Source organism: Terriglobales bacterium (assembly GCA_035567895.1).
GTDB lineage: Bacteria > Acidobacteriota > Terriglobia > Terriglobales > Acidobacteriaceae > Gp1-AA112.
Genome location: DATMPC010000049.1, coordinates 1 through 57,671, shown reverse-complemented (window position 1 = coordinate 57,671; position 57,671 = coordinate 1). Strand labels below are relative to the sequence as shown.

Here is a 57,671-nt window from a genome sequence, read left to right as displayed (position 1 = left end):
GACAAAGGCCAGCTCGACGAGGCCAAAGCCAGGCAGATGCTCAAGAACGGTCTCGGTCAGGTAAGTCGTCCAAGTGAAAACCGCGGCCCTGGCGAGATGGCCGAATTCACGAATCGCGTGCAGCACATCGCGGTGGAGAACACGAGACTCGGAATTCCGCTGATGTTCCACGAAGAATGCCTGCACGGCCTGGCAGCATCCGACGCCACTTCCTATCCGCAGGCGATTGGCCTCGCTGCTACATGGAATGACGCTCTAGTGCGGCGCGTCTTTGACGCAGTCGCCAAGGAAGCTCGGTCGCGCGGCGCGCATGAGTGCCTGATGCCGGTGGTGGATCTAGCGCGCGACCCACGGTGGGGACGCACTGAGGAGACTTACGGCGAAGATCCGTATCTTGCCGGCCGCATGGGAATCGCCGCCATAAAAGGACTGCAGGGCGATGGGCCCGCGCCCGACACCAATCATCTTTACGCAACGCTGAAGCACTTCGCTGTCCACAGTCAGCCTGAAGCGGGAGCAAACATCGCTCCGGCAAATTACTCCGAGCGCACCGTACGTGAGTACTTTCTGCCTCCATTCGAGGCTGGCATCCAGAAAGCGAACGTGCGGGCCGTGATGCCTTCATACAACGAGCTCGACGGCGTTCCCAACCACAGCAACATTTGGCTGTTGCGCAATATCCTGCGCAGCGAGTTTGGCTTTAAGGGCACAGTGGTTTCTGACTATTTCGCGATCGAGCAGTTGATAACCGTGCATCATGTCGCTACGAACTGCGAACAGGCTGCCAAGCTCGCGATTACTGCCGGCGTCGACATAGAACTTCCATTCTTGCGCTGCTACAAGACTCTGCCGGCCTTGGTGCGCAGCGGACAGATTCCGGAATCGCTCATCAATGAATCCGTCGCGCGAGTGCTGCGCGCAAAATTCGATCTGGGATTGTTCGAGAAGCCCTACGCCGATCCGCAGGCCGCTGTTCAAAATGCGTCGCCGGCACAAAGTCGTGAGCTCGCTCTGCAAGCCGCGCACGAGACCATCACTCTTCTGAAGAACGATAACAACCTTCTACCGCTCGATCTCACAAAGATCAAACGCATAGCAGTAATCGGTCCAAATGCAGGCGAGCCGCATCTTGGCGGATATAGCGGCACGCCGCGTCATGGAGTGAGCGTTCTCGAAGGAATCAAAAACAAAGCAGCTGGCAAAGCCGAGGTTTTCTATGCCGAAGGCTGCCGGATCACTGAGAGCAAGCCAGTCTGGGAAGAAGATAAAGTCCTTCCAGCCGATCCCGAGTTAGACAAGGCGCGCCTCAGCGCCGCCGTTGAAGCGATGTCGAAAGCCGATGTGGGAATCGTGGTTGTCGGAGAGAACGAGCAGACTTCCCGCGAAGGATGGTCGTCAACCCACCTTGGCGATCGCGATAACCTGGATCTTCTAGGGCGCCAGGATGAACTCGTCTCGCGCCTCTTTGCCACTGGGAAGCCGGTGGTTGTGGTCCTTCTCCATGGGCGTCCCAATTCAATCAACTTCATCAAAGAGCATGCCCCCGCGATCCTCGATGGATGGTATCTGGGGCAAGAAGGCGGGGCAGCTTTGGCGGATGTTCTGTTTGGCGACTACAATCCGGCAGGACGCCTTCCCATAACGGTACCGCGCTCAGTCGGTCAATTGCCCGACTATTACTACCAGAAGCCATCTGCACGAAGACCGTACCTGTTCACCGACAACTCGCCACTGTTTCCGTTTGGCTACGGGCTCAGCTACACGAAATTCAACTACAGCAATCTTCGGGTCGAGCCGAGTTCGATCGCCATGAACGGAACAGCGAAAGTATCCGTCGACGTGACGAACGGTGGCAGCCGCACGGGAGACGAGGTAGTGCAGTTGTACATCCGGGATGAAATCAGTTCCGTTACTCGTCCGGTTAAAGAGCTAAAGGGATTTGAGCGAGTGCCGATCCAGCCAGGCGAAACGCGCACAGTGACATTCGAGGTTGGGCCCGAGGAACTACGTTTCTACAATCGCGAGATGAAGCGGGTGGTTGAGCCCGGCACATTCAAAATCATGGTTGGGCCCAACTCAGTGGACCTCACCTCAATCTCGCTTGAAGTGAAATAGCGGATGAGGAAGGCGAGAAAGCAGACCGGCATTCCGCTGATTGCGAAGTTGGCGGAGGTTTCGATCGGCACGGTCGATCGCGCTCTCCACGCCCGGCCTGGAATCAGTCCACAGACGCTTAAGCGGATTCTCAAGATCGCCCGGCAAATCGGTTACAAGCCTAACGCCGCGGCTCGTGCTCTCTCGACAGGCAGACACGTTCGCATCGGAATATGCGTTCCAAAAGAGATCGCTTACTTCTACGATGAACTCTGGGATGGAATTCGTGACGAATCCGATCGCTACGCCGGTCGCGGAGTCGAATTCTTGACGGTTGATGTTCCGGAACTTGGACGTGGTGAGCGATCAGCCTTTAAACAGCTTCTTAAGAGAGAACTCAGCGGCATAGTTGTAACTCCAGGAAATCCCGAAGCCATGACTCCGTTGATCGATGCTGCAGAGCAAAGCGGAACCCGCGTCGTTTGCGTCTCCACTGACGCTCCTGTGAGCAGACGTTCATCCGTAGTTTGCATCGAGCCGCGGCTGAACGGGCTAATCGCCGGCGAACTCATGGCTAATTTCGTAGGAGAGAAGACGAAAGTTGCCATTGTTACCGGAATGCTTAAAACCGTCGATCACAGCCAGAAAACCGAAGCATTCATCGCGAGCTTCCGCGAGCGATCGCGTGGCGGAGAAGTAGTAGCGGTAATCGAAGCGCACGAACATGCTGACGAAAGCTTTCGCAAGACCAGTCATCTGCTCGAATCGCACCCGGATCTCGGGGGAATTTACGTGAATACGGTTAATTGTCTGCCGGTTTGCAAAGCGCTCACCGAGGCGGGGCTCACGCACACGGTGCGGCTCATCACGACCGATCTTTTTCGGGAAATGATTCCTTATTTCGAAAAGGGAGCGATTGCTGCCTCTATTCACCAACAGCCATACACGCAAGGACAGCTCGCCTTCCGCACGCTGGCAGAGCACCTTCTCCATCAAACCGATCTGGCGCCCGCGCAGTATCTGAATCCAAACATCATTCTTCGATCGAACCTGCATCTGTTCCGTGAGGCCAACGGTGCCACTCGAAGGAATAGGGCAAAGTCGAGAAACCAAGTCTGAATACGATGAACTCCAGGCATCCGGCGCGACTTCAACACGCACTTTGTACGGCTCTCGAACGAATCCTCAGACTATTACTGGTGTCGCCGGTGCGTTCCGTAATTTGGATGTTTTTGATTTTCTTTACTTGCGTCGCATTTCCCGAAAATGGCCGAGAGGCATGGCTTCGCTACGCGACTCTGCCGGCCGCGCAGGCGGCGCAATACGAAACGCTTCCGAACTTTGTGGTCGCACTGGGAGATTCTGTCGTGCTGCGGAGCGCCCAGGACGAGCTAGTCCGCGGAGTCCGCGGGATGCTGGGCAAGACGCTCCAGGCAGAAACGAGCACAGTGCGGCAACGAGCGATCGTGCTAGGAACGTTCGCGGCGCTGAAGTCAGCTGCTCCAGAATTCAAGACCCGCGAGGAGATGCGGGCCGACAGTTTCTCGATCACGCATGGGAGAGTTGGAGGATTCGATTGCCTCATCATCGCGGCGCCGAATGATCGTGGGGTACTGTATGGCGTTTTTCATTGGCTGCTGCAAATTGCCTTGGGCAAGTCCGTCGATGAACTGGATGAATTGCAGCAACCATACGCACCGCTGCGCTGGATCGATCAATGGGACAACCTCGATGGCCGCATCGAGCGCGGCTATGCCGGGCCATCCATCTTCTTCGAGAACGGGAACGTGCGCAGCGATCTCACGCGGGCCGAAGAATACGCGCGTTTGCTGGCTTCGGTCGGCATCAATGGTTGCACGGTCAACAACGTTAACGCCGATCCGCGAGTGCTCAGTCCAGAATTCATTCCTCAACTCGCCCGCATCGCGGATGTATTTCGCTCGTGGGGCGTGACGCTCTCTGTTTCCGTGGATTTCAGCAGTCCGAAGGTCATCGGAGGTCTGGACAATTTCGATCCGGTCGATCCGCGAGTACAAGCGTGGTGGAGCAGCAAGGTCGATGAGATCTATCGCCTGATTCCTGACTTCGGCGGATTCGTCGTGAAAGCCGATTCCGAAGGGCGCCTTGGACCAGCAACCTACGGGCGCACTCCGGCTGACGCCGCCAATGTGATTGCGCGAGCTCTCAAACCTCATCACGGCATCGTGTTCTACCGCGCATTCGTCTACAACCATCATCTCGACTGGCGCGATCTGAAGAACGATCGCGCGAAGGCCGCCTACGACAACTTCCATCCACTCGACGGCAAGTTCGATGACAACGTAATCGTTCAAATCAAACACGGCCCTATCGATTTTCAAGTGAGAGAGCCGGTTTCCCCACTGTTCAGCGGACTCGAAAAGACGAACGAAGCCATCGAGCTTCAGATTACACAGGAGTATTTAGGGCAGCAGCGGCACTTGTGTTTTCTGCCTACGATGTGGAAAGAGGGCCTCGATTTCGACCTGCACGCGAATCACAGGACGTCCTTCACGAAAGAGATCGTCTCCGGGAAAACATTCCACCGTCCGACTGGCGGCTTCGTCGGAGTTGCCAATGTGGGAATGGAGGCGAACTGGCTCGGGCATCCACTGGCAATGGCGAACCTCTACGGCTTCGCCAGGCTCGCATGGAATCCCGATCTGAGTGCCAGAAGGATCGCGGAGGAGTGGACGCGCCTCACATTCGGCAGCGATCCCCTGGTGGTGAACACGATCGTGAATATGCAGCTTGCTTCGTGGAATATCTACGAGAGTTACACCGGACCGCTCGGTGCGGGAACACTAACGAACATCGTAGGAAGTCACTACGGGCCGGGAGTCGAGTCCTCCGAGCGCAACGGATGGGGACAGTGGCATCGCGCGGATCACGATGGCGTCGGCATGGATAGGACAGTAGCGACAGGTACAGTCTACACAGCGCAGTACAGTCCCGAGGTGGGAAAGACATACGAGTCGCTCCAGAGCTCGCCAGATGAGCTGCTCCTGTTCTTCCATCACGTGCCTTATACCTATGTGTTGCATTCAGGGAAGACAGTAATCCAGCACATCTACGATTCTCACTACGATGGCGCAGAGCGAGCGCAACAGTTCGTTCGAGACTGGGAACGGCTCCAGGGACATGTTGACGACGAGCGTTACCAGGCTGTTCTGGATCGCCTGAAGTACCAAAGTGGGCACGCCATCGTTTGGCGAGACGCAGTTGCTAACTGGTTTTCGCGTGTCTCAGGCATCCCTGACTCAGCAGGCAGGGTGGGCCACTATCCCGCACGGGTAGAGGCCGAAGCGATGCAATTGAACGCGTATGTTCCGCTGGATATCACCCCCTCCGAGACGGCATCGAATGGGAAAGCGGTCGAGTGCACAAATCGCGCGCAGCCCTGTACCGCGGAGTTCACATTCACCGGCCGCACCGGATCGTACGACATAGATGTGCAGTATTTCGACATGCCACGCGGGGAGGCGGCGTACAAACTGCTCGCTGACGGAAATGTCGTTGACGAGTGGACCGCGAACGATCGCTTCCCCGCACGGCAGCTAGACGGCGATGCTTCAACACGCCGACGCGTTACTCTCGTTCTCCACTCCGGCGAGAAGATTCGTATCGAGGGTTTGCCCGACGGCGACGATCCGGCGGCGCTCGATTACATCGAAATTCATCCTTCCACCCAGACAAGTGCGAGCAACCTGCCTGAGCCGGCACATCTCTCCGCAGAACAGGATCACGAGCGGCTGATGAACCTGCTGGGCATTACCTCGCTGCGCCCAGGTCCCAGCGGCAACCCCACAGCTCCGAATGCAGCCAACACCGACGAATCGAAGGTTGCGCCATATCGGCTGCCTGACTCGCTAACACTCAAAAATGGAAAGAAGGTCACAACGGCAGAAGCCTGGTGGAAGAGGCGCCGCCCGGAAATTGTCGAAGAGTTTGACCGCGAAATCTACGGGCGAGTCCCACGCAGCATTCCCAAAGTGAATTGGGAGCTAGCAAACATCTCGCAAGAGATGAATGGCGGTGTGCCTGTGATCACCAAGAAACTCAACGGGCACGTGGACAACTCGGCATATCCCTACATCAGCGTCGATATCCAATTGACGCTGACTACACCGGCCAATGCGACGGGCCCAGTGCCGGTCGTGATGGAATTCGGATTTACTCCGGAATTTCTGGCTGCGATCGCGCGGCGCTTTCCCGCAGCGAACTCCGCTAATGGTCCGACATGGCAACAACAGGTGCTCGCAAAAGGATGGGCATACGCAGTCCTCATTCCAACAACGATTCAGGCCGATAACGGCGCGGGTCTCACGCAAGGCATCATCGGCCTGGTGAATAGAGGCCAGCCGCGCCGCCTGGAAGACTGGGGAGCGTTGCGTGCCTGGGCCTGGGGCGCGAGTCGCGCGCTGGATTATTTCGAGACCGACAAATCAGTCGATGCAAAGCGCGTGGCCATTGAAGGCCTCTCCCGATATGGGAAGGCTGCACTTGTGACCATGGCTTACGATCCGCGCTTTGCCATCGGCTTCATCGGGTCATCAGGCGAAGGCGGGGCCAAGATCCTGCGCAGGACGTTCGGCGAGCAGGTCGAGAACATAGCGTCCTCCAACGAATACCACTGGATGGCGGGTAATTTCCTGAAGTATGCTGGCCCGCTCACTCCGAATGACCTGCCAGTCGATGCGCACGAGCTGATCGCGCTGTGCGCTCCTCGTCCGGTATTCATCAGCACTGGCTCGCCCAAAGTCGAAGGCGGCTGGGTGGACGCGAAAGGCATGTTCCTCGGCGGAGTGGGCGCTGGCCCGGTCTACCGCCTGCTGGGGAAGAAGGATCTCGGAACCTCGAAATTTCCTCCGATTGAAACCGCTGTCATCGATGGTGACATAGGCTTCCGCTCCCACAGCGGCGGACACACCACCGGTCCGAATTGGCCAACATTTCTTACGTTCGCCGAGCGCTACTTCAAGTCAAACAACGAAGCCGGTATCGCTTCAGCCATCGCGCGATAGCCTGCAGGCGAAGGATGAAGGTGATCGCCACAGTCGAATGCCGGCAATAAGCGGTCAGGATGCTGCGGATCGCGCGTGACTTTGTCCAGGTCAACGACAGCGTCGAAGTGCCCCGGCATGCGGATCCATCGATTGACTGCCAGCCGGTCTTCCTCCGTCCTCGGGCCAGGATGGTAATACTGGCCCCCAACGAAAGGCAGAACCGTCGCACCGATAACCTTGATTCCATAAGTATGGGCGCGCGCAATCATCTGCTCGTAGGCGGCAAGCATACGGCGGACGAGCGTCTCGTGTTCCGTATCGGTAGCATCGGCGTCGCGTGTGAGTGTACCGATATCGTTAATTCCTTCGAGGAGAATCAGGTATCGCACCCCGGCCTGTGCCAGCACGTCATGGTCAAATCGCGCCAAAGCATTGGGGCCCAGACCGTCGTTCAGCAGGCGGTTCCCGCCAATGCCGTGGTTCAGCACCGCCAGTTGTTTCTTCTGATTAGAAGTTTCAAGACGCTTAGCCAGCACGTCGGGCCAGCGATCATTGCCGTCTGTCGTTGCGCCGTGCCCGTCGGTGATGGAGTCGCCCAGGGTGACGATTGAGGATGCCCCCGCAGGCGCGGCAACATCGATTCCCGCAATGAAATACCAGTGCTCAATCTTTTTTGCATCGGGAATCTCAGGCGAGGCGACTGAATCTCCATGCGCAAGATAGGAAGTCGCGCGCGAACCGGGATGCCCAGTTTGCTCTGCCGGCAGCGCGTCCGCATGTAACGTAATTGCCCAATCGGATAGAGCGGGCACAGGCAGCGCTACCGGATCGGAAATGTAATCGGCGCCCGCGGGAATCGTGAGGTCGGAGCTCCCTGAGAAGGCAAGCGCCTTATCGCTCCCAGCGACAATTTTGTCCGACGCAGCCGAGGCCGCCTTCGCAATGTGAACGGAGGTGAAGCGCAGCGGCGCCGTGCCAAAACGGTTCGAGAGGTGCACCCGCAGTTGCCTTCCACCAATGGACAGGTGGATGACCTGGCGCAAGGTCACATCGCGAAGGTCGTCGGCAGATAGCGAGTTCCGAGGCTCAGCAAGCTGCTGCGAAGCAGCCCATGAGCCGACCCAAATTGTCTGTGCGTAGCTCTCGCCAACTCCAAGAGTCACGCAGAAGAAGAACAGAAGAGTCGCGGTGAATGGAATTGCAATCCTGTTGGTCGACATTGAGGCGGAATTGTAATCGCAAACAGCCAGACGCGGGTCATAGCTTGCGCTGCAGGATCCTTCATAGCTCATTGTCGAAACTCAGAGCCAGTCCCATGTCTGTTGCAGGCTGAGTCGGTTTAAGTGTTGCTGTACCCGCTCACCTCTTGTGTTTGCTCTGGCCGTCGGTCGGGGTTGGTTTGACCGCCACCGTTGGTTAAGCGCCTCGTCTTCGATTCAGATCTGAGCCCCCGTTAGGGGCGGTACTCCTTCGTCTCCGAATGCCCATCTCCGAGTGCCGCGCCTACGGCGCTCGACAATTCGGGACGCATACCCGGCACCGAATGCCGGGCTCATTTCACATCGTGCCGCGAAACGCGGCACGAAAACCCCAAGAATCACTGCGTTTTTGCTAAATGAAAAGGGACGAGATTTTTTCCGTATGCGCCTTGACAATAGGCTTACAACCTCCATAAAGTTCGTGCCGCGAACTAAATGTCCTGCGGGGCTGTAGAACGGCTCTCCGGCAACCGGCAAAGACGGCTCCTGATCTCAGATGCGGCGAATCGATTTCACCAACACGCAGGTGGCGTCCAGCGAGACGGCGCGCGACATCAACCGCAGCGTCGTGCTGAATCTGATCCGCCATCGGCAGCCGATCTCGCGAGCCGATCTGGCTCGAGTATCCGGATTGCAGCGCAGCACCGTCTCGCTGATCACCGAACAACTGATCGAAGAGCGATGGGTCATCAACGGCCCGACGGGAAGATTGCCGAGAGGGCGGCGTCCGACGTTTCTCCGCTTGAACGAAAGGCGAGCGATTCTGGTTGCGGACATCCGACCGGCGCAGACTACGGTTGCTCTCGCGGACGTCAATGGTCGCTTCTTGTCACAAGTCGCGTTCTCCACTCCTGCAGACGCTTCGGCCGGAGCGAAGCAGATCGCCGCCCGGATTCACGAGCTAATTCAGGCTCATCCGAGACTCATCTTCGAGGGCATTGGGATCAGCCTGCCTGGCCGATACGACGAATCCACCAAGCGAGTGATCTTCGCTCCCAACCTGAAGTGGCGCGAGTTCGATCTGAAGACTTCTATCGAGAAAGCCACCGGTCTTTCCGTGGAGCTCGAGAACGCAGCCAACGCTTGCGTTCTGGCTGAAGTCTGGTTCGGTCACGTCGAGAAGATTCGCGACATGGTGGTAGTGACGGTCTCCGAAGGTATCGGCACCGGCATTTTCCTGAATGGACAACTCATGCGTGGCGCGCATGGCATGACCGGCGAATTCGGCCATGTGGCACTCGATCCTACCGGTCCAGCATGCACCTGCGGCGGACGTGGGTGTTGGGAGGTGTACGGCTCGAATCGCGCCGCCCTGCGTTACTACCATGCCTCCGGCAGCGGTTCTGAGGAGTTGAGTTTTACCGACCTGCTCGCGCTGGCAAAAGCCGGAGACGCGCTTGCGATCTCTGCGCTGGAGCAAATGGCGCGAGGCATCGGAAGAGGCATGCGCATGCTGGTTTCCGGCCTCGCTCCGGAAGAGATTGTGGTGGTTGGAGAGTGCACGGCGCAGTGGGCGCGCTTCGGAGCGATCGTCGAAGCAGAAGTCGGAAGTGGAGTTTTGTTCGGAAAGCCGCCGCGCATTCGGCCGGCGGAGGGAAATATGGCACGCCTCCGCGGAACGGTGGCTCTGGTGCTGCAAAAGCATTTTGGCGCTTCGGCACGGCTGGCTGAAGTCGAGTCAGGTGTTGTGGCGAAACGAAAGGCAGTGAGCTAACCGCGCGGTTGGCCTGGGTTAAGTGGTGGTGATGGGTCAGCCATCACTCAGTTACGAAGAGGAGATCTCCATGTCGAGACGAATTCAAGTACTTCAGACGTATCGGCCTTCAACAAATCGCGAGTGTGTAGTGGCTGCGTGTTTCATTGTGGCACTACTATGCCTGGCTTTCTCCTCAGCGGCCTGGGGCCAGGTGCTCTACGGCACGCTGACCGGCAACGTAACCGATCCTTCCGGCGCGGTGGTACCCAACGTCAAGGTGGACGCGGTGAACACCGCGACGGGAGTCTCTAGAACCACGACAACAGATGCGAACGGCGCCTATCGCTTCTCGGATTTGCAACAAGGCAGCTACAGGGTTTCAATTTCGTCCTCCGGCTTTGCGACGGTTGCTCTCGACAACGTGGCCGTGACCGTTAACAACATCAGACGTGCTGACGCACAGTTGACTGTGGCCCAGACACAAACTGTCGTAGAGGTCAACGCGCAAGAGCAGGTTCTGCAGACCGATAAGGCAGATGTGCATACCGACCTCACAGCGCAGCAGATCGATAACCTTCCGATCTCCGGTTCACAGGGAAGAAACTTCCAGACGCTGCTGCGCATTATTCCTGGCGCAGCGTTACCCGCTGAGACGAACTCGCTCGCCGGCAACCCCCAGCGTTCGATCTTCGCGAACGTAAATGGGCAGTCGCAGACGGCGAACAACACGCGCATTGACGGTGCCCAGGACATCTATCCCTGGCTTCCATCGAATGTGGCCTATGTCCCGCCGGCGGACGCGATCGAGACTGTAAACGTGGTGACCAACTCATTCGACGCCGAGCAGGGTCAGGCTGGCGGCGCCGCCATGAACGTGCAGGTCAAGTCGGGCACCAACTCATTTCACGGCACTGCCCACTGGTTCCATTTCGACCAGAATTTTGCGGCGCGCGACTACTTCCAGACGAACACTACCAGATTCCCGCACAAGAACAGGAACAACCAGAACCAGCTTGGCGGCACCTTCGGCGGACCCATCAAAAAAGATAAGCTGTTCTTCTTCGTCGATTACGAGCGCACCACGCAGAGGCAGTTGGCAGGACCGGATACGCGAACGCTGCCCACGGCTGCAATGGCGACGGGGGATTTCCGCAGTCTGCCCGGGAATCCGACTATTTACGACCCTGCCACCGGCGACGCGACCGGCGCAGGAAAACAGCAGATCTCCTGCAACGGCGTGCTGAATATGATCTGCCCGAATCGCATTGATCCCGCTGCGTCGGCGATGATCAAGCTGTTGCAACCCCAAATCGCGAAGGAGTTCACCACCGCGACTCTCACGAACAACTTCGTCGGCAGCGGCACGGCGCTCTTTAATCGCGATAGCGCCGACGGAAAAATTAATTATCAAATGAGCGATAAGTCAACAGTCTTCGGCCGCTACAGTTTCTCGAAGACCCTTGTTTTTGATCCCCCTCTTCTTGGAGATGCGGTCGGAGACGCCACGAACGGCGGACAGCTAGGCAATGCTCCGGGCTTGGTTCAAAGCGTAGGTTTAGGCGCGACGCACACATTTAATCCGACCATGCTGCTGGACTGGAACTTCGGTTTCACTCGTCTGCGGCTGGGTTCAACCTTCGACCTCACCTCGGCAAAGGGACTAAATGATCTGAAGATTCCCGGCACGAACAATGCGGGAACGACGGGTGACCCAAGCCTGTATTTCGGCCTTCCGGGGTTCATCTTTCCTGTCGGACTGAATCTTGGCAATGCGCAAAATGCCAATCCGTTCACCTTCCGCGATGGCAGTTTCGTGACGGGAGCTAACCTGAGTTGGATGCACGGCAAGCACGGGTTCCGTGGCGGTATCGAGTGGAACCACTCCCAGATGAATCATTTCCAGCCGCAAGTGGGTACCTTCAACACGCCTCGTGGAGCCTTTGACTTCAATGGCATGTCCACCTCCCTAACCGGAACCACCGCTACCTGGTTCAACCAGTGGGCAGACTTTATGTTAGGTCTGTCGGACCATAGCGGAAAAGCGATCCAATCAACGAATCCGAACGCGCTGCGATGGTCTCAGTGGGCCTGGTACCTCCGCGACCAGTGGCAGGTGACGCCCAGGCTAACAGCAACTCTTGGAGTCCGCTGGGAGTACTATCCCTTCGGGTACAGCGATAACGGCAAAGGATTGCGTTACCTGAACCTGGCTACCGGCAACGTCCTCGTCGGAGGCAACGGCAACGTTCCGCAAGATGACGGTGTTGACGTTGGAAGTGGACAGTTCCTGCCGCGTGTCGGCTTTGCCTACCGCCTCACGTCTTCAACTGTTGTCCGTACTGGTTACGGCATGAATGCCGACTCTAACAACTGGCGTGATTTCCGCAACGCGTACCCGGCAAACGTCTTCATAGACAACGCCACCGGAAATTCCAACGCCATCGCTGTGACCAGCCTTACCGGGTTGAATGCCACGATCGCGAGCGGTGCCAAGGCACTTCCTTCGGGTGTCGTGCTGTCGCCGATTCCCGACGTCAGCGGCGGCCTCATCCCGCTACCCACCAACATCACCACCACCACTATCCCGCAGCCCTTCCGTCGCGGATACATCCACAACTTCAACTTTATGGTGGAGCAGGAATGGAAGGGGTTCGTACTCAACACCGGCTACGTTGGGGCGCGTGGCATCCGGCCTCTGGTGCAACTGAACATGAATGCTTCAGCTGCTGGCACAGGAGCCGCAGGTGGGTTGTTGAGCCAGGCGCTGGGCAAGACTTATACCGGAAGCATCACAGGGCTTGTTCCCTTCAAGAACAGCTTCTACGACTCGATGCAGACCAAACTCACACGGCGCTTCCATGATGGGTCGATGGCCGGCCTCTCCTGGACGTGGTCGAAGACAATCGACTACGCCGACAACGATGATTTGGGCAGCGTCGCTTTTCCGTTTCCCGCCAACTGGGAGAAGAATCGCGCGGTGGCTGGATACGATCGTACCCACAACGTCTCCATCTACGGTGTGATGCAGTTGCCGTTCGGCAAGGGAGAACGGTGGGCACAGACAGGCATCGCCAGCGCTATCCTCGGCGGCTGGCAGATCAGCCCGCTGATCAATTACCTCACTGGTCTGCCCTTCACCGTCAATTGCCCTGGGGCTTTGAATGCGAACGGAACGCCCAGTCAGACATGCGACCTTGTCGGCAAGTTTACCGTTCTGAATAACCCGCCGAACCGCGACGGCATTTGCGCCTTGAGCGACTTGAGTTGCAGGTACTTCGACCCGAGCGCGTTCGCAGCGCCGCTTATTACCAGCAACGCGAACGCTCACTTCGGAAACACCAACCGTAACGAGTTCCGTGGCCCGGGTTATTTCGGCATGAACCTGAGCCTGGCTCGTCAGATCAAGTTGACAGAACGGTTCGCCCTGCAACTCCGAGCGGATGCGATTAACTTCACGAACACACCTCACTTCGCCAACCCGGCCGCCAACAATTGCCCGGCTAATGCCACTGTGGGGGCTGTGTGCAGCACTGGCACGCCAACATCGACGTTCGGCGCAACTACCGGTGGTCTGCAGCCCGGCGGTTTCTTCGGTCCAGATCACGGTGCTCGACAAGTCTGGCTGGCGGCAAGAGTCATCTTCTGACCTTAGGGGTCTCGCACGCACCCCTTACCGGAGGAGTTGCTAAGCAAACCTGGCTTGGCAGCTCCTCATTTTTGTGTGCACTTCGGAGCTACGAGGGTGGCCGCCCTTCTCCTCTTCGAGGAGGCGCCAGTTCCATTTTGGAACGAAAAAATCCCTGCAGAATCCCTGATAATTTTGGACCAACCTGCCGGAAACGGCGCTAAAGTTATAAGAATCTTGAGCTTCCCGAGAAATCGGCCGCAATCCCTGTTAATTCCCTGGCTCCAAGCGAAATTTGCGGATTTTGGGCAGAATTCGATGCTTTTAGTCGCTCGCGCCGAAAACGCCCTGTAAATGTCCCTGTCTTTTGACAAGCGGAGACAGAGCTTCCTAGCCTAATCCGGCAGGGTAGCTTCGCTGGTGATCGTGAACTCTGTCCTTGCGCCGGCTGCAGCCGTTCGGTTTTTCGCCTCCAACGGCCGTCCTCCGCCTACCCAAGCGGTGACCTTCCCGGGAAGGATGCGGCGCTTACCGTTCTGGTCAACGACGCTCAGATCACGATCGCGAAGCGTAAAAGAGATTATTTTCTGCTCGCCGGGGTTGAGATGCACGCGTTGGAAGCCCTGCAACGCGCGCAGAGGCGCTCCGGTAATCCCGTCATGAGTCAGGTACAGCTGGGCGACTTCATCTCCTTCTGTGCGGCCTATGTTGGTCAGGTCAACAGAGATGGTCACAGATCCGTCCGCGGGAACATTTTGCTTATCGACGTGTAGGTTGCGATAGGAAAACGTGGTGTAGCTCAGCCCATATCCAAAGGGATATAGAGGTTCGCCTGTGAAGTAGCGGTACGTGCGGTTCGCCATCGAATAGTCCTCGAATGGCGGGAGTTGCAGGGCCGATTTATAGAACGTCACCGGCAGTCGTCCGCTGGGACTGAAGTCGCCGGCGATCGCCTCCGCAACGGCAGTTCCACCTTCCTCGCCCGGATACCAGGCTTGAAGAATTGCAGGAACGTAATGGTCAGCCCAATTCACAGCGACCGCGCTCCCGCTGGTCAGCACGAGGATGACTGGCTTGCCGACAGCATGAACTCGCTCCAAAAGCTTTTGCTGAGGAGCGGGCAGATCGAGGCTGGTGCGATCCCCACCGGCAAAGCCTTCGGTGTGGACGTTCATCTCCTCGCCCTCGATGCGCGGCGAGAGACCAAGCACCATGATCACGAGATCGGCCTGCCGCGCGGCGTCGACAGCATCTTTTCCGTCTTGCCCAGGCATGCTCCACACGAGGCGAGCCTCGGCGCTGCGAATTGTCTGAAAAAACTCCATCTTCAGCTTGTATGCGTGTCCCTGCTCGAGATGCATGACCTTCGTCAGTGTGTCAGCGGGATGATGGATCGTCCATTCTTCCGCGATCAACTGTTCGTCAACCCAGAAGCGGAATCCATCCTGGCCGGTGAAGCCGATCAGATAGTCGCCGGTCTCGGGTGGAACGAGAACTCCGGTCCAGCGCACGGAATAATTCTTCAGCAATTGCGGCGAAATGCCCTGATCTCCCCAAGCGAAGTTGACTGTGCTGTCGGTGCGAGTCATAACGGGCGCGTCTTTCAGATCAAGATTCGCGAAGTACTCCCCTTTGAGCCCGTGCTCTTTGCGCGAGTCATCGGTAAAGAGCTCATTGGAGGGAATAGCATGCATCACGGGACCGGTCAGACCGGCGCCCTCAGCGTAGATAACCTTGGACTGGGAAAAACGTCGTCGAATGCCTTCGAGGATTGTGACCGGCTTCGAAGGCGTTCCGTTGTAGTTGCCGACCAGCGCATCGAGATTGTCGGCGTCCGGGCCAATCACCGCGATGGTCTGATATTGCTTCGTGAGAGGCAGGAAATTGTTCTGGTTCTTCAGAAGCACGAGCGATTCGCGTGCGGTTTGCAGCGCGAGTTGATGATGAGGTTCGCTGTCGTTTTCCTCCGGAGCGATCTTCGAGTAGGGGTCCGACGAGGAAGGATCGAACATCCCAAGACGAAAACGCGCAGTAAACAATCGACGCAGAGCGCGATCCAAGTCGGCCTGAGTGAGCAGGCCTTGCTGAACCGCCTGGAGTATCGCGTCGCGCTCAGTCTTCACGCGTGTACGCGGATTGCCGCAGATCAGATCAGTGCCGGTTTTCAGGGCGACACTCACGCCTTCCTCCATGGACTTCGTGAAGTGATGTCCGTTGAAGATGTCTGTGACTGCGGCACAGTCGGATACGACGTAACCTTGAAATCCCCAATCGCGCCGCAGGTGCTCTTCGAGCAGCGCCGAGTTTGCGCACGCCGGTTGACCATTCAGAGAGTTGTAAGCGCACATCACCGACTGCGCTTTACCCTCAATGACCGTTGCGCGGAATGCGGGGAGATATGTGTCCTCCATGTCGTGACGGGAGGCCTTTACGTCGACGCTATGCCGAGTTGTCTCCGGGCCGCTGTGAACGGCGAAGTGCTTGGAAGTAGCGACAGTCTTCAGGTATTTGGGATCGTCCCCCTGCAAACCAGTAATGAAGGCAATCCCCATTCGGGAAGTCAGGAACGGGTCTTCACCATAAGTTTCCTGGCCACGGCCCCAGCGCGGATCGCGAAAGATATTGATGTTTGGAGACCAGACGGTAAGGCCGCGATACCAGCCGCTGGCGCCGTCCGGGTGCCGGTCGTGGTAATACTTTGCCCGGAACTCCGTGCTGATCACGTCGCCGATGCGATGCATCAGCGGCTCGTCGAAGGTAGCGGCCAGACCGATCGCCTGGGGAAAGACGGTGGCATTACCCGCTCGTGCGACGCCGTGCAGACCCTCGTTCCACCAGTTGTATTCAGGAATTCCCAATCGGGGAACGGCATCGGCAGTGTGACCGAGTTGCGAGACCTTCTCTTCGAGAGTCATCTTCGAGATCAGATCGTCGACGCGCTGCGCTGTCGGAAGACTTGGATTCTTGTAGGCAACTTCAGGAGTTGTTTGTTGTGACAAAAGTGGAGAACTAAGAGCGGCACTGAGCAAGCTTGCCAACACGAAGGATGTTTTGGTTTTCATTTGTCTCGTCAAAACAACAAATAACTAGTGGGACCGCAAATGCATGTCTGCGAATGCGAGAAACTGATTCCAATCAAAATCGGTAACCGCGTGTTTTCCATCGCGATAATGAAATCCGATCGTGCGCATGATTGGCTGATTCAGCGCCGGCATTTGATCGGTACCGAGGTCTTGTGCGCCTAGCAGCCTGTACAGCGGTCCGGCGGCAACGCATGCGAGGAACTCGCCCTTCGGATCAGCCCACTGGTCGTCTTCCGCTCCCGTGATGTAGACGGGGCGGGGAGCAATCAACGCGATCAGCTCGTGAGTGTCGACCGGAAGCTGATCGGCATGGTCGGCATATTTCTTGTAGTTCGCGCTGAATTGGTATGGGAAGCGATCTGTAAGATTGTGAATAGTTTCGCCATAATTGCGGCGGGCGAGCGATGCTCCACCCTCTCCCGGGCAGTTCGAAATCACCATCGCGAACCGCTGATCCGTAGCTCCCGCCCAGAGTACGGTCTTGCCTAGACGTGAGTGTCCCAAAATGGCAACGCGTTTCGGATCAACATCTTTGTCCTTCTCCAGGTAGTCCATTGCGCGGCTTAAGCCATAGGCCCAGGCTCCAATCGCTCCCCAATCGTCTGGGGCAGGTTCGGTTTGACCTCTCTTGAAAAAGAGAGGCCGCACACCATGAACGAGTCCGCCGTTGAAGTCGGGTTCAATATCCTGATAGCAGATGGTCGCGAAGCCGTATCCGCGGGCGAGGACCTTCTCGACTTCGAAGCCTGTGTCACGTCCCCGCGACTCTTCCTTGGCCTGCTCGCGTTCATGAGTCGTGCGATTCCATAGTGTCGCGAGTTTGACTGCGGGATCGTTGATGACCGCATGGTTGCCCGAGAAGTTAAGCGCCAGAATCAGAGGCACCGGCTTCTGCGCACCGGCCGGGATGTAAATGAGTACATCCTCTTTTGGACCTTCCTTATTTGACGAGAAGTAAATCGTGACCTGCTTTCGAACAGCCTTACCTCCGAGCGCATTCTTGTCGGAATCAAATATCGTGAAGTCGGTGTTCGACGGCGGCTTCGGAGTGCGGCCGTACACGTTCTCCTGGAACAGTTCGAGAAGCTCGCGACGACGGCGCTCCCATTCGCGGGCATTGGCAACCTTCTTCCCGTCGTTGAAGGTTAGGGGATCGGGGAGAGTGTAGTTGCCAACCTTCGACTCGTCATAGTTGGCAGGTATCGGACTTTGTCCATGAGCGGAAATGATGACCGAAGGAATCAAGACTACGAGGAACATCACGAGGCGAGCGCTGGGGAGTGAAGGCCCTCGAGTTTTCACGATTTAGGTTTGCTTCTCCAAGCTTGATGGCCACCGGCGTGGACGAGTAACCGCCGATCGACGTAATTGCGGAAGCAAGTAAACCACTTGACACGGTGGAGATCAAGACTTAGTTTGCCATACAAACTAAATCCAGGAGAGCCGGACCAGATGCCAGTCCTCCTAATTGTTCTTGTGGTTTCTCTGCTGGGGACTTCATTCGCCGCTGAAAGCCTGCGCACCGCGGCCCACGGCAAAGTACGTATCGGAACCGCCGCCAAGCCGGGATTCATCACCGAGGACAGCCGCTATGCAGCCGCTCTGGCGCGTGAATTCGATCAGCTAGAACCTGAGAACGAGATGAAATGGTCGTTGCTGCGTCCGGCTCACGATCGATTCGATTTCGCACCTGCGGATGAGCTGGTGCGTTTTGCGAAACAAAATGGAATGGCGGTCCGCGGTCATACTCTGCTATGGCACCAAGCAGTTCCAAAGTGGCTCGGCGAGGGACAGTGGACCTGGAACGAACTGTCGCAGCTCATGGCCGATCACATTCAGACGGTCGTCAAACATTTCGCTGGCTCGGTATACGCGTGGGACGTCGTCAATGAGGCTTTCCATCCCGATGGCAGCCTGCGCTCAACCCTCTGGTATGACTCGCCTGGGATTGGAGCCGAAGGGCCATACGGCTATATCGAACGCGCTTTTGTACTGGCGCACGCTGCCGATCCGAAGGCCAAACTCTTCTATAACGACTACGCGTTTGAAGCTGGTGGTCCAAAGTTCGAAGCAATTCTGGCCATGGCGCGCGACTTCAAGAAACGCGGCGTTCCACTTCATGGGATCGGCTTTCAGTGCCATTTCACATTGGATTCCATAACAGCTGAGAAGCTCGCAAAAACCATGCGGGCTTTTACGGATCTCGGCCTAGAAGTGCACATCACTGAACTAGATGTACGCCTCCCGGTGGACGGAACGGGACACGCCACTTCCCAAGATCTTGAACGGCAGGCTGATGTATATGGCGAAGCGGTGCGAGCGTGTTTGGGAGTCAGAGGCTGCAATGCGATTCAGGTCTGGGGCTTTAGCGATGCTCGATCATGGATCCCGCGCTTCTTCCCTGGCTATGGGGCTGGCACTCTTTTCGATCAGGAGTACCGCGCCAAGCCTGCCTATACTGCAGTGATCGACGCCCTCTCGCAGCCGGCCGCAACTGCTGCGTCACGGAAATAGTTGGGCTAGCCTTTTCGCGACACAAGCGCGATTACTCGCACGGGACTTCCTGAGCCGTTCACGATCTTGAGTGGAGCCGCAATTACGATAGCTCCAGTAGCTGGCAACTGATCCAGATTGGTCAAGCCAGCCAGACCGAACTTACCGCTCCCATGCATGATGTAGTGATTCGGGAACGGTGGATCGAACTTTGCGGCCTGCCCAGCATCCGTGCCAACGGTTTCTACTCCAACTCCGAGCACGTCTCGCTCTTTGGCTAAGAACGTGGAACTTTCCTTGGTGAATCCCGGCGTGTGCGGTCCATCGTCTTTCAGGTTGATGTAGTCCGGATCCTTTCTCCGCGACCAGCCGGTGCGCAGCAACACCCACGATCCTGCGGGAATCCGGCCGTGTTGCGATTCCCATTTCAGAATATCCTCCGGAACTACGAGGTGATCGGGATTGCGTGACGCCAGGTCCGCGATGTCGAGTACGCATGCCGGTCCGATGAATTGGCGCGGCGGGATTCGATCGACGCTGTTGTTAGGAAGATCTTTCCCGCTGATCCAGTGGATGGGCGCGTCGAAGTGCGTGCCGGTGTGCTCGCCTGTCTCAAAAGCATTCCAGTACCATGCCGGACCGCGCTCGTCGTAGTGCGAGAGTTCCCATATCCGGAATTGAGGTGTGTTCTGAAACTGTGGGGGAAGAGGGAGGATGGGAGTATCGGGACTGAGAGGCTGAGTCAGGTCGATGACCTCCAGCGAGCCTCGGTTAAGCTCTTCCACGAGTTGTAGCAGGATGTTTGGCATTCAGGTTCTTCCTTGCTGTAACCGAGCGCCGGGCGCCCTCGCCCGGCGCACGAAAATCTATGGGTCTAACTTCGAGTCGCCGAATTCTTCAGCAGTCGCCGGCGAAGGCGCCCGGGCGCTCCGTTTCCAAAACAAAGCAAGACCTCGCTGCCACAGGCAGCTCTACTTCTTTAGCGAGCGTAGATAGCGGCTAAACTCGAATCGATTCTCGAGCAGCGTTAAATCGGTTACATATTTCCCCGGGCCGATCGCTTCCACTTTGGCCACTATCGTCGTTAGATCCTTCGCGGTCAGAGCATCGTTGACTGCCTGCACAAACGCGTCACAATCGTTCACAACAGCAGTTCGCGGAACTCCGGCGGCTTTCGCGATCTGAGCTAAATCCGTTCCCGTAGAAGTCGCAGTGGGAAAGCCGCCCACCGAGAGCAGGCTTTCGTTATCAAACACGACGTGCAGGAGATTGCGCGGACGATATCGCGCCATGGTGCTAAGCGTGCCCAGATTCATCAGCACAGAACCATCGCCGTCGAGCACCACCACAGGTTGTTCGGGCAGAGAGAGCGCGATGCCAAGCCCGGTGGAAGAAGCCAGTCCCATGGCGTGTTGCAGATAAAAGAAGTTTGACCGATGCCCGATAGACTGCAACTCTGCCGCGATAGCTCCCATGATGGTTACTACGACACACTTCTCAAGCTGCGAGTAAATGGAACGCAGACAGTCGAGGCGCAGCAATCAGTCCTCCCACATGAGGTCGCGGGTGAGCAGCAATGCGACCGGTTGCAGACTGCTTGCACAAAGCTCGTGCGCCTGTCTGATCCTAAGCGGAACCGATTCGACGGTCTGCAAGCAAAAGTATGGAATGCCGAGGGCGCGGAGTAGGGGTTCGGTCACACTGCCTCCCTGAGTCTGCCACGGATCCTTCTCGCCGAAGCTGCCGCGATAGCTGATCAGCATGAGAAGTGGAATCCTATACAAGAGGGCGAACGAAACGATCCCGTTAATGCTGGCAAGGAATCCGTGGTTCTGCATCAGCATGGCTGAGCTAACACCGGCAAAATGCGCTCCGGCAGAGATGCCCACGCCCTCTTCCTCTTTGGCCAGCCGAACAAGAATCATCTCCGGATCGTCTTCGGCCATACGAATCAGGTGAACCAACCACGTCTCGGGCAATGCCGAAACCAGCCGAATGCCCGACGCTTTCAGTGCATCGTAAATAGCTCTCGAACTGGTTACGGAGACGGGCATGGTGGTGCGAAGAGGAATAGATTCCGTGCGACATAAGATACAGGAGTCCGCTGAATCTGAGACGGAGATAGGTTAAGACCTCAGCGGAACGGATATTGGGTGAGACGACCGGGAGGGCTCCGCCGTGATGAGCAAGCTAAAGCATCACTTTGTCAGCGTGGCAACGGACAGGCGGCTGAGTCTTCGGCACGCTTCCTGCAGATCGGAATCGGTCTTCGCAAAGCAGAACCGCAGCAGATTTCTTCCACCGCCGCTGAAGAAGGCTTCTCCTGGAACGCTGGCGACACTTGCGTTCGCGAGCAGATACATGGCCTTGTCCTTGCTATTGCTTCCTGGGAGCGCTGCAACGTCGGCGAGAACGTAATAGGAGCCCTGTGGCCAGGAGGGAGCAAGGCCAATTTGTTCCAAAGTTGTACAAAGCAGATCCCGTTTTCCGCGGTATTCGGCGGCTAGCTCTTTATAGAACTCGGGCTTGAGTTCTTCCAGGCCGGCAGCGACACCGTATTGGAACGGCGACGGAGCGCAAATGTAAGCGAGATCGTGGAAGTAACCGATTGATTGGGCCCATCGCGCATCGCAAACGGCATATCCGATACGCCAGCCGGTGATGCTGTAGGTCTTAGAGAATCCCGAAATGGTAATGCTGCGCTCTGCCATTCCGGGCAGCGATGCCGGACTGATGTGCTGATTCTGATCGTAGAGAAAGTATTCGTAGATCTCGTCCGTGATCACGAAGAGGTCGTTCTGTACGGCGATCTCCGCGATAAATTCGAGTTCTTCCCGCGTGAACACCTTACCCGAGGGATTCGCGGGCGAGTTCACGATGATGGCGCGCGTCTTAGGATTGACTGCGTTCTGAAGATGTTCGCGGCTGAAAATCCACTCCGGCGGATGCATGGTGATGTACACCGGCATGCAATCGAGAGCGCGCAGAGTGTTCACGTGATATCCGTAGTACGGTTCGAAGACGATGACTTCGTCGCCGGGATTCAGCAACGCCATGCATGCCGAGTAAAAGGCTCCAGTAGAGCCTGCCGTCACGACAACTTCCCGTTCCGGGTCAGCTTCGATGTGGTTGTACTCGCGCATTTTGAGTGCAATCGCGCGACGAAGCTGGGCTACTCCGTCCAGCCGGGTATAGGAGTTTTGTCGTGAATGGATAGCTTCAACCGCGGCGCGCTGCACTGGCTCGGGCACCTCGGTGTCGCAGATTCCCTGCGCCAGGTTAATACCGCGCACCTTCTCGCATTCCACCGACATGATGCGGATTTCGGATTGCGCGACACCAGCCGCTTTCCTGCTCAACTCCAACATCAGCTTCCCCTCAGCGCGATTCTACGCACTCCCGTATTCCGATACCAGAATCGGACTACGCCATAGCTGAATACGGTGGAAAGATACCGAGCGTTCCCGAAAATTAAGACGTGGGAGCCGTCGTCGCGTTAGCTGAAGAATTTGCAGGGGCGACTGGGAGGACAAGCCACTGGTCCTCCCAGAGGATTTCGGCTATTTGCGAGGCTGGCTCTCGGGAGGAACCATACCGTTCATACGAAGATACTCAATGATCTGGCCGTAGTGGTTGTTGCTGTGTCCAACCATACCCACAGCAAGAGAGAGGCGCGTAGTCTTCGAATTGCCAAACGGTGCCGGGATCTCTTCGACAACGTTTTGCTGATTGATCATTTTGATCGCGCTGTGACCTTTGGCAAACGAGGCCTTCAGATAGTTGATGACGTCGTCCTTGGTCTTAACGTTCTTCGGGCCGTTCTCATCGGGGGTTGCAGGGCGCTTTTCTCCGAGAATTGCGGATCCATACAACTCGAGGGCATCTCCAATGTGCTTGAACTGCTCGCCCATCGTGCGTACTGGACTCGGAGTCTTGAAATCTCCCGGAATGTTCGCAGTCGCCGGAGAAAAATCGTACTTGTCAGCTGAGATGGCTTCAGCGGCGCCCATGATGTTGCGCTCGATGCCGCTGAGTTGGCGATCAAGAACCGATGCAATCGTTGGTGGCTCAGATGCCGGCTTGGCCGCAGCGCCGGCTTGAGCAAAAGCAGCAACTGAGGACAGGAAACACGCGCTGACGAGAATCGCAATCGCTTTGATGTTGTTCACAGTAGCTCTCCTGGGACGAAGTTGGAACCGGAAAGCATAGCATCTGGGACTAACGGGCAGAGCTGTTTGTCACGAACGGCCACTCTCCGCGAGTGCGGGCACGGATGAGATACGCCACTGTTCCAAAGACGATCAACACAGTAGCTAGTATTACCTCACGTTCGAAATTCTTTCTGGATATGAGAATGTAAACGAATCCAGCTAACGCGAGCAGCGCCGGTAGTGGATATAGCCACATGCGGAATGGACGTTCATGCGACGGGTCCCTGTGACGGAAGATCATCACTCCGACTGCCTGCAGGATGAATTGCATCATGATCCGGATGACGACCAGCGCAGCCACTAAATCGGCTAATCGGAACATGCACAAAACGCACGTGAGCGCTCCCATGCATAGCAGAGCAGATGAAGGAAAATTTCCGCGCGGATTGAGTCTCCCGAATATCTGGAAGAAGTTGCCGTCGAGTGCGGCAGCATACGGAATCCGCGAAACGCCGAGCAGGACCGAAAAGATGGAAGCAAAGGCGGTCCAGATAATCAGCACCGCGACGAACTGTCCCGCATGTGTTCCGTAAAGCCGTTGCATCATCGTTGAAACGACATAGAACCGTGAGTCACTGGCAGCTGCCTGGTCTAGCTCACGCCACGGCACGACTCCGAGAATGCTTACGTTCATTACGATGTAGATCGCTGCGACGATCAGAATCGCGTAGAGAATTGCGCGCGGAATTGTCTTTCCTGGCTCGCGCACTTCCGCGCCCAGATAGCAGATATTGTAGTAGCCCCAGTAATCGTAAGTGGCAATCAGCATTGCGGATCCCATGCCGAGGAAGAAGGCATGGTCAAGACGAAAAGCCCCCGGCGGGAAATCGAAGGCTCGAGCAGAATCGAAGTGAGCAATGCCTGCCCAAATGATCCAGGCAATCGCTCCGAAGACGCCGGCCAACAGCCAATTCGAGATGCGTCCAACTGCATCAACTCGGCGATATGCCAACGCAATCGCCAGCATACAAGCCAACACAGCGACGAATGTGCCGTAGGTAATCGTTATGCTCACACCGGCGAGGGCAGATCCGCCAAATCCCAGATTGACACTGTGAGCCGCAATCACTCTCTGCAGTGACGGAAATATGAACCCGGCATACTGGGCCACACCCACACAGCCGGAGGCAGCCGAGAGCGGAGCGCTCATCATCAACTGCCACACGTATAAGAACGACAGCCATCGGCCGGCGCCATTAGGCCCGTAAATCTCTTTCAGGTACTCGTATGAGCCACCGGCGCGCGGAAGCGCGGCACCAAGCTCCGCCCACACCATGCCATCGCACATCGCAAGCACAGCGCCGAAGATCCATCCGAGCATCGCCTGCGGTCCACCAGCAGCATGAACGATGAGAGGAATGGTGATGAACGGCCCAATGCCGATCATCTCGATCACGTTAAGGGAGATACCTTCGCGCAGACCAATGCCGCGAATCAGTCGCTGATCTGCCGCGCTCCCTTTTATATTCACCACGGAGACACGGAGTCACGGAGAAAGTCAGGGGAAGTGAAGATCAAAAGGAGAGTAGCATTGTGAGAAATCGAAGATAATCTTGGGAATTCTCGCCGCAAGAGCACGTCTTGTGCCGTTCTCCGTGACTCAGTGTCTCCGTGGTAAATCAACGGGCTGCACTCCCAGCGCTCAGTAGATTCACGAACAGACGAATGGCGCCCGGCACCCCTGCAGGGAGCTGACGAAAGAACACGTAGCCGGTATAGATGTAGGTTCCTTTCCCATATTGGGCTACGAGCAATCCGCCTTTCAGTGGTTGTTCGCCCGGATCTTGCGAAGAAAGCAGCGAATGGAAGTGAGGGTCCCAATCGCTCATGAAGTATGTGCCACGTTCCTGCACCCACCCATCGAAGTCATGAGCTGTGATTTTGTTCGGATAGTTCAGAACGGGATTCTGGGGCTCCAGGATTTCCACTGGAGCTTCTTCCACGCTCACGCGTCGATTGCTGTCAGTCGCTGGATACGGAGTGTAGTGGCCTGTATTGAAGGCGTTGGTGTTCGAGTTGTATTGCAGGATGAGCGTTCCGCCCCGAGAGACGAAATCCAGCAGCTTCCCGTTATGAACTCGAACGTCCGTGCTGACGTCGTATGCGCGAATCCCCATCACAATGGTGTGAAAGCGTGACAGATCAATCGATCGTAGATCTGAAGGCGCGATTATCTCGACGTTGATCCCGAGCTGCTTGAGGCTGGCAGGGATTTCATCGCCTGCGCCCATGACGTATCCCACACGCAGTCCCGGTGGAACATTTACATGCACTGCGCTTACGTCGAGGCTCGCTGGACGATAGTAGTAGAACGTGTCGAGATCCGAACGCGTAACGACGCGGAATCCTTCGCTGAGCTGCTTGCCTTGATATTCAGCGATCGCTTTCAGATCGTAGTGCTTTTCGCCGTCTGCTTTGGGCGACACAGTGAATTCGAGTTCAGCAACATCGCCCTCATGTTCCAAATGAACCGGACTGCTTGCGGGATTCACGGACCATCCGGTGGGAACGGCGAGGTGCAGGTTTGCGTTTGCGGGCGTTGTGAGCTGGCTTCGAACTCTTACGGTAACGTGAAAGGGTTGACTCGAGTCGGCCCTCACAATCTGGGACGCGTTGGCAAACTCTAGCGAGAGCGCGGGAGCGATGGCGAGTTCATGCTGTCCTTGTCCCGAAACGGGATCGATGTACTTGGCCATCGCCACAGCATGGGCGGTTCCCTTCCCCTCGACCACGTTGTAAACGGCATGCGCCTGCACCGGCCATGGTGGAAGCGGTAGCGTCGCATACGCGGGATTGGTGAATTTGTCTACGGTTTCGGTGTACGCATTGCTGCGACCCCAATAGGGCTTCGTAAGTTGAGCATCCTGAGGAACGGTCATGCGAAATTGGACAGAGGCCACGTCGCCGGAGTGCAGCGGCTTGAGATCGCGCTTCACGATCTCCGAAGTAAAGCCTTCAGGCATGTCGAGCACGATCTGTTCGGGCTCGAGATTCTCGGTTCCACGGTTGTAGAAGCGCGCGGTGAGTGTAAAGGTCTGTCCAGGAACCGCGGTCTGCAAGGTCTGCTCTAAGCGGAAGAAGCCGCTCTGCGACCCCTCGGGAGGGTCGACGCTCAGATCGAGCAGCACACCCAAGGCCAGGTTGGCAGCGCGCTCGAACTGCGCTTCTTTTGTCCTAAGATTCGTCAGCAGTTCAAGCTTCTGCGCCGGTGTAAGTGCGGACTGATCTACTTGCCTGATCAGATCGCGCGTGAGCTTCAGTCCTTCGATGAGAGGTGCGCCGGCATCGGAGGGATCGCGAGGCTTGGCCTTTTCTGCGGCTTCGTTCACGAGGTTTGCGAGTTCTTGCAATCCTTTTCGTAGAGCCGGCACTTTGCTTTCGTCGGCTCCCAATCTGGAAGCTAATCCAGGGAGCGTAACGTCGATACCATCGAAGAAGTCGTCTTCGGTTCCCTCTTCCTCACCGGGCTCCAGCTTCGCCGGCGGAAGCACCGAGTCGACGCGCCTGTAGTACGTGAAGCGATGTCCGGGCGGAACACGGAAGCCGCCGGTACCCTGCGAAGTCTGACGGGCAAGCCCTTCGACGGCAAATTGCGTATATGACTTTCCCAAAAGAGGAGAGTAGGTTCCGATATCGAATCCTACGTTGGAGCCTTCGGCATCTCCAAAGTTGCCCACATAAAGCTTCTTCGGCTGCCAGGGCAGCAGTCCTTCCTTGATTTGCTCAGGAAAGCGATTGGGATCGCCGGCTGCGCGAAAGGCTTCGCGCGTCACGATCGCCGAAGCCTGATGATGCGCATGGCCATCGCGAGAGGTTCCGGAGAAACGTGCAACCAGAACATCGGGGCGGAAGGTTCGGATGATGCGCACTAAATCGCCGATGGCAACGTCGTGGCCGCCCCACTTCGCAAATGTCTCTTCCGGAGTTTTGGAAAAACCGAAGTCAGCAACGCGTGTGAAGCGCTGCTCCACACCGTAGTATTCATCGGCAGCGAGCAGCTCGAGGGTGCGAAGCACACCGAGTTCGTCGGAGAAGGCGTCTCCGGATTTGTTCTGCCCGCCTTGTCCGCGCGTGAGGCTGCATAAAAGCGCAGTTGTCCCTTTGCCGCGGGATTGAAGCGTGAGGATACCGCCATCTTCGTCGTCGGGATGCGCAGTCGTATGCATGAGGCGGGCGGTCGTCCGTAGCCTTTGCAGTTCTTGCTGCAATGCCACGTAGCCCTGATCTTGTGCGAGTACGGGTTTGTCTGCGCCAGCCGGAACTTGTGACACCGTCAGCAGAAGCGCGCAAGAGAAAATTCGGAAAAGATAGGAGAGACGGCGGGAGCGGCGAGACGATCCGGTCGAAGTCATTCAGGTGCGTGAAGTGCTGTAGATTCCCCTGCTCGCAGCTCGGCTGCGTTTTGTTTTCGAAAGGCAGACCGAGCAGTATATCGGGCGGGAAACATGAGCTTGTCCCGTTGTCCCGGGAGTATAGGGTTCGGGACAACGGGACAAAAGCTGAATTCCAACGCAAGTGCCTGTCCGACTGTGACTTAGATGAACTGCTCGAATCGGGACAAGAGCCTCTTTTTCAGTGTTTGTCCCGGCAACCGAATGACGAGTGTTCGCTGCGGCACAGCCGCCCTGGGCTGTGGACGTTGAACCGACGCAACCTCAAGTGTCCCACTGTCCCGCGCACCCTAGGGTTTTGGGACAGTGGGACAGCGTAACTTGCTGAAACAAAACTATCTGGAAGCTAGACAATTCCTCTTCATGTCCCGACACGATTTTGTGTGCGGTCCTGGCTTACGACTCGCTGAAATCGATCATTGCCGGAGCCTCGCGAAAGGCTCGCGTGGTAATGGCAAGGTAGACCAACCCGATCGCGAACCAGATACCACCGATCGTCTTGGCTAGCGGATTGAGATTCCACCAGATCAGCGCGCAGAAGCCGAAGCCGATTAACGGTAGCAAGACGTCTGCGAAGACCCTCTTGCGATATCCCGTCTGGGTAGTCACGGCAAACTGCCAGAACGTCGCCAGATTGACCCCCATAAACGCCAGAAATGCTCCGAAGTTAAGCAGTTCACCCGCGTGCTCGTATGCGTTCCCAAAACGGTTGAGCGCGATCGCGCCCAGAAAGCTCAAGCCACCAATGATGAGGATGTTGTACGTCGGCGTGCTGCTTCCGGGACTCAAATGACCGAAGATGCGGCGTGGCAAGACATTGTCGCGTCCCATGCCAAAGAGCAGGCGCGCGGCGCCGAGCCCGCCGGTTAGTGCGCTGCCGAAGGCGGCGAGAATCAGGATTATGCCCATAGCGTTGAACAGGAACGTTCCGCCGACGCGGCTGCAAACGTCCATGAAAGCGGTCTCCAGATTTGGGAACACGTGCCAGTCGGGCCAGACAAGCTGCGCCAGATACACTAGCAATCCGCCAAATAGTCCCGTGAAGACGCAAACCAGAACTGTGGCCAGCAAAACGTTGCGTTTGGGATTCTCTACGTCCTCCGCCAACGTAGTGACGCCGTCAAAGCCAATGTAAGTGAGCGCCGCAAATGAGGTCGCACTCCAGATGCGATGGGAGTCAAATGTGCGCGGATCATAGAAAGGCTGCGTCGAAAACAGGCCAGTAACACCGTTCGCGCGCAGCAAAAAGCGGATTGCGAGGACAACAAACAGACCAACGACGACGAACATCACGAATAACAGGGCTTTATTGGCGAGCGCCGATGAACGAATTCCACGAAGATTGAGTAGCGTAATGATCGCCGCGATAATGGCCGCCCAGGCGAAGAACGGCACTGCACCCACATACCGCTCGTGCAGCGCGGTCGAGATCCAGATGGTATTGATAAGCGGTTGCAGCAGGTAATCGAGGAACATCGCCCATCCCGCAAGAAATCCCAAATGGGGATTCAGGCCGCGGCCAACGTACGTGTAAGCCGATCCTGCGGCTGGATACAGCGCTGCCATGCGTCCATAGCTGACTGCGGTGATCATCATCGCGAACATTGCGACGAGAATGATGGTCGCGAAGTGGCCGTTAGAGAGCTTTTGCGCGACGCCGTAGAGTGGAACCGGGGCGATTGGCTGGATGAGTACGATGCCGTAAAAGATGAGGTCCCAGAGTGTGAGGACGCGGCGGAGATGAGGTGGTTGGGAAGTTGCTGTTGAGTCGCTCATTAGGTCAGTACCTGCGGCAGTAGCCGCTGGGTTGGTGGCGCGTGTCTGTCAGCATCTATACTCACGCACCCAGCGGCTACCGCCGCCGGTACTGACGTCATCTCGCAACCGCCTTCACATTCCATCCATCGACGTGAACCAGAGGCGCGACGCCGCCCAAATCGCGCAGCTTAACTACAGCGCTGAGCGTCCTGGACTCACCCGGAAGCAGCGAAATGTAGTTATCGTCCCATAGAACTGGCGCGATATCGTCACTTCCGTGCTCGCGTTTAAGTTCGCTATGCACAAGAAATGCAATGTTTTTGCCAGTATTGCGCAGCGTTACGCGCACAAGTTGCTCATCGTTACGACGCTCTATCTGGCTATTCCACTCCACGTTTGTGGCCGGTAGAGTCGCTAATCCGGTCATATCTGCGTACTTCGCTGGCGTCGTAAAGTAGTTTGTTTTCTCCCAATCGAGGTCATCGAGCGCCGTTGGAAGCCAGTAAAAGTTCGTACTAACGCTCTTCCCGGCCGCGTCTGTGAGGTCAAGGCGCACGAAATAAGGCGCTTTATCGACGCTAATCGTAGGGATTGTCAGCACTCGGGCAACGCTGTCGGGCTCGATATCGACGTTTTTTGTCTCGCTAAACAGCTCTTTTGCGGTCAAATCGAGCACTCGGACGCGCATTTTGAGGCCTTTCTGCGCCTCATAAAGGCTGTTTACGACCACTACCGAGGCATCGTCATACGAATATTGCGCGTGAACCAGTTCGTTAGCCTTCTTAACTCCGAAGTAACCCCCGCCAGGGACAAGGTAATAGTCATATAAATGCCAGATCACCGACGGCCAGGCGTTGTTGAGCATCCACTGAATCACGCCTGTGGAGTTGTACTTGTTGCGCGCATAAGCCTCGAACATGGCACGCTCGCCCTCGTAAGTCATCGCCTGCGCCTTCTTCTGGTAGTCGGCTAGCGATGTCGGCGGGCCATATGTGACCGACATCGCGTTGTCGAAGATGTTGGTCTGGGTAAAACTGCCGCCACCGGCGTGGAAATTCCAGACATCATCGTGTGGCCACAAGTTCTGTTTCGGGACAAACTTCTGCAATGAGCTGATCAGTGGCGGCGCTGGCCCCGGACTCGTCTCAGTATTGAAGCCGTAAGCTCCGCCCCAGCGGCCTGGATCACGCAACCAATAAGAAGGTGGAACATAGTCGTAAGGTCCTGACATCTTCACGCCGCTCGGACCGGTGACGGTCGTGGGCGTCGCGCTGGCGGAAGAAATATAAGGGTTCGGCCAATTGCGATCCTTCAGAACTGCGAGGTAATCGGATTCGACGTCCTCCGGCGGCGGATTATCGCTGCCATAAAGCCAAACCAGCAGACTAGGATGGCTGCGCAGGCGATCAAGCTGGCTGGCTAACGAAGCCTTCGCGATCTCGTGATCCTCAGGCTTCCACTTGTCCCAGTGCTCCCAGTGATCGCAGCAGCACCAGCCGGCCATCACCAGAATCCCATAACGGTCCGCGAGGTCGAAAAACTCATCGGTCTCGAGCTTGCCTTCGAGGCGAATGGTGTTGAGTCCGAGATTGCGGACGTGGCGCAGCTCGTCCTGCATGCGTTCGCTATTGACGCGCAGGAACATGTCTGGCGACCAACCACCACCGCGAATCAGTATGTCGTGGCGGTTAATGTGAAACAGTTCATGGCCTTCCGGAGTCTTCTCCGCCGTGATCTCGCGAATTCCGAACTTCGCCGTAGCCGTGTCAGAGATTGAATCCGACGTGCGAAATCTCATGCTCACCGTCTGAAGGTTCTGCGGACCCAATGGATAAGGCCACCATAGCTTCGGATTCTTGACGCGCAGTTGCGGATACTGCTCGGGGGCAAAAGTAAAACTCTTGTGCTCATTGGCTGCAAGCGTTACCGGCTGCTGGACCGTTCCGATGCCGTCCAGCGCGGCTTCCAGCGTTCCCGAAACTTCTTGATCGCTGCTATTTTGCAGATCTCCGACAACAGTCAGATCGGACGCCGTAAGCGAATCGTCGGAAAAGTGCGGACTCACCATGGGATAACGCACGGAAACTGGACCACTGAGGGTGAGGTACACCGGGCGCCACAGTCCCATCGCCTTGTCGGCCGGCGCCGGATTCCAATCAACAAAGTTGATTCCCAAATCAGTCTCGGTCTGGGTAAAGACCTCGACTGCAACGGCATTCTCGCCAGCGTGCGCGGCATCGCCCACATTGAACTCATAAGTGCGGTACGCTCCCGCAACCTGCGTGCTATTGGCAATCAGGCTGCCGTTTACCCAGATGTTCGCGCGGTAATTGATGCCGTCGAAATGCAGCCACACGCTTCTTCCCTGATGCTGCGGCCCAAGATGAAACTCGGTTCGATACCACCACGAGCACTTGTAAGGGCTGTCATCGGGCATGGGCAGGTTGGCAAAGAGCTTGCCGATGGGATAAGTAGTTCCGGGAATCGCGCGCAGATTCATTCCATAGAAAGGATCGGGAAAGATCTTCGCGTCCACTTGGGCGCCGAGAACCGTGTGAGGGACAGTAGTCGCAAGCCAACTCTGCACGTTGTAGCCCGGCCGTGAAATCTTGTCGCCTCCATCATTCAATTTGCAGGCGGATTGAACGTGCCAGTTCTTTTCTAGCGCGATGCGCTGCGCAGGCGAGGGAGCTTCAGACGAATCGGCAGAAAACGCGAAGGATGCAGCAAGAAGTACAACCCAGAGAGCTGGATTCCTCATAGGCAAGCAGCAAACTTAGCACGACTGGCTTCTCTGAATGCCGCGGAATTTCCTAGCCCAAACCAAGCTTGCAAAATGTCGAGGTGGTGAAACGTGATTCTAGGAGCCGCCTGGATCTCGGAGCATGGTTCTGCTGCCCGAACGGCGGCATTCACCAGATACGCCGTATTCCATACCGATCGAAGATCGTGTCGTTGCTAATGACAGAAAAGCCGTCTGCCTGAGCCTGAGCGACCAGCATGCGATCGAACGGATCCTTGTGGTGATTGGGCAGAGCACCGGCGCGGAGCGCGTGATCAAGGGAAATCGGCAACACCAGCATTCCTTCCTCGGCGAGCTTGCTTTCGAAGCCGTCCAGTAGCGCTGATATCTCCAACTTGCCGGAATTGTTTTTGATCGCCAGTTCCCAAACGGTCGCAGCCGACACTGAGATTTGATTCTCAGTTGCGGCAATCGCTCGACGAGCCTTGCTGGAAAGCGAGGGATGTTCCTGTAGCCACCACAACAGGGCATGCGTATCGAGCAACGATCTCACTCGATGCCCCACTCCTTAAGCTCGTCCCTGGTCATCGGCTCGTAGAACGAAGGATGAATCTTGATCAAGTGCCTGTATCTACCGGGAGTGCGCTTCCTTTTTGTTGTACCGATCGCGACCAGCTTCGCCACCGGTGTTTTGCCACGCGCAATCACGACTTCCTTTCCGCTCTCGGCCTCCTCCAGCAACTTTGAAAGATTCGTCTTTGCCTGGTGTACGGTGTACATTAGCTAAGAATATTAGCTAAGTGGAATTTGGGTGTCAAGCTTGTTCCTACAGCCTGTTTCGTGCTCGCCTTCACCCACCCGCTGCTGCGGGCGGTACTTCAACGCTACTCGTCCAAGTCCCCGCCCAAATGGCTAGCTGTTCCCTATTCCTGTAACCTGTACCCTATCGTTATGGCCACTGCTGCCATCGCTCAAACCAAACCCAAGCCTCCAGCACTCCAGCAACTCAAGGGCGCTTTACCTGAAATCTGGGCTCTCATTCGCCCGCGGAGGGCTCTTCTTGGCATCGGCCTGCTGCTGATGGCGATCAACCGTGTTGCTGGATTGGTGCTTCCCGCTTCCACCAAGTTTCTGATCGATGATGTGATCGTGAAGAGGCATGTGTTCCGTCTTCAGCAGATCGTGATCGCGGTGATTGCCGCGACCATCGTCCAGGGCATTACGTCGTTCGCGCTCACGCAGTTGCTGTCGAAGGCAGCACAGCGGCTGATCGCCGATATGCGGCGGCAGATTCAGGAGCATGTTGGGCGACTCCCGATTGCTTACTACGATTCGACCAAAACGGGAACCATGGTTACGCGCATCCTTGCCGATGTTGAAGGCGTGCGCAACCTGATCGGGACTGGACTCGTGGACTTTCTCGGGGGATTGCTGACGGCCGTTCTTGCGTTCATCGTCCTCATACGGATCAGCGTCACGATGACGACGATCGCGTTCGTCTGCATTGCGATCTTCTCGCTGGCGCTGAAGAAGGCATTCGGAACCATTCGTCCGATCTTTCGCGAGCGCAGCAAGATCTATGCCGAGGTGAGTGGACGCCTCACCGAGTCCCTCGGCGGCGTGCGCGTGATCAAGGGTTATCACGCCGAGGACCGTGAACATGCAGTGTTCACGACCGGAGTTACCCGTCTTCTCAACAATGTCCTGCGAACTCTAACCGCGACTTCAGTGATGAGCCTCTCATCAACCGTGCTGCTAGGAATCGTCGGCGCCGCGGTGATGTACCTCGGCGCACGGCAGATCCTGGCGGGAACGCTGACTGTCGGCGGCTTTTTCATGTACACCATGTTTATGGGCTTTTTAATCGCGCCCATGCTGCAAGTAGTGGCGATCGGGACGCAGATCACCGAGGCGCTGGCCGGCTTGGAACGTACACGCGAAGTCCTGAGCGAGAGTCCCGAGGACGTCGATACGCAGCGCACGATCATTCTGGCCGAGATCATTGGCAACATTGAGTTTCAGAACGTCAGTTTTTCCTACGATCAGAGCAAAGAAGTTCTGCACAACATATCGTTTCAGTCTTCCCCCGGAACTGTGACCGCCCTGGTGGGGCCTTCAGGCTCGGGGAAATCCACGATCATCGGCCTGCTCTCGGCGTTCTACAAGCCGCAGAGGGGACGCATCCTCGTGGATGAGGTTGATCTTAGCCATGTGCGCCTCGATTCCTACCGCACGAAGCTTGGCGTCGTGTTGCAGGAGTCGTTTTTGTTCGATGGAACCATTCGCGAGAACGTGGCCTTTTCGCGCCCGGAGGCGAGCGAAGAAGAGATTCTGCGCGCTTGTCGCATCGCGCGTGTCGACGAATTTGCGGAACGTTTTGAGAAGGGCTATGAAACCATAGTCGGAGAGCGAGGAGTCAAGCTCTCCGGCGGACAGCGCCAGCGAATCTCAATCGCGCGTGCGATTCTGGCCGATCCGCGAATTTTGATTCTCGACGAAGCCACCTCGAGTCTCGACTCAGAATCGGAAGCTCTTATTCAGGAAGGTCTGTCTTTCCTGATGCGTGGCCGAACAACCTTCGTCATCGCGCACCGGCTCAGCACGATTCGTCGCGCGGATCAGATTCTCGTAATCGAAAGCGGGAATCTCATCGAACGAGGCACCCACGAAGAACTCTACGAGCGCGGCGGCCGCTACTTCGAGCTGTATACGAAGCAGCACGGTCTGGAGAAGAATTTGTTTCTCGCGCCCGGTGAAGGAGACGCCGTGGAAGAAGCCGCGGAATCCCAGGCGCGCGGAGCTCGCATTCCCGATTCGGTAGATATTTTGCGCGGGAACGTGAGCTAGCGCGCTCCCGGCCTGGCGTAGGCAAAAAAAACAAGACACAGCAAAAGCCTTGAACACGAAGGGCACGGAGGACACAGAGGTAAGACGCAAGACCGAAAGCTAGAACAAGGATTTAACTGGTGAAACGGCTTGGACGAATCGAAGAAAGTTTTTGAGATTCGCCATAAGTCAACCGACGTAGGCGTACCCGTTAAATCTAGGTTGTATCCGTCCAATCCCTATTCTCGTCTGTGATGTTTCCTCCGTGTCCTTCGTGTCCTCCGTGTTCAAGATGTTTCGATGTTGCGACTCCGGCCTCCCGCCCAGGTGAAAGTGCGCGGGAACCCTCCCCCGCTCAACAGGGATATCGCAGTGTGGGGATACATACAGTCAAACCGGTATAGTTCACTTCCGTAGATCCTTCTGGAGGTCGACCATCGTCTTCTGGCTCACATTGATGAAGCCCCTTCGTGGGGAATCAAGATCTGCTGTGAGCGCGAGAATCGAGGCGATGGCCAACGGCACGGCCGCGCGCATTAACCTCACGTGCCGGCTCCCGCCGTATTCGACTACAAAGCAGGCGAGTACGGATAAGACGATCAGCAGCAGCCATGCCGATCCGGGAATGCGATTTGCCAGCGCTGCCTGACGCTTCGCGTCGAGATCGATGGTTTCGTTCACCGTGCTCATAAAGGAAGACGTGACATCATCCCGCTGACGAAGAGCGACCTGAGCCGTCTCTTGCCAAAGCGATGCCTGCAGCTGCTTGCTGTGTCGAAGTGCATCAGCGATTGCTTGCGTATCAGTTCCAGCGGCGACATAGGCGAGTCTGGTATCTACGTATTCACGCAAGATCTGCTTAACCTTGTCTCTTGCGGGATCAGGCAGCGTGTCGGCTCGGAGATAGGTAGTGCCGATGGCGTTTGCCTCATCCACCACAAGTTTCCGGCGCGTATCGTACCTTTGCAAAGCCATGCTGAAAGAAAATCCCAGCAGAAGCGCGAGCACGCCCAGAATGGCGCCCTGTATGGTTCCCATCTGCGAGCGCTCATCCTCGCCGAACGGCCGCGCTCTCCCAGATCGACCGCCCAGATAAACAGCGACTAAAAGTAAGAAGGTGACTCCAACCATGGTCAGCCGCGGATAGTCAAAGAGTGTAGCCATAGCAGTGCTCCTCGATTTGTGCTTTGGGTGGCCGAGTCGACTGAATAGCGTGCGTTAAGCGGTAGCGATTCAGTGATTCCTAGGTGAATGGGATCAGCGCCACCATTAAATCTGGGAGGGGCTCGCGCCGTCCACTGGGGCGAATACCAGAGGGGAAAAGTCTAAAGGCGTCAGGAAAACTGGAGATCAGGTAGATGTGCAAGAGATGTCAGGCAGCTCGGTCCTTTTGCTCTTGTTGCCCTTTATCCGGGACTTCCTCTGGTTGACGGTTCACTGGTTGACGATCCACTTGCGAGATCTTCACTTCGTTCTCGGATCCCACGATCTTCTCTGAAAGACGGAGATAGCGGCGAATGAGTCCGCTAGAGTCCTCCTCCACGTCGCGTCGGATCTGTTGCCAGTGGCTGCTCTCTCTGGCGGATGTAGACAGATCCGTTTTCCGTCTGCCAAAAGGCTTGTTGGCACGATAACTCATCGGTAAACAGGGACTCCCCCAGTCAGATGGGCAGAGAACGTGACGTGTTGCATGGTAATCAGAGCGAGTTACAGCGGCTGATTGTAAAAGAGTTAACAGCTGCAGAAGAATCGGGTGATCGGGCCATCGGGTGATCGGGTGAAGTAAACCCGATGCATATTCACTGCGTCTTGCGATTCCAGATTCTGGTTTCGGCGTTTGAAATACAACTCCGGAAGTTACCCACTTCTTACTTCACCCGATCACCCGATGGCCCGATCACCCGATTCTTCCTCACCCTCCTATATGCACCATGCTTCTCGACGGCTGCATGAAGCCGGGTTCGCCGATGTGATGGCGTGCTTCCTTCTTTTCCACGACTGAGCGGATGTACGCGGCCATTTCGGCGTCGTCTCCTCCGCGCAGCATCACGGCATAGAGATCGTGATCGAATAGTGAGAACAGGCAGGTGCGGATCTTGCCGTCGGAAGTAATGCGGATGCGGGAGCAGTGCCCGCAGAATGGCTTGGAGACAGGAGCAATGATCCCGATCTCTCCCACTCTATCGTCGAAGGTATAGCGGCGAGCTGTTTCGCTGAGCGTGTTGCCTGGCAGTTCCCGTATTGGCTTCCAGGCGGAGAGCTTCTTCACGATTTCATCCAGAGTCACTACAACTTCAGGGCTCCAGACTCGATCTTCTTCGAGCGGCATGAACTCGATGAAGCGGACGATAACGCCTTCATCGCGGGAGAATTTCGCGAACTCGACGATCTGGTCTTCGTTGAACCCGCGCAACAGCACGCAATTCACCTTGACTGGATCCAGAGCTGCTCGTTTGGCTGCCCGAACGCCGGCGAGAACGCGCTCGAATCCGCCGGAGACGCGAGTGATGCGCGCGAACTTCTCCGGATCCACGGCGTCCATACTTACGGTGATGCGGTTCAGCCCGGCATCCTTCAATGGCTGAGCCAGATCTTCGAGCAAGTGACCGTTCGTTGTAATCGCGATATCGAGTTTGTGACCGCTTGCGGTGCGTAATTGCGAGACTTCGCGGACGAAATCGACCACACCTCGACGGAGCAGCGGTTCCCCGCCCGTAATCCGGACCTTCTCGATTCCCAGGGAGACCATTACGCGCACCATGCGGAGATACTCTTCAAGCTTCAAGTCCGCGTACTGCGCGCCTTCATTCCCAGTTCTGCAATAGACACAACGGTAATTGCAGCGATCGGTTATCGAAATGCGCAGATCGGTAATCGCGCGTCCGAATTTGTCGTGCAAAGTCATGACTTACTCAGTGTTAGACCACGACGCCACTCAGAGGATTCGAAATTCGTTTGGAGAGAAGGAGAGGGACACGCCTGCAAACGGCGCATTGGCGGGTGGTTTCCTTTCCAAACGGGAGGCGCGAGCGTTTCCACTCACACCCTCGGCCGGATTACTCCGGCACCGTCGCCGCAACCAGGTATGCCTAAGGCTGGGACGATCGAAAACCTCTGGGGTGATTATAGTTGCCCCTACGCATGGGCGGGAAAAGAAAACCCTCTCCGCTGGAGAGGGTTCAAGGGGAATCGCTGGCGACTATTTCAGAGCGCTGGCTGGCTTCTTCGCGCTGGCGGTGGTGCGGTGCGCGATGATCTGATCCTTGATTCCGTCGTACGTAGCTTGCGGAACGACATTCTTGCGTACCAAATCGTTCTTCGCGCTGTACGGACGACCATCGATGATCTTCTGTGAATAGGCATCGCCGACGCCCGGCAACTCCTGAAGCTGCTCTTTTGTGGCTGTATTGATGTCGAGCTTTGCGGTCGTGGCCTTCTTACCAGTGACGCCGGACTTCACTCCCTCTGCCACATCTTTGGTCGTGCTTGCGGTCTTCTTGGCGGCCTTTTCAGTTCCATGCGCGGTTGCGGTTGCAGCCTTCTCCGCCCCACTCTCTGTTGCTGTGGCGGCCTTTTCGGCGCCAGACTTTGTCGCCTTAGCAGTCTTCGTCGCGCCGCTCTTTGTGGCTTCGGCCGCCTTCTCGGTACCTTCCTTCACATCGGAGGCGGCGTCGTTGGTTTTCGGCTTCTTTGTCTTCTTGGACTTAGTGGTTGTCGTGGTCTGGTCTGAGCTGGTACTAGGGGCCGTCGCTTGCGCGTATCCCAAAGTTGCGACCAGCATGAGGGAAAAGAGTAAAGTGAAAAGTCTTTTTCGGTTCATGGGTAGGGTCTCCTGTCCTCCAAGATAACGGTGCCGAGTGTAACAGAATGATTCTGAAAAGCATTGCGTCCTGAGTTTCTCCGCTACGTTTCGAGCTACTCTGACTAAGGCGTTTGTTGGCGTTCCTAAATAGTTTTTCCTATTGCAACGTAACATTGATGTTGTATTCTCTGTGAGCACCTTCCCTACAATTTTCGATATGTCTGCAAAGGTTAAGAAGCTCAAGGCTCGTCCTAAGCGAACGATCCTGGCCGAAGCGGATGACCATCCGGTAGGCCTCTGGGTCGACAAAGAGTTGATGCGTAGACACACGCAGCAGCAACAGACGCCGCGGACCATCATTCACGGCAGCTCTGAGGCCGCCGGCAACCGCTATTTGGAGCTGGCCGACATCGCTTTGGGAAATCACAAGAATAAGAAGAAGTCGAACGGCAAGGCGACCAACTAGTTTGACACGGCGCTCGCGCGCCATGTATCTTTAGCGCCAGTAGAGATGAGTTCACTCCGCCATCATCGCCATCATCATCACGCGGCGAACGTGTCGGCGGAGCTCTCTAGCGAATAAGTTCAGAAGCAATCATAGAGATTAAGCCCGCTGACGCAGATTGCGCAGCGGGCTTTGTGTTTTAGCACGCGGCGCGGCGGGCCACGGAGAACAAATGAAGGAAATCGATTTCAAGAAGATGGACGGCCTTGTACCTGTGGTCGTTCAGGACAACGTTAACGGCGAGCTGCTGATGGTAGGATTCGCCAATTCGGAAGCGTACGAGAAGACGCTGGAATCTGGTTACGTAACGTTTTTCAGCCGCACGCGCCAAAAGCTGTGGATGAAAGGCGAGACCTCTGGGAACCGACTCCGCGTGATCTCCGCCGCTACGGACTGCGACAACGATTGCCTTCTCTTCCGCGTAGAAGTCGAAGGCGATGGGCTCGTGTGCCACGAGGGCACGCGATCGTGCTTCACCAAGAGCATCGCGCTTACGGCCGCGCCTGAGGAAGTCCGATGAGGATCCGGCTTGGAATTCCTAAGGGCAGCCTGCAGGATGCAACGGTAGCATTGTTCGCGCGTGCCGGCTTCAATATCTACGCAAACGGCCGCTCGTACTTCCCTTCCATCGACGATCCAGAGATTGAGTGCATGCTGATTCGCGCGCAGGAGATGGCGCGCTATGTGGAGCATGGCTTCCTGGATGCCGGACTCACAGGCCGAGATTGGGTTCTCGAAAGCGGACTCGAAGTGGAGACCGTTACCGACCTTGTTTATGCGAAACAAAGCCGAGGCAAAGTACGCTGGGTACTTGCAGTTCCACAGGATTCCCGTTTTGAGAGGCCCGAAGACTTGAGAAATTGCATCATCGCCACGGAGTTGGTGAATACGACCAAGAATTACTTCGCGTCGAAGAATGTTCCGGTAAAGGTCGAGTTTTCGTGGGGAGCGACGGAAGTAAAGCCTCCGATCCTGGCCGATGCCATTGTGGAAGTCACGGAAACCGGCAGTTCTCTTCGCGCCAATCGGCTGCGCATCATCGAGACCGTTTGTGAGTCGCAGACGCAGCTCATCGCCAACAAGGCAGCATGGCAATCCGCCGAGAAGCGAAAGAAGATCGAGAACATCGCGCTTATGCTGCGCGGCGCCATCGACGCTCAAGGGCGCGTTGGACTGATGCTCAATGTGCGGAAACGCGATCTGAATAACGTTCTGGCGGTTTTGCCTGCATTGAATAGTCCGACGATCTCTGAGTTGAACGACCGTGACTGGGTGGCCGTGAACACGATCCTCGAAGAAAGCGTCGTACGCGACGTGTTGCCCAAGCTGAAAGATGCGAATGCCAGCGGCATTGTGGAGTATCCGTTGAACAAAATCGTGATGTGACCGGGAAGGACGAATGAAGCTCATCACCAGCAAACGCGGTGCAGCTGTGCTCAAGCGATTAGCGAATCGCGGCGCGCTTGATCTTGCGCGGGTGGAGAAGACCGTTGCAAAGATCGTCGCCGATGTCAGAAAGAAGGGCGATGGAGCACTGTTTCACTACAGCCGCAAGTTCGATGGCCTGACTAGCAAGGCGTTTCGTCTCGGCGAGTCGGAGATCGACGGTGCGTGGCGTCAAGTGAGTTCGGAGTTTCGCGCTGCGCTCGAAACCGCTGCGGAGAACATCCGTCGTTTTGCCGAGTGGCAGAAGCCGCAGGAGTGGATGCGCGATGTTCAGAGCGGCGTACGACTAGGACAAATGATTCGTCCGCTCGAGTCAGTAGGATGCTACGTGCCTGGCGGACGTCATCCCCTGCCTTCAACGCTCCTAATGACCGTAATCCCGGCGCAGATTGCTGGTGTGTCGCGAATCGTCGTGGTCTCTCCACGTCCCGCTCCTGAGACGTTAGCGGCGGCATCGCTACTCGGCATCAAAGAGTTCTACTCGATAGGCGGTGCGCAGGCCATTGCTGCGCTTGCCTACGGTACGAAGACAATTCCCCGCGTCAGCAAAATCGTCGGCCCAGGAAATGTGTTTGTTACGGCGGCGAAGAAGCTGGTCGCATTCGACTGCTCCATCGATATGCTTGCCGGACCAACCGAAGTTGTAATCGTCAGCGACGTGGGAAATGCATGTTTTATCGCAGCGGATTTGGTGGCACAGGCTGAGCACGATCCGGATGCCCTCGCAATCTTCATTACCTCGAACGTGAAGCTCGCGAAGCAAGTAGTCGAGGAGACTGAGCGCCAGTCGGCGGCGAACAACGTTGCGCGGCAGTCACTCAGAAAAAATGGCTACGCAGTCGTGACGTCGTCGCCCGAAGAATCAATTCGAATCGCGAACGAGCTCGCTCCGGAACACATCACGGTAGCTTCGCAACGAGATGTACTTGAAATCGAATCCGCGGGATCGGTCTTTGTCGGCGACTACTCGCCGCAAGCTGCGGGCGACTACGCCGCCGGCCCGAACCATGTTCTTCCCACTGGAGGTTCGGCGCGCTTCCGAGCCGGCTTGAGCGTAAACGACTTCGTGAAGCTCATTACCGTCCAGGAGTTCACCGCGAAAGGACTGCAGACCATCGCGCGCGACGTCAGCACGTTGGCCCAGGCAGAAGGGCTCGTAGCGCATGCGCAGTCGATTGCCGTGAGGGTGGGCGCGTAATGGAGAAGGTTCTGCAGGCACGAACCGCGGTGCGAGACATGAAGGAATACCATCCCCCGCTTAGCGGAAGAGATGGTCTGCGTCTCGACTTCAACGAGAATACAGAGGCTCCATCGCCGCGCATTGCGGAAGTGTTGAGGCAGATTGCAGCCGGCGAACTCACGAAGTATCCGGAACGCGCTCCTACGGAGCGTCTGATGGCCGAATTTCTCAGGCTTGCACACGACCAGGTGTTGCTCACCAATGGCGTCGACGAGGCAATTCACTTGCTCTGCGAAACATACCTTGAGCCTGGTGACGAAGTGCTGATCGTTGTTCCGACGTTCTCGATGTATGAGATCTACGCGCAGAGCACTGGCGCGAAGGTGACTGCAATTCAGGCCAATCCCGAGCGGGGATTCCGATTTCCTGTGGAGATCATCCTAAGCTCCATTACGGGAAGAACTCGGATGATTGTTCTCGCAAGCCCCAACAATCCTACGGGCTCCGTCGCTTCACGAGCGGATTTGCTGCGTATTGCGGATGCGGCTCCAGAAGCCGCAGTGCTAGTCGATGAGGCTTACTACGACTTCTGGGGAGAGACTGTGCTTGATGGGGTCGCACGCTTTCCCAATCTCTTCGTGGCGAGGACGTTTTCTAAGGCATATGGATTAGCAGGGTTGCGTATCGGCGTGCTTGCCGGAAATAGCATTCAGATGCCTATGGTGCGCAAAGTCGCTTCGCCCTACAACGTGAATGGAATCGCACTCGCCTGCTTACCGCATGCAATCGCCGATCGGGAGTTTCTCGCAGACTATGTCCGGCAGGTCAAACAAGGGCGTGCGCGTTTGATGATTCAGCTCACGTGTCATCAAGTTCCATATTGGATCAGCCAGGCTAACTTTGTGCTGGCCAACATAGGTCCTATGCACAAGGACTTCGTCTCTGAAATGCGGAATCGCGGCATTCTCGTGCGTGACCGCAGCAACGATCCGGGATGCAATGGATGTGTTCGTATGACTGTGGGCACGGTGGAACACACCGAACGCCTGCTAATGGCTCTGCCGGAAGTATTGAAAGCGATAGGCTGGTCGCCCGCTGCGGAGAATCGGGCCAGCACCACAACAGGAAGCGCAGGATGAGAACCGCCCGGCTAAAACGCAAGACGACCGAAACGCAGATCGACCTTTCGCTCAACATCGATGGACGCGGCAAGTATGAGGTGTCAACCGGTATACGTTTCTTCGATCACATGCTGGAGTTGTTCGCTCGTCATGGAGCTTTTGATCTGCACCTGCGCTGCAACGGCGATCTCGATGTCGATCAGCACCACAGCGTTGAAGATGTGGGTATCGCACTCGGTGAAGCATTCGATAAGGCGCTCGGAAATCGCAAAGGCATTCTACGCGCCGGATATTTCCTGATGACGATGGATGAAACTTTAGGAATGGCTGCGGTTGATCTAAGCGGACGAGCGGTTGCAGTAATAGATCCGAAGGTTCGCACGCGTCTCGTCGGCGATTTCCAGTCGGAGCTGGCGCATGACTTCTTCGAAGGCTTTGCTCGTGGCGCGCGAGCCAATGTTCACGTAAAGACGCTGTATGGCCGCTCGAATCATCACAAGCTCGAAGCGCTATTCAAGGCATTCGCCAGGGCGCTGCGTTTTGCCTGCTCGCGCGACAAGCGACTCGCGAAGATGTTGCCCAGCACCAAGGGACTGCTGTGATCGCCATTGTTGATTACAAAGCCGGCAATCTGATGTCGGTAAAGAAGGCTTTAGAACACTTAGGTCTGAGAGCCACTGTCACGGATGATCCAAAGCTGGTAAGCAGTGCGGATAAAGTCATTCTTCCCGGCGTGGGGCACTTCGCTGCCACTGCGGAACTGGACCGCACTGGCTTGCGCGAGTCTGTGCAGGAAAGGATCGCGGCAGGTAAGCCCTTTCTCGGAATCTGTGTCGGAATGCAGTGGATGATGGCTGGCAGCAGCGAGGCTCCCGATGTTCCCGGATTGGGAGCTATCCAAGCAAACTGTGAGCGGTTTCAGTCGCGCGATTTGAAAGTGCCGCACGTTGGGTGGAATCAGATCGCCAAAGTACGTGATTGCCGGCTGCTCAATGGCATCGACTCGGGATCATTCGTTTATTACTCCCACTCCTACTGCGCGCCTCTTACTGCAGACACGGTTGCGACGACGGACTACTGCGAAACTTACTCAGCGGCGGTCGAGAACGGCAATCTCTTTGGCGTGCAGTTCCATCCTGAAAAATCTGGGCCGGTTGGTTTGCGGTTGCTCAGAAACTTCTGCGATCTCTGACTACATCATCCTTCTCAAGAATGCTGACGAAACGAATCATTGCGTGTCTGGATGTCGACGCTGGACGGGTAGTAAAGGGAACTAAGTTCCTGAACCTGCGCGACGCTGGCGATCCTGCCGAGCTCGCTCGAGCCCACAGCGAGTCCGGAGCGGACGAGATCGTTCTGCTCGACATTTCGGCGACACATGAGAATCGCGGCACTCTCATCGATACGGTCAAACGCACGGCACGAGAACTGTTCATTCCCTTCACGGTCGGCGGAGGGATTCGCACACTTGAGGATGCTGCGGCGATCTTCGATGCTGGTGCGGATAAGATCAGCATTAATTCCGCCGCAGTGCGGGATCCGAGCCTGATCGAGCGGATTGCCGCGCGCTTTGGGTCACAGGCCGTGGTGGTTGCTATTGATGCAAGAAGCAACGGTGCTGGAACCAATTACGACGTTCTGGTCGCAGGTGGCCGCACGCCGACAGGACGCAAAGCGCTTGAGTGGGCTCAAGAAGCCGAACAACACGGCGCGGGGGAGATTCTGCTTACATCCATGGACCGCGATGGTACTGGAGCCGGATTCGATTGTCGCCTAACCGAGGCCGTCAGTTCAGCAGTTGCGATTCCCGTGATCGCCTCTGGCGGCGCTGGAACGAGCAATCACTTCGTTGAAGTCTTCGCGACTGGCCGCGCGGACGCAGCGCTTGCTGCTTCAGTGTTCCACTTCGGGGTACAGGACATTCGTGAACTCAAGGCATTTCTACAATCGAAAAACATTCCGATGAGGCTGCCGTGCTGATCCCCTCCATCGACCTGATGGGCGGCAAGATCGTTCAACTCGTACAAGGCGAGCGCAAGGCGCTCGAGTTCGGGAACTTCGCCGAGTGGGTCGATCGCTTCATGAAGTTTCCGATGGTTCAAGTTATTGATCTCGATGCCGCAATGGGAAATGGCAGCAATCATGCGATGGTGAAAGACTTCTGCGCCGAACTTCCCTGTCAGGTTGGCGGAGGCTTGCGCACCCTCGAAAAGGTTCGGGCAGCACTCTCGGACGGGGCACGCAAGGCGATCATCGGCTCTTCCCTCTTCACTGTGGACGGAGTAAATAGCGAATTTGCCAAGGCTCTCGCCGAGGAGCTCGGGCCCGAGCGCCTCATTTTTGCTGTCGATTCGCGAGGTGGATTTGTGTCGGTTAAGGGATGGAAACAGAGCACAAGACTTCGTCCGGCTGACGCTATCCAGCAACTTGAAGCTTTTTGCTCAGCATTCCTCTACACGCATATTGATACAGAAGGTCTGATGCAGGGATTTCCTTTTGAAATTCTAGATGATCTTCGCGCCGCAACCGGCAACAAATTGATCGTGGCCGGCGGCATAACGACGAGCGGAGAAATCGATAGGCTCGATCGAATGGGCATAGATGCCGTTGTGGGAATGGCCATCTACACCGGCACACTTGCAGTGTGAGCAATCCTGATTTTTCTGTTCCCTGTCCCCTGTTCCCTGTCCCCTGGTTTTTCTGTACCCTGTTTCTCAATGAGCTCGCCGAGACAGGAACTTACCTCCACGCAACAAGACGACTTGATCGCCACGGCCAAACGGGCATACGAACATGCGTACGCTCCTTATTCGACATTCCGAGTGGGTGCAGCCGTTCTGCTGGAGGGCGGAGAAGTGTTCAGCGGGTGTAACGTCGAGAATGCCTCTTATGGATTAACCAACTGTGCTGAGCGAACCGCGATCTTCTCAGCCGTCTCGGAACTCGGAGCCAAGAGAGTGAAAATTCGTGCAATTGCGGTCGTCAACGATCGTAATGTGGCTTGCTCTCCGTGTGGCGCGTGTCGGCAAGTCATCAGCGAATTCGGTCCCGACGCTGACATCTTTTATATAGGACCAAAGGGCATCCAGCGCAGCTCGATGCGCGAGCTCCTGCCGCACAGCTTTAGTTCGGAATCGTTGAGTTAAGACGAAACGTGATTGGCGAACCAACTAGGGGAGCCGGACGATTGGTCTACTACCGGCCGCCTCAACTTACTTGGTCCACGGATTGAGGATGTCCTTCAGAACTGGCTCGAAGTCTGCAGTATTGCGAGTTACCAGAGTAAGCCGATGAAATTCGGCTGTGGCGGCAATAAAAGCATCCAGTGGCTCAATTCGATGCCCGGCAGCTTCACTCCTTGCGATGATTCTTCCGCACAGATCAGCGGCTGTCGCGTCAATCGTCAGAATTCTTCCCTCAAAGCGCAATAGCAGCTCGTCTTCCAGCCAAGCGGTCACGCGCTTCCGCCGCGTGCCAGCCGGCATGCGCTCAATACCGTAGCGCAGCTCAGTCAGTGTCACAACGCTCAGAAAGGCGCGATCTTCATCTACCCCGGCGAGCCACTCAGTCACACCGGGATTCGGATACGGCTTTATCGACTCGGATACAACATTCGTATCCAGCAAAAAGCTCACAAGTCAATCTTCCGCAGATTGCCATGCAAGCGCTTGATCTTCACGCCGGAATTACGTAGCGGCGAAGAAGCGAAGAATTCGGCGAGATTACCCTTACGTTTTGTTTTCCGCTCCCACTCGTCTGCCGCCACAACTACCACAGCCGTTCGTCCGTTGCGGGTAATAGTCTGTGGCCCATCCGACTTCGCTCGCTCGATCACCTGACTAAACTTGGCCTTTGCCTCAGCAACCGTCCATGTATGAGTACTCACTCGGGAATCTCCTCAAACTCGTTAAATGGTCACATGGGTCATGATAGTCATCATCACAAATTTAAGCAATGCCTTCTGCCTAGCGGAAGTATTGGGAACCAACGTTACCGACCGCACTGGCTCGGTGATAATCTGCGACAACGAGACGAAAACACTCTATTCAGCCACCCTCCGTTCCTGTAATCTTGCCTGTCACTTTCACAACCTTCAGGAGCCTTGGACGCCTTTGGGCGCATCGCATGCGTATTGTCGATCTCATCCGCAGGAAGCGTGACGGGCACGAACTCACGCGCGAAGAAATCCAATTCATCGTCCGCGGATATACCGAGGCTCAATTTCCCGACTATCAGATGGCAGCCTGGCTGATGGCGGTGTTGCTGCGCGGGATGTCCGGGAAGGAGATCGCAACGCTCACTGAAGCGATGCTGCACTCCGGAGTGACGCTCGACTGGTCTGATCTGCCGGGAAAGAAGGTCGACAAACACTCAACCGGGGGCGTAGGCGATAAGACTTCGCTCATCCTTGCACCGATTGTGGCCGCTGGCGGCCTTTTGGTGCCGATGATCAGCGGACGCGGGCTTGGACACACCGGCGGCACGCTCGACAAGCTGGAGGCTATTCCGGGTTTCAATGTAAGTCTCGCGCCTGACCGAATGCGCGAGGTTCTTGCCAAATGCGGGATGGTGCTGGTGGGACAAACGGAAAAGATCGTGCCCGCCGACAAGAAGATGTACGCGCTGCGCGACGTGACCGGTACTGTAGAGAGCCCGGCTCTCATCTGCGCGTCGATCATGAGCAAGAAAATCGCCGAAGGCATCGACGCGCTGGTGCTCGACGTGAAGACGGGCTCGGGCGCATTCATGAAGAAAGAGGCCGACGCCGTCCACTTGGCCAAATTGATGGTCGAGACCGGAGTCCGCATCGGCAAGCGCATGGTCGCACTAATCACCAACATGGATCAGCCGCTTGGACTGTACGTTGGAAATGCGCTGGAAGTAGTCGAATGCGTCGAAGTTCTCAAAGGCCGTGGACCAGCCGATCTTCGCGATTTGAGTATCGAGCTTTCTGCATGGATGTTTTACCTGGGAGAGAAGACAGACTCGGTCGAGCAGGGACGGACGCTCGCCAAACAGATGATCGCGAATGGCTCGGCCTTTGAGAAGTTCTGCGAAGTCACTCTGCTTCAGGGCGGAGATGCTGAGGCTCTGCGCGATGTGAGCAAGCTGCCGCGTGCTCGCAATCGTCGCGAGGTGCGCAGCCCACATGCCGGCTATGTTCACTCGATCAACTCAGAGCACGTGGGAATCGCAAGTCTGGTGCTCGGCGGCGGACGAGACAAGAAAGAAGATGCGGTTGACCACGCCGTGGGAATCATTCTGCACAAGAAAGTCGGCGACGCTGTCGCTCAAAACGAGCCGATCTGCACGCTGCACTACAATTCCGACGCGCGCCTCAGAGAAGCCGAGTCCTTGATCGCATCGAGTTACCAGATAAGTGCAAAGCAAACTGCGGCGCCTGCGAAATTGATTCGCCAGGTGATTGAAGGAAGTTCTACGCCAGCGGTGCACGCTTCTTAGCCGGGCTATTCAAATCCACGAGAGAAGAGAACCAACGAATGATCAGACTTACAGGCTTGATCGGCATGGTTGGGATTATTGGCTTGGCGTACGTATTTTCTACGAATCGCAAAGCGATTCGTCTTCGAACTATTCTTTGGGGGCTTGGACTGCAGCTCGTCTTCGCACTCATCGTGCTGCGCTGGACCTTTGGCCAACACTTCATGAAAGCGGCGGGCGACGCCGTCACCAAACTGCTCTCTTACTCATCAGCCGGAGCGGCATTTGTTTTTGGGCAGCTCGGTATTAACTTGCCCCCGGTCGGATTTGTATTCGCCTTTCAGGTGCTTCCGACGATTATTTTCATTTCCGCGTTCTTCGCGGTGCTGTACTACCTCGGCATCATGCAACTGGTGATTCGCTTCTTTGCGTGGCTGATGAAGCTCACGATGAAAGTGAGCGGCGTGGAATCGCTCAACGTAGCCGCTTCAATCTTCATGGGCCAGACCGAGGCCCCGCTTACCATTCGCCCATTCCTGCCGGAGTGCACACGCTCTGAGCTGATGACGATCATGACCGCCGGCATGGCGCATGTCTCGGGCGGAATTATGGCAGCCTATATTGCGTTTGGCGCCAAGGCTGAGCATCTACTCGCAGCCGTAATTATGACTGCGCCCGGCACGATTCTCATGGCGAAGATGCTGGTGCCGGAAACCGAAACGCCGAAGACAGAAGGTAAAGTTGAGATGTCCAAGGAGGATATGCACCGCGACGATAACATCCTTGGCGCGATTGCCCGTGGGACCATCGACGGCGGCCAGTTAGCCTTCAATGTCGCGATCATGTTGATTTCCTTTATCGCGCTGGTCGCACTGATCAATGGTATCTTCGGTGGAATTCACCAGCACATCGCAAGGTTTCCGGACAGCCTTCAGAGTCTTCTTGGACATGTCTTTGCTCCCGTCGCATACGCCATCGGAATTCCCTGGAAAGATGCGGTGTCGGTTGGAAACTTGCTTGGGACTCGTATGGTGATCAATGAACTGATTGCATATCAGTCTTTGGGAGTCGTGAAGGATGCGCTGGATCCGCGATCCGTAACGATCGCGACATTTGCGCTCTGTGGCTTCGCCAACTTCTCATCCATCGGAATTCAGATCGGGGGAATCGGCGCGCTGGCTCCAAACAAACGGTCTGAATTAACAAAGCTCGGATTTCGCGCGATGCTCGCAGGCACGATGGCGAATTTAATGTCGGCTTCGATCGTGAGTCTCCTGGTGCAACATTGATTAACCAAGAAAGTCTTTCACCACGGAGACACGGAGGCACGGAGAAAAGCGAGTTGAGGACTAAAACCGGAATCAGCCATACATCAAACATCGCGCAGGCATCAGTGTGCGCGCATCAAGCCGTTTCGATCCTCTTTGCTTCTTCATCCTTTACTCACGTTTCTGTTTTGCCGCTCTCCGTGTCTCCGTGCCTCCGTGGTGAATTATGAAGCTTCAGGCGACGGACCAGTGGTCGCACGCGGGCGAAGCCTCTGAGTTCATCCTCAGCAAGACCGCGCTGCGTCCACGGCTCGCACTCGTTTTGGGGTCCGGTTTAGGAGCTTTCGCCGACGATCTGGAAGATCGTGTCGTGCTTCCCTACTCCACGATTCCGAACTTCCCGGTCTCGAGCGCCGAAGGACACGCGGGGAATCTAGTAATCGGCCGAGTCGGAGATGTTGCCGTAGCAGCCATGCAAGGCCGCGTGCATTACTACGAAGGTCACAGCATGGCACGCGTCACATTTCCGATGCGCGTGTTTTGCCGCATGGGAATCAAGGGAGTGTTGCTTACGAATGCCGCGGGCGGAATAGGTCCAAAGCTCAAGCCCGGATGCCTGGTCGTCCTCAGCGATCACATCAACCTGCAAGGTACAAATGCATTGATGGGCCCGAATGAAGAACGTTTTGGCCCGCGTTTTCCTGACATGACCGAAGCGTACTCAAAAGAATGGCGGGCGCTCGCGCTGGCCGAAGGAAAACGGCAAGGCGTCGACATCTACGAAGGTGTGTACGCTGCCGTGCCGGGGCCGAGCTATGAAACACCGGCGGAAATTCGATTTCTGCGAACGATCGGAGCAGACGTTGTCGGCATGTCCACGGTCGCAGAAGTGGTGGTGGCACGACACTGCGCCATGAAGGTGCTGGCTATCTCTGTGGTGACCAACATGGCAGCAGGAATTCTCGATCAGCCGATTGATCACGCGGAGGTTCTGGAAATTGGGCAGAGGATCAAAGGTCAGTTTGCCCAACTGCTCCAGGCGTTGATTCCGCGTTTGACGAGCTCGCTAAATTAACAGGGAAATTTACAGGGAAAATTTCCGGGGCCTTCTTGGCCTCTGGCAGAAATCCGCGTCTTTAGCGGGGATTTCGCGATTGCTGCTGTTTGGGCGGGAAAATAACAGGGAATTAATTGCAGCGGAACAGGGAATAAACGAGGGCTGAACAGGGAATTCGAACGAAATAACAGGGGAATTGCTCCAATCCATGTGCGCTGGAGCCTCACAAAAAGCAGGAAGCTGCTTCCGTTGGTCTCCATGCGCGTTCGCCGCACCGATTGTGATCGAGTCTGTTCGACTAAGGCAGCGAGCGACAACTTGGTACGTCACGTAGCGCGAGTGAGCCTAAGCATGTCTCTGAAAAAGATTCGTCTGCGTTCTTGAGTATTGCCGAAAGATTTTCCGGGGTAAACTTGCTCCCGTGAGTTTGCCGCTCACTAAAAAAAATTGAGAGGACACATGCCAATGAAAGGTAAGCAAATTTGCATAAAAGGAAAGTGCACAAATGCTAAACCAGAATCCGTCGCTATGTGCTCCTCAAATATCAGTCAATTATCGATCCACCTCACAGCTCAAGCCTAATTCCCGCAACCCGCGGAAACACAGCAAGAAACAATTAGATCAGCTAGCCCGAGCCCTTTTGCGATTTGGGTTCATCGTTCCCGTCCTGGTTAACGCCCAAGATCAAATTGTCGCTGGCCACGGGCGCATCGAAGCCGCAAAGCTGGCTGGCATTGAACAAGTGCCAACCATCTCGGTCGACCACCTCACCGACGCCGAGGCCACTGCGTTCATGATCGCGGATAACAAATTGACGGAAAACGCCGAATGGAATGAGGCGTTGTTAGGGGAACATTTCCAAGAGTTGGCCGCGCTGAATCTTGACTTCAACCTGGACATTACTGGATTCGAAGTGCCCCAAATCGATCTATTGATCCAAGGACTGTCACCCGACACCTCAGGTTAACTGTCGCGCGCCACTGCGGCATGAAAGTGCTCGCCATATCGGTGGTGACCAACATGGCGGCGGGGATTCTCGACCAGCCGATTAACCACGCAGAGGTTCTGGAGATTGGGCAGAAGATTAAGGGACAATTCGCCCGACTGCTTCAGGCGTTGATTCCGCGTTTGTCTGTCTCGCTAAATTAACAGGGAGAAAAAGTTAGCAGAGAGCGAAATCGACAAAAATCGGCTGGATTTCTCAATTTTAGCCAGGTTCCGCGAAATTAACAGGGAGAGATATCTGAGAGAACAGGGAGAGAGTTCTAGGAGAAGGGAGACTGGCTTGATGCGCAGTTGGCGGCTTCCCTTGCTTCTTTCCGACCTGCGAATAAGTGACGAGTGGGCTCTGGACTGCCTTCAGCGGTACCCAATTTTATAACCCCTAATATCGGAAAAGTACTATACTGTTATCCCCTTTTAAGAGGCTACGTTAGTCCCCCACAGCCTCGGTTGAAGTTTGTTTCCGTCTCAAGTTCAGTCGGGCCCAAACACCAAAACTGCACGAGAAATAAATGATGTTTGGCAAGCATGGGACTGTTGTCCTAAGAGCGATGGTCCTCATCGTGAGCCTGGCGCTTTGGACGGCCGGATGCGGCGGTGGGGGCGGATCTAACAACTTCTCATCCAGTTCTTCGCCCCCTCCAACAACAAACAATACGTCGACGGGAACAAACGTCTCCGTTCAACCGGCAGACGCAAACGGCGCAACGCCTGCCAAATTGACGTTCAGCAACGTTACCCAGGGGGGAATGACCTCCCTCACAATGGCGAGCACCGGGGCGGCGCCTCCTGCCGGATTCCTTGTCGGCAACCCCGCACAGTACTTCGACCTGTCCACTACGGCGGTCTTTTCCGGCACCGTTACCGTTTGCATCAATTACACAGCGATTACGTTCGTGAATTCGCCACGCCTCTTTCACTACAACGGGAGCGCCTGGGTCGATGTAACGATCTCGGTCGACACGGCAAACCACACGGTCTGCGGAAGCGTTACCTCTTTCTCTCCATTCGCAATTTTCCAGTCAGCCACGGCGCCCGCGATCACCAGTGCAGGCAGCGCAGCGTTCATGGTAGGCACTGCCGGTTCGTTCACCGTCACAGCCATCGGCTTCCCCACTCCTACGCTGACAGAAGTCGGATCCTTACCAAACGGGCTTTCCTTCACCGACAACCACGATGGCACGGCGAAGCTAAGCGGCACAGCGACGGTCCCCGGGAATTTCCCAATCACGATTACCGCGCACAACGGCGCAGCTCCGGATACAACGCAGAACTTCACGCTGATCGTCAATCAGGCGGCCGCCATCACCAGCGCGAACAACACCGCGTTCACTCTCGGTTCACTCAGTTCATTCACGGTAACGGCGACCGGCTTCCCCACTCCGACGCTGAGCGAGAGCGGTGCACTGCCGGCAGGTGTGACGTTCAACACCGCCACCGGAGTGCTGAGCGGAACTCCGACTGCCAGCGGTTCGTTCCCGATCTCATTCACCGCGCACAACGGCGTAGGCACGGATGCAGTGCAGAACCTCGCCCTGACCGTCAATCAGGCTTCGTCTTCGACGACAATCGCGAGTTCGCTGAATCCCTCGACCTTCGGAGCTGCCGTCACCTTCACGGCCACGGTCACAAGCACCGGCGGCACGCCTACAGGCACAGTCACCTTCAAAGACGGCACCACCACACTGGGCACAGGAACCCTGACTTCCGGCACGGCGACGTTCAACACTTCGACGCTTTCCTCCGGACCCCATTCGATCACCGCGCTCTACGGCGGCGATACCAACTTCCAGGCGAGCACCTCTTCGGCACTGAGCCAGACCGTCAATCAGGCTTCGTCGGCGACGGCAGTGGCGAGTTCGCTGAACCCCTCGACCTTCGGAGCTGCGGTCACCTTCACGGCCACGGTCACCAGCAGCGGCGGCACACCGACCGGCACGGTGACCTTCAAGGACGGCAGCACCACACTGGGCACAGGAACCCTGACTTCCGGCACGGCGACGTTCAACACTTCGACGCTTTCCTCCGGACCCCATTCGATCACCGCGCTCTACGGCGGCGATACCAACTTCCAGGCGAGCACCTCTTCGGCTGTGAGCCAGACCGTGAGTCAGGCTTCGTCGGCGACGGCAGTGGCGAGTTCGCTGAACCCCTCGACCTTCGGAGCTGCGGTCACCTTCACGGCAACCGTCACCAGCACAGGCGGCACACCGACCGGGACGGTGACCTTCAAGGACGGCAGCACCACACTGGGCACAGCAACGCTGACTTCCGGCACAGCGACGTTCAACACTTCGACGCTCGCCACCGGACCGCATGTCATCACCGCGATCTACGGCGGCGATTCCAACTTCCAGTCGAGCACGTCTGCGGCGGTGAGTCAGACCGTGAGTCAGGCTTCGTCGGCGACGGCAGTGGCTAGTTCGCTGAATCCCTCGACTTTCGGAGCGGCCGTCACCTTCACGGCAACAGTCACAAGCACCAGCGGCTCTCCGACCGGCACTGTGACCTTCAAAGACGGCATCACCACACTGGGCACCGGTGCGCTGACTTCCGGCCAGGCGACCTTCAACACTTCCACACTCGCCCTTGGACCGCATGCCATCAATGCTGTCTACGGCGGCGATACTAACTTCCAGTCGAGCACCTCTTCGCCTCTGACTCAGACCGTCAATCAGGCCTCGTCTTCGACGGCAGTTGCGAGTTCGCTGAATCCGTCGACATTCGGAGCCGCCGTCACCTTCACAGCAACGGTCACCAGCGCCGGTGGCACGCCTACCGGCACCGTAACCTTTCAAGGCGACACCACCACTCTGGGCACTGGTACGCTGGCTTCCGGCCGGGCGACATTCAACACTTCGACGCTTGGCATCGGATCCCACGTGATCACTGCGGTCTACGGCGGTGATACCAACTTCCACTCGAGCATGTCTTCGCCACTAAACCAAGCGGTCAATCAATCCCCTGTCATCACGAGTGGAAACAACACGACCTTCAAGGTCGGAGATGCCGGCTCGTTCAACGTTATCGCGACTGGTTTCCCCATTCCGAATCTGACGGAAGCAGGAACGCTTCCGCATGATGTCACGTTCACAGACAACCATGACAGCACGGCAACGCTGAGGGGAACGCCCACGGTGAGCGGTAGTTTCCCAATTACGATCACCGCGCACAACGGTGTGATTCCTGATGAGACGCAGAACTTTACTCTCACCGTGATGCCGGCGACCCTGCAGTCGATCACTATCAACGCCATCAGCGGTTCGATCGCAAAAGGAACGACCGATCAGTTCACCGCTACCGGAAGTTTCAGCGATGGCACGACGCAGGACTTGAGTACCGTCGTGACGTGGAAATCGGACAATCCGGGAGTAGCTAGCATCAGCGCCTCCGGTTTGGCGACCGGAGCTTCGGTCGGTTCCGCGAACATCAGCGCCAGCCGCAGCGGGATCACTTCGAATACGCTTCCGCTGAGCGTAACTCCGGCCACTCTAGGATCCATCACCATCAGCGCCGCAGAGCCTTCTATCGCGAAAGGCACGAGCGATCAATTCACGGCGATTGGAACATTCAGTGATGGCACTACGCAGGATCTGACGAACTCTGTGAGCTGGCATTCCTCCAACGAAAGTGCGGCAACCATCACCGCCAACGGACTCGCGACTGGTGTTTCGGTCGGCTCCAGCGACATCAGCGCTACTCAGAACGGCGTTACGTCCGGCAATTTTCCGCTCTCTGTCACTCCGGCTGTGCTGGAGTCAATTGTCATTTCTGCTGCGAAGACTTCCATCGCGAAGGGGACCAGCGTTCCGTTCACGGCAATCGGAACGTTTAGCGATGGCAGCACTCAGGATCTAACAAACGCAGCAACCTGGAATTCCTCCGATAGCACAATCGCAGGCATCAATGCTGCAGGCGTGGCTACGGGAATCAGCCTCGGCTCGACTGACATCAGTGCCACGCAGAGCGGGGTTACTTCAAACAAATTCACACTGACCGTCACTCCGGCTGTGCTTCAGTCGATCATGATCAGGGCGGACCATACCTCGATCGCCAAGGGCACGAGCATTCAGTTCACCGCTATTGGCACCTTCAGCGATGGCACTACCCAGGACCTGACTAACTCCGCAATCTGGACCTCCTTGACTCCTAACGTAGTCAATATCGATAACGGCGGGATGGCCACGGGAGTCACAGTGGGTTTGAGCAGCATCACTGCCAGCAAGGGCGGTGTCACGTCGAATACGTTCTCTCTTGCGGTAACCGCGGCAATGCTGCAATCGATTAGCGTTAGCCCGACGAGCGCGTCAATTGTTAAAGGGCTGACACAGCAATTCACTGCAAAAGGCACCTTCACGGACGGGACTACTCAGGATCTGACCACCTCCGTGATTTGGAGTTCCTCGAATCAAGCGGTGGTGAACATCACCGATGATGGACTGGCCACGGCTGTCACAGTTGGGTCCAGCAACATTACGGCAGCCCAACATGGGATCAGTTCAGATCCTACGGTGCTGACGGTACTACCGGCCACGCCTACGATCACCTGGGCCAATCCGGCAGCCATTACCTACGGCACAGCACTCAGCGCGTCGCAATTGAACGCCACTGCCACTGTGCCAGGTAGCTTCACATACATGCCTCCAGCTGGCACCGTGCTGAGAGCAGGCAATCAGACGCTGTCGGTGAAGTTCACTCCCGCGGACACGGTCAATTACGAGACGGTAACCACTTCAGTGAGCGTCAATGTGAACCTAGCGGTGTTGACCGTCACCGCACAGAACGCCTCGCGCACCTATGGAGCCGCGAACCCTGCCTTCAGCGCAATCATCACCGGCTTCGTCAACGGGGATACGGCGAGTGTAGTGAGCGGAACTGCGAACCTGAGCACGACCGCGACACAGGTGTCGGGCGTCGGCAGCTATGCGATCACCGCCACTGCGGGAACGCTCACTGCCACCAACTACACCTTCACCTTCGTCAACGGCACGCTGACAGTGAATGCGGCCGTGCTGACTGTTACAGCACAGAACACCTCGCGCACCTACGGAGCCGCGAACCCGACGTTCACTGCACTCATCACCGGCTTCGTCAACGGGGATACGCAGAGCGTAGTAAGTGGAACTGCGAACCTGAGCACGACCGCGACACCAGCCTCGAACACAGGCAGCTATCCCATCACCGCCACTGCGGGAACACTCACTGCCGCCAACTACACCTTCACCTTCGTCAACGGCACACTGACGGTGAATGCGGCCGTGCTGACTGTTACAGCACAGAATGCATCGCGCACCTATGGAGCCGCGAACCCGACGTTCACTGCGCTCATCACCGGCTTCGTCAACGGGGATACGGCGAGTGTAGTGAGCGGAACCGCGAACCTGAGCACGACCGCGACACAGGCGTCGGGCGTCAGCAGCTATGCGATCACCGCCACTGCGGGAACGCTCACTGCCACCAACTACACCTTCACCTTCGTCAACGGCACCCTGACGGTGAATGCAGCCGTGCTGACTGTTACAGCACAGAACGCTTCGCGCACCTATGGAGCCGCGAACCCGACGTTCACTGCACTCATCACCGGCTTCGTCAACGGCGACACACAGAGCGTTGTAAGCGGAACCGCGAACCTGAGCACGACCGCG

The 57,671-nt window shown here is 56.5% G+C and carries 42 protein-coding genes and 1 riboswitch (1 of these 43 running past the window's edge); of the genes, 23 read left to right on the top strand and 19 right to left on the bottom strand.

Translation table 11 applies throughout. The features are described 5' to 3' along the window. The 3 genes from VNX88_10245 to VNX88_10235 all read left to right on the top strand — a co-directional run. A protein-coding gene (locus VNX88_10245) for a glycoside hydrolase family 3 N-terminal domain-containing protein (GenBank protein HWY69037.1) crosses the window boundary here: on the top strand, positions 1-2,115 show its 3' portion. Its footprint begins 228 nt before the window's first position; only the last 2,115 of its 2,343 coding nucleotides appear in the window; its start codon lies beyond the left edge, outside the window; its stop codon occupies positions 2,113-2,115. 3 nt (positions 2,116-2,118) lie between these two features. Next, entirely contained in the window at positions 2,119-3,213 is a 1,095-nt protein-coding gene (locus tag VNX88_10240) for a substrate-binding domain-containing protein (protein ID HWY69036.1), read from the top strand. Between the two features lie 113 nt (positions 3,214-3,326). Continuing rightward, on the top strand, positions 3,327-7,136 hold the full coding sequence (locus VNX88_10235) for an alpha-glucuronidase family glycosyl hydrolase (protein HWY69035.1): 3,810 nt from the start codon (positions 3,327-3,329) through the stop codon (positions 7,134-7,136). Here VNX88_10235 and VNX88_10230 read toward each other — a convergent pair. Next, entirely contained in the window at positions 7,085-8,338 is a 1,254-nt protein-coding gene (locus tag VNX88_10230; protein HWY69034.1) for an SGNH/GDSL hydrolase family protein, read from the bottom strand. The genes VNX88_10235 and VNX88_10230 overlap by 52 nt on opposite strands. Before the next feature lie 535 nt (positions 8,339-8,873). Between VNX88_10230 and VNX88_10225 the strand changes: the two genes are divergently transcribed. Then, positions 8,874-10,091 (top strand): ROK family transcriptional regulator, encoded by a 1,218-nt coding sequence (locus VNX88_10225; GenBank protein HWY69033.1) that lies wholly within the window; start codon positions 8,874-8,876, stop codon positions 10,089-10,091. Between the two features lie 70 nt (positions 10,092-10,161). Beyond that, positions 10,162-13,719, top strand: coding sequence for a TonB-dependent receptor (locus VNX88_10220; protein ID HWY69032.1), 3,558 nt, complete (start codon positions 10,162-10,164; stop codon positions 13,717-13,719). A 374-nt stretch (positions 13,720-14,093) separates the two neighbouring features. Here VNX88_10220 and VNX88_10215 read toward each other — a convergent pair whose 3' ends face one another. Beyond that, positions 14,094-16,760, bottom strand: coding sequence for a glycoside hydrolase family 3 C-terminal domain-containing protein (locus VNX88_10215; GenBank protein ID HWY69031.1), 2,667 nt, complete (start codon positions 16,758-16,760; stop codon positions 14,094-14,096). Between the two features lie 24 nt (positions 16,761-16,784). Continuing rightward, complete coding sequence (locus VNX88_10210; protein HWY69030.1) at positions 16,785-18,083, bottom strand: hypothetical protein; 1,299 nt, start codon at positions 18,081-18,083, stop codon at positions 16,785-16,787. A gap of 150 nt (positions 18,084-18,233) precedes the next feature. Between VNX88_10210 and VNX88_10205 the strand changes: the two genes are divergently transcribed. After that, a complete protein-coding gene (locus VNX88_10205; GenBank protein ID HWY69029.1) occupies positions 18,234-19,295 on the top strand; it encodes an endo-1,4-beta-xylanase in 1,062 nt (353 codons plus the stop codon). A 5-nt stretch (positions 19,296-19,300) separates the two neighbouring features. Here VNX88_10205 and VNX88_10200 read toward each other — a convergent pair whose 3' ends face one another. The 11 genes from VNX88_10200 to VNX88_10150 all read right to left on the bottom strand — a co-directional run bounded on the left by VNX88_10200 (position 19,301) and on the right by VNX88_10150 (position 33,157). Then, positions 19,301-20,083, bottom strand: coding sequence for a cyclase family protein (locus VNX88_10200; protein HWY69028.1), 783 nt, complete (start codon positions 20,081-20,083; stop codon positions 19,301-19,303). A gap of 162 nt (positions 20,084-20,245) precedes the next feature. Further along, positions 20,246-20,815 (bottom strand): thiamine pyrophosphate-dependent enzyme, encoded by a 570-nt coding sequence (locus VNX88_10195; GenBank protein HWY69027.1) that lies wholly within the window; start codon positions 20,813-20,815, stop codon positions 20,246-20,248. Continuing rightward, the gene (locus VNX88_10190; GenBank protein ID HWY69026.1) at positions 20,816-21,328 is read right to left on the bottom strand and encodes a thiamine pyrophosphate-binding protein; all 513 of its coding nucleotides are present in this window, start codon (positions 21,326-21,328) and stop codon (positions 20,816-20,818) included. 144 nt (positions 21,329-21,472) lie between these two features. Further along, entirely contained in the window at positions 21,473-22,642 is a 1,170-nt protein-coding gene (locus VNX88_10185; GenBank protein ID HWY69025.1) for a pyridoxal phosphate-dependent aminotransferase, read from the bottom strand. Between the two features lie 192 nt (positions 22,643-22,834). After that, complete coding sequence (locus VNX88_10180) at positions 22,835-23,443, bottom strand: DinB family protein (protein HWY69024.1); 609 nt, start codon at positions 23,441-23,443, stop codon at positions 22,835-22,837. Between the two features lie 49 nt (positions 23,444-23,492). Then, the gene (locus VNX88_10175) at positions 23,493-24,959 is read right to left on the bottom strand and encodes an APC family permease (GenBank protein HWY69023.1); all 1,467 of its coding nucleotides are present in this window, start codon (positions 24,957-24,959) and stop codon (positions 23,493-23,495) included. A 145-nt stretch (positions 24,960-25,104) separates the two neighbouring features. Beyond that, a complete protein-coding gene (locus VNX88_10170; GenBank protein HWY69022.1) occupies positions 25,105-27,837 on the bottom strand; it encodes a PIG-L family deacetylase in 2,733 nt (910 codons plus the stop codon). Between the two features lie 435 nt (positions 27,838-28,272). Further along, complete coding sequence (locus tag VNX88_10165; protein ID HWY69021.1) at positions 28,273-29,652, bottom strand: APC family permease; 1,380 nt, start codon at positions 29,650-29,652, stop codon at positions 28,273-28,275. Positions 29,653-29,749: 97 nt separating this feature from the next. Next, positions 29,750-32,395: a beta galactosidase jelly roll domain-containing protein gene (locus VNX88_10160; GenBank protein ID HWY69020.1), complete on the bottom strand. Its 2,646-nt coding sequence runs from the start codon at positions 32,393-32,395 to the stop codon at positions 29,750-29,752. A gap of 151 nt (positions 32,396-32,546) precedes the next feature. Then, a complete protein-coding gene (locus VNX88_10155) occupies positions 32,547-32,930 on the bottom strand; it encodes a type II toxin-antitoxin system VapC family toxin (GenBank protein HWY69019.1) in 384 nt (127 codons plus the stop codon). Beyond that, complete coding sequence (locus VNX88_10150) at positions 32,927-33,157, bottom strand: type II toxin-antitoxin system prevent-host-death family antitoxin (protein ID HWY69018.1); 231 nt, start codon at positions 33,155-33,157, stop codon at positions 32,927-32,929. The genes VNX88_10155 and VNX88_10150 overlap by 4 nt, the downstream gene beginning before the upstream one ends. A gap of 171 nt (positions 33,158-33,328) precedes the next feature. Here VNX88_10150 and VNX88_10145 point away from each other — a divergent pair, with 171 nt between their 5' ends. Beyond that, positions 33,329-35,224, top strand: a complete 1,896-nt coding sequence (locus VNX88_10145) for an ABC transporter ATP-binding protein (protein HWY69017.1) — start codon at positions 33,329-33,331, stop codon at positions 35,222-35,224. A gap of 384 nt (positions 35,225-35,608) precedes the next feature. Here VNX88_10145 and VNX88_10140 read toward each other — a convergent pair whose 3' ends face one another. The 3 genes from VNX88_10140 to VNX88_10130 form a co-directional block, all read right to left on the bottom strand. After that, positions 35,609-36,367, bottom strand: a complete 759-nt coding sequence (locus tag VNX88_10140; GenBank protein ID HWY69016.1) for a hypothetical protein — start codon at positions 36,365-36,367, stop codon at positions 35,609-35,611. 748 nt (positions 36,368-37,115) lie between these two features. Then, the gene (moaA, locus tag VNX88_10135) at positions 37,116-38,108 is read right to left on the bottom strand and encodes a GTP 3',8-cyclase MoaA (protein HWY69015.1); all 993 of its coding nucleotides are present in this window, start codon (positions 38,106-38,108) and stop codon (positions 37,116-37,118) included. Between the two features lie 84 nt (positions 38,109-38,192). Then, positions 38,193-38,325: riboswitch (molybdenum cofactor riboswitch) on the bottom strand. A gap of 77 nt (positions 38,326-38,402) precedes the next feature. Then, complete coding sequence (locus VNX88_10130; GenBank protein ID HWY69014.1) at positions 38,403-39,023, bottom strand: helix-hairpin-helix domain-containing protein; 621 nt, start codon at positions 39,021-39,023, stop codon at positions 38,403-38,405. Between the two features lie 199 nt (positions 39,024-39,222). Between VNX88_10130 and VNX88_10125 the strand changes: the two genes are divergently transcribed. The 10 genes from VNX88_10125 to cdd all read left to right on the top strand — a co-directional run bounded on the left by VNX88_10125 (position 39,223) and on the right by cdd (position 46,403). After that, positions 39,223-39,471, top strand: coding sequence for a hypothetical protein (locus VNX88_10125; protein ID HWY69013.1), 249 nt, complete (start codon positions 39,223-39,225; stop codon positions 39,469-39,471). A 211-nt stretch (positions 39,472-39,682) separates the two neighbouring features. Then, positions 39,683-40,030, top strand: a complete 348-nt coding sequence (hisI, locus tag VNX88_10120) for a phosphoribosyl-AMP cyclohydrolase (GenBank protein HWY69012.1) — start codon at positions 39,683-39,685, stop codon at positions 40,028-40,030. Then, positions 40,027-40,896 carry an ATP phosphoribosyltransferase gene (gene hisG / locus VNX88_10115; GenBank protein ID HWY69011.1) on the top strand — a complete coding sequence of 290 codons (870 nt, stop codon included), beginning with the start codon at positions 40,027-40,029 and terminating at the stop codon, positions 40,894-40,896. The genes hisI and hisG overlap by 4 nt, the downstream gene beginning before the upstream one ends. A gap of 13 nt (positions 40,897-40,909) precedes the next feature. Next, positions 40,910-42,154: a histidinol dehydrogenase gene (gene hisD, locus VNX88_10110; GenBank protein HWY69010.1), complete on the top strand. Its 1,245-nt coding sequence runs from the start codon at positions 40,910-40,912 to the stop codon at positions 42,152-42,154. Continuing rightward, on the top strand, positions 42,154-43,275 hold the full coding sequence (gene hisC, locus VNX88_10105) for a histidinol-phosphate transaminase (GenBank protein HWY69009.1): 1,122 nt from the start codon (positions 42,154-42,156) through the stop codon (positions 43,273-43,275). Before hisD ends, hisC begins: the two co-directional genes overlap by 1 nt. Further along, the gene (hisB, locus tag VNX88_10100) at positions 43,272-43,859 is read left to right on the top strand and encodes an imidazoleglycerol-phosphate dehydratase HisB (protein ID HWY69008.1); all 588 of its coding nucleotides are present in this window, start codon (positions 43,272-43,274) and stop codon (positions 43,857-43,859) included. The genes hisC and hisB overlap by 4 nt, the downstream gene beginning before the upstream one ends. Continuing rightward, complete coding sequence (hisH, locus tag VNX88_10095) at positions 43,856-44,449, top strand: imidazole glycerol phosphate synthase subunit HisH (GenBank protein HWY69007.1); 594 nt, start codon at positions 43,856-43,858, stop codon at positions 44,447-44,449. The genes hisB and hisH overlap by 4 nt, the downstream gene beginning before the upstream one ends. A 20-nt stretch (positions 44,450-44,469) precedes the next feature. After that, positions 44,470-45,237 carry an imidazole glycerol phosphate synthase subunit HisF gene (gene hisF / locus VNX88_10090; protein HWY69006.1) on the top strand — a complete coding sequence of 256 codons (768 nt, stop codon included), beginning with the start codon at positions 44,470-44,472 and terminating at the stop codon, positions 45,235-45,237. After that, the gene (locus tag VNX88_10085) at positions 45,231-45,905 is read left to right on the top strand and encodes a 1-(5-phosphoribosyl)-5-[(5-phosphoribosylamino)methylideneamino] imidazole-4-carboxamide isomerase (GenBank protein HWY69005.1); all 675 of its coding nucleotides are present in this window, start codon (positions 45,231-45,233) and stop codon (positions 45,903-45,905) included. The genes hisF and VNX88_10085 overlap by 7 nt, the downstream gene beginning before the upstream one ends. 69 nt (positions 45,906-45,974) lie before the next feature. Beyond that, positions 45,975-46,403: a cytidine deaminase gene (gene cdd / locus VNX88_10080; GenBank protein HWY69004.1), complete on the top strand. Its 429-nt coding sequence runs from the start codon at positions 45,975-45,977 to the stop codon at positions 46,401-46,403. Between the two features lie 66 nt (positions 46,404-46,469). Here the strand turns inward: cdd and VNX88_10075 are convergent, their stop codons facing one another. Then, positions 46,470-46,892, bottom strand: a complete 423-nt coding sequence (locus VNX88_10075) for a type II toxin-antitoxin system VapC family toxin (GenBank protein ID HWY69003.1) — start codon at positions 46,890-46,892, stop codon at positions 46,470-46,472. Then, a complete protein-coding gene (locus VNX88_10070) occupies positions 46,889-47,143 on the bottom strand; it encodes a type II toxin-antitoxin system Phd/YefM family antitoxin (GenBank protein HWY69002.1) in 255 nt (84 codons plus the stop codon). Before VNX88_10070 ends, VNX88_10075 begins: the two co-directional genes overlap by 4 nt. A gap of 239 nt (positions 47,144-47,382) precedes the next feature. Between VNX88_10070 and VNX88_10065 the strand changes: the two genes are divergently transcribed. The 6 genes from VNX88_10065 to VNX88_10040 form a co-directional block, all read left to right on the top strand. After that, positions 47,383-48,720 (top strand): thymidine phosphorylase, encoded by a 1,338-nt coding sequence (locus VNX88_10065; GenBank protein ID HWY69001.1) that lies wholly within the window; start codon positions 47,383-47,385, stop codon positions 48,718-48,720. Positions 48,721-48,758: 38 nt separating this feature from the next. Then, positions 48,759-49,988 (top strand): NupC/NupG family nucleoside CNT transporter, encoded by a 1,230-nt coding sequence (locus VNX88_10060; protein ID HWY69000.1) that lies wholly within the window; start codon positions 48,759-48,761, stop codon positions 49,986-49,988. A gap of 205 nt (positions 49,989-50,193) precedes the next feature. Then, entirely contained in the window at positions 50,194-51,042 is an 849-nt protein-coding gene (locus tag VNX88_10055; protein ID HWY68999.1) for a purine-nucleoside phosphorylase, read from the top strand. A gap of 487 nt (positions 51,043-51,529) precedes the next feature. Then, positions 51,530-51,991 carry a ParB/Srx family N-terminal domain-containing protein gene (locus VNX88_10050; protein ID HWY68998.1) on the top strand — a complete coding sequence of 154 codons (462 nt, stop codon included), beginning with the start codon at positions 51,530-51,532 and terminating at the stop codon, positions 51,989-51,991. Further along, positions 51,931-52,173: a hypothetical protein gene (locus VNX88_10045; protein HWY68997.1), complete on the top strand. Its 243-nt coding sequence runs from the start codon at positions 51,931-51,933 to the stop codon at positions 52,171-52,173. Before VNX88_10050 ends, VNX88_10045 begins: the two co-directional genes overlap by 61 nt. Before the next feature lie 365 nt (positions 52,174-52,538). Beyond that, a partial coding sequence (locus VNX88_10040; protein ID HWY68996.1) for an Ig-like domain repeat protein occupies positions 52,539-57,671 on the top strand: 5,133 nt, incomplete at its 3' end.

What these genes read in the sequence shown, in the direction of transcription:
- VNX88_10240 (HWY69036.1), top strand. Translation starts at nt 2,119, where the DNA reads ATGAGGAAGGCGAGAAAGCAGACCGGCATTCCGCTGATTGCGAAGTTG.
- VNX88_10230 (HWY69034.1), bottom strand. Translation starts at nt 8,338, where the DNA reads ATGTCGACCAACAGGATTGCAATTCCATTCACCGCGACTCTTCTGTTC.
- VNX88_10225 (HWY69033.1), top strand. Translation starts at nt 8,874, where the DNA reads ATGCGGCGAATCGATTTCACCAACACGCAGGTGGCGTCCAGCGAGACG.
- VNX88_10220 (HWY69032.1), top strand. Translation starts at nt 10,162, where the DNA reads ATGTCGAGACGAATTCAAGTACTTCAGACGTATCGGCCTTCAACAAAT.
- VNX88_10215 (HWY69031.1), bottom strand. Translation starts at nt 16,760, where the DNA reads ATGAAAACCAAAACATCCTTCGTGTTGGCAAGCTTGCTCAGTGCCGCT.
- VNX88_10205 (HWY69029.1), top strand. Translation starts at nt 18,234, where the DNA reads ATGCCAGTCCTCCTAATTGTTCTTGTGGTTTCTCTGCTGGGGACTTCA.
- VNX88_10200 (HWY69028.1), bottom strand. Translation starts at nt 20,083, where the DNA reads ATGCCAAACATCCTGCTACAACTCGTGGAAGAGCTTAACCGAGGCTCG.
- VNX88_10190 (HWY69026.1), bottom strand. Translation starts at nt 21,328, where the DNA reads ATGCCCGTCTCCGTAACCAGTTCGAGAGCTATTTACGATGCACTGAAA.
- VNX88_10185 (HWY69025.1), bottom strand. Translation starts at nt 22,642, where the DNA reads ATGTTGGAGTTGAGCAGGAAAGCGGCTGGTGTCGCGCAATCCGAAATC.
- VNX88_10170 (HWY69022.1), bottom strand. Translation starts at nt 27,837, where the DNA reads ATGACTTCGACCGGATCGTCTCGCCGCTCCCGCCGTCTCTCCTATCTT.
- VNX88_10165 (HWY69021.1), bottom strand. Translation starts at nt 29,652, where the DNA reads ATGAGCGACTCAACAGCAACTTCCCAACCACCTCATCTCCGCCGCGTC.
- VNX88_10160 (HWY69020.1), bottom strand. Translation starts at nt 32,395, where the DNA reads ATGAGGAATCCAGCTCTCTGGGTTGTACTTCTTGCTGCATCCTTCGCG.
- VNX88_10150 (HWY69018.1), bottom strand. Translation starts at nt 33,157, where the DNA reads ATGTACACCGTACACCAGGCAAAGACGAATCTTTCAAAGTTGCTGGAG.
- VNX88_10145 (HWY69017.1), top strand. Translation starts at nt 33,329, where the DNA reads ATGGCCACTGCTGCCATCGCTCAAACCAAACCCAAGCCTCCAGCACTC.
- VNX88_10140 (HWY69016.1), bottom strand. Translation starts at nt 36,367, where the DNA reads ATGGCTACACTCTTTGACTATCCGCGGCTGACCATGGTTGGAGTCACC.
- moaA (HWY69015.1), bottom strand. Translation starts at nt 38,108, where the DNA reads ATGACTTTGCACGACAAATTCGGACGCGCGATTACCGATCTGCGCATT.
- VNX88_10130 (HWY69014.1), bottom strand. Translation starts at nt 39,023, where the DNA reads ATGAACCGAAAAAGACTTTTCACTTTACTCTTTTCCCTCATGCTGGTC.
- VNX88_10125 (HWY69013.1), top strand. Translation starts at nt 39,223, where the DNA reads ATGTCTGCAAAGGTTAAGAAGCTCAAGGCTCGTCCTAAGCGAACGATC.
- hisI (HWY69012.1), top strand. Translation starts at nt 39,683, where the DNA reads ATGAAGGAAATCGATTTCAAGAAGATGGACGGCCTTGTACCTGTGGTC.
- hisG (HWY69011.1), top strand. Translation starts at nt 40,027, where the DNA reads ATGAGGATCCGGCTTGGAATTCCTAAGGGCAGCCTGCAGGATGCAACG.
- hisD (HWY69010.1), top strand. Translation starts at nt 40,910, where the DNA reads ATGAAGCTCATCACCAGCAAACGCGGTGCAGCTGTGCTCAAGCGATTA.
- hisC (HWY69009.1), top strand. Translation starts at nt 42,154, where the DNA reads ATGGAGAAGGTTCTGCAGGCACGAACCGCGGTGCGAGACATGAAGGAA.
- hisB (HWY69008.1), top strand. Translation starts at nt 43,272, where the DNA reads ATGAGAACCGCCCGGCTAAAACGCAAGACGACCGAAACGCAGATCGAC.
- hisF (HWY69006.1), top strand. Translation starts at nt 44,470, where the DNA reads ATGCTGACGAAACGAATCATTGCGTGTCTGGATGTCGACGCTGGACGG.
- cdd (HWY69004.1), top strand. Translation starts at nt 45,975, where the DNA reads ATGAGCTCGCCGAGACAGGAACTTACCTCCACGCAACAAGACGACTTG.
- VNX88_10065 (HWY69001.1), top strand. Translation starts at nt 47,383, where the DNA reads ATGCGTATTGTCGATCTCATCCGCAGGAAGCGTGACGGGCACGAACTC.
- VNX88_10060 (HWY69000.1), top strand. Translation starts at nt 48,759, where the DNA reads ATGATCAGACTTACAGGCTTGATCGGCATGGTTGGGATTATTGGCTTG.
- VNX88_10055 (HWY68999.1), top strand. Translation starts at nt 50,194, where the DNA reads ATGAAGCTTCAGGCGACGGACCAGTGGTCGCACGCGGGCGAAGCCTCT.
- VNX88_10050 (HWY68998.1), top strand. Translation starts at nt 51,530, where the DNA reads ATGCTAAACCAGAATCCGTCGCTATGTGCTCCTCAAATATCAGTCAAT.